The organism is Sphingomonas sp., assembly GCF_026460985.1.
Lineage (GTDB): Bacteria > Pseudomonadota > Alphaproteobacteria > Sphingomonadales > Sphingomonadaceae > Sphingomonas.
Map to the genome: position 1 here is coordinate 1 of NZ_JAPKNM010000056.1, position 56,284 is coordinate 56,284.

Consider the following 56,284-nt stretch of genomic DNA (forward strand, 5'->3'; position numbering starts at 1 on the left):
CGCCGTGGCAAGACACCACAAGGCGAAGCAGATGGCATAGGGATATTTCACGCCATAGCGGTCGACGATCCACCCCATCGGGATCTGCATCAGCGCATAGGACCAGAAGAACGCCGCGCCGACGAAGCCGCGATCGGCGTCCGACATCGCGAAATGCGCGATGAACTGGCGATCGGCCAGCGCCGAGGAAATGCTCGTCCGGTCGAAATAGGCGATGAGCACGCCGACGGTGAGCAGTGCCAATACGCCCCAGGGCGCGGACCCCGACGTCGCGGAGTCCGCCTCTTTCTCGGCTTCGGGCGTCGTCGGGACCGCCAGACTGCTCATCGAATCTCTCCTCAGACGGCGCGCGCTGCGGGCGTCTCTGCCGCCAGTTTCGGGTACAGGGTCATTGCGGTCTTGCCGAATATCCACGCGCGGTCCGCGCTCGACAATGTCGCAAGGCGATCGTTCGCGGTGGCCAGGATCTCGCCGAGCGTGCCTTCGGACGTCGGATAGTTCGATCCCCACGCCATGCGATGGGCACCGAAGCGCTCGACCAGCTTGGGGAACAGCGTCTCGGGTGTGGCCGCGCCCTTGCGCGAATCGCCCATGATCCGCGGGGTGAGCTTGAGGTAGATGCTCTCGATCGGCACCAGATCGAACAGGCTCCGGGCGTTCGCATAGGGCGGGCCATCGGTCACGTCGGGGCGGCCGAGATGGTCGAGGATGATCGGCACGTCCGGGAAGCGCTTCGCCAGCGCGGCGACCGCGCCGAGGCCGACCGGACCGGTCTGGATGCTCATGGTGAGCCCCAATTCGCCCAGCAGCTCCCAGGCCGGATAGGCGCGCGGATCGTCGAGCTCGCTGGCATCGAATTCCTTGGTGCTGCCGCCGGTGAACACGCGCAGCCCCGAAAGCCCCTTGTCCACCCATCGGCGGATCGTCGGCACCGCGTCGGGCGCGAGCACGTCGACCGATCCGACCGCGATCAGCCGGTCGGGATAGAGATTGCAGGCATCGACGACATAGGAATTGTCGAAGCCGTAGGTGGTGGAGGAATGGACCACCGCCGCCTTGTCGACCCCGGCCGCGTCCATCTGGGCGATCAGCGTCTCGACCGTGCTCGGCCGCTCCTGCGACCAGTCGGACCGCTTGCCGAACAGCGGCGCGGGCGGATAGCGGCCCTCGTCGTCCGAGATGACGTGCGGATGGATGTCGATGGTGGCGGCCATTCCTGCTCCTGTGCCGTGCCGATCGGGCGTTGCGATCGGCGCGCCTCGATTTCAGGATCTGGGTGTCGATCAGATCAGAGGGCGGGAACAGTCGAACTTCCGTGCCAGGCCATAAGTTTAGGGTGCGGCAACCTCCAAAGCCCCTCCCCTTCAGGGGAGGGGCTTCCACTTTTCAGAGGCCCCGCGCCTTCAGCAGCGCGTCGAGACGCGGATAGACCCGGCGGGCGTTGCCCTCATAAATCTTATGCCGGTCCGTTTCGCTCAGCGGCAGCGCGTCGACATATTTCCGGGTGTCGTCGAAATACTCGCCGGTGTTCGGATCGCGCCCGCGCACCGCGCCGATCATCTCCGAACCGAACAGCACATTGTCCGCCGGGATCACCTTGGTGAGCAATTCGACGCCGGGGAGATGGTAGACGCAGGTATCGAAGAAGATATTGTCGAGCAGCCCTTCGAGCGGCCGATCGACCATCTCGAGCGACATGCCGCGATACCGCCCCCAATGATAGGGAACCGCGCCGCCGCCGTGCGGGATGACCAGGCGCAGCGTCGGGAAATCCTTGAACAGGTCCGACTGGAGGATCTGCATGAACACCGAGGTATCCGCGTTGAGATAATGCGCGCCGGTGCCGTGGAAGTTCGGATTGCACGAGGCGGCGACGTGCACCATGCCCGGCACGTCGAGATCGCACATCGCCTCGAACAAAGGATACCATTCGCGATCGGTGAAGGGCTTGCCCGTCCAATAGCCGCCGGTCGGGTCCGGATTCACGTTCACCCCGACAAAGCCCAGTTCCTCGACGCAGCGGCGTAGCTCGGGCACGCTGTTGGCGGGCGGCACGCCCGGCGATTGCGGCAGCATGCACACCGGCACGAAATTGTCGGGATACATCCGAGTGACGCGGTGGACGAGATCGTTGGAGATCGTCGCCCATTCGAGGCTGGTGCGCTCGTTGCCGAGATGGTGGCTCATCAGCCCGGCGATGGGAGAGAACAGCGTCAGGTCGCTGCCGCGATCCTGCTGGAGCCTGAGCTGGCCCTTCTCGATGCCCTCGCGGATCGCATCGTCGCTCACATGCGCGTCGGTGACCTTGGGCGCATTGGCGGGATCGTCGGCGAACGCGACCTGCTTCGTCCGGAAGTCGCGGAACGACTGGGGGACGGTGGTGTAATGCCCGTGGCAATCGATGATCATGACGGCTCCAGATGAATGCTTGGCGGATGCGGAAGGTCAGACGCGCTCGGCGACCTTCTCGGGATCGACGAACAACTCGTCCATCGACATGCGGCGCGGGATCAATCCCTGGTCGAACGCGGTCTTCTCGAGCGCCTCGATCGTCGCGCGATTGGCCTCGATGCCATAAGGCAGCGGGTCGGCGCCGACGATCTGCTGGAGCTTGCGATACTTGTCCGCGCCCGCGCCGCTGGCCTCGCCCGAGTTGAGCTTTGCGACCCATTCGTCCTTCGCGCGGAGGAAGGCGTCGTAGATCGATTTCGCGACCCAGGGATGCGCCTCGAGGACCGAATCCTTGACCACGATCGTGCCGTGCATCGGATAGACGCCGGTGCGACGGTAGTAGTCGGCCTCGAGTTCCTCTGCATTGGGAAACAGGTCGGGATAGTCCGCCTCGACCTCCTGCCAACCGCCGGTCGGCGCGCCGGTGCGGCCGATGCCCGCCGCCGCATCGAAGCCGGCGACGATCTCGCCCTTCGCCATCATCTCGGCGAGGCTGGTGCCCTGGGGTGCGTGGATGACGTTGGGCGGGAGCACGAGCTGGGTCACATGCTCCTCGTCGTCGACCACCCAGGTGATCCTGGAATTGTCGACGCCGAACTCGTCGATCAGCACCTGGCGCGTCCACACGCCGGTCGTCACCGAATAGGCCCGCACGCCGGCCTTCCTGCCCTCCAGGTCCTTCGGCGTCCGGATCCCCGCGTCCGGGCGCACCAGCAGCCCCGCATGGTGGAAGCGGCGCACGACGAAGATCGGCAGCGCCTTGAACGGCCGGCCATAAGCGCGCGCGGCGATATAGGTGGTCGGCGCGATCTCGCATACGTCGAACTCGACGTCGCGCACCATCCGGCGGAACGCGCCGATCTGCGGCTTGACGGTGACGATCTCGGCTTCGACTCCCTCGATCGGGATCGATCCGTCGCGGATCGCGGATGTGTGCGGATGCTCGGCAACCGCGATCTTGAGGGGCACTTTTCCGGCCACGGCCATTTCTCCTGAACAGGGCTGCACGGCGATGGCACCGGGGGTCACCTTGCCGCGCTTCGCCGCCGAACAGCGCCGGAAGCCCGCGAGGGTCAATAAGCCCGCAGCAAATCCTGCCGACCGCCACGCAATTCCTATCGCCGTTCGCTCGTGCGCGCGCAGCCGAGCCTCCTGACCCGAGACATAGAAGCGCTGCACTGCATTATAAGTTTTGCGTACAATTTAGTGATAGAAGCGTTGTGCTAAGCCGAGTCGCATTTCGACTCCGCACATCTCATTCTTATGGACTACAAAGAGGGAAATCAGGGCAATCACTCCTAGGAAACACCAAGAATCTTGCAGCTTCCCAAGTGATCAGTTTCTGCTATTGCTCCACTCAGGAGAGGAGCAAAGATAATGGATACCGCCCCGGCCGGCGTCGCCGCGTCCCTGAGTTTCCGCCAGCTCAAGCTGTTCGAGAGCGTCGGCCGCCTCAACAGCGTCCGCAGGGCTTCGGAAGAATGCAACCTGTCGCAGCCGGCGGTCACGCAGTCGCTTGCCAAGCTCGAGCAGCAGATCGGCGCCTCGATGCTCGAGCGGCGCGCCAGCGGCAGCTACCTCAACGAGCTGGGCGAGATCTTCCATCGCCGCACCACGCGGATGTTCGCGTTGATCGAGCGCGCCTTGGTGGACCTGGGCGTGCCGGGCGGCGCATCGGCCGCGCCGGTGATCGCGCGCCGCATCTCGCGCTCGCAGGCCCGCAGCCTGATTGCGATCGTCGACGGCGGCTCCTTCTCGCAGGCGGCGCAGTCGCTGGGCCTCTCGCAGGCCTCGCTCCAACGCGCGGCGCGCGATCTCGAGAGCAACGTCAAGAAATCGCTCTACTACCGCACCGCCGCCGGCGTGATGGTGACGCCGGCGGGGAGCGAGTTCGGCCGCAAGATCAAGCTCGCCGCGCAGGAAGTCGAATGGGGTATTCGCGAGATCGAGACGGCGCGCGGCAATTTCGCCAGCCAGATCGCGATCGGCGCGCTGCCGTTCGGCGGCAGCGTACTGCTGGCGTCGGTGCTCGACGAGTTCGTCGCGTCGCACCGCAACGCCGATGTGAAGATCATCAACGAGAGCGCGTCGGAGATGCTCAACCGCCTGCGCGCGGGCGAAGTCGATTTCGTCATCGGCCTAGTGCAGGAGACGCTCGCCGAGGATCTCGTCAACGAGGCGCTGGGCGAGACGCCTTATGCCATCGTCGCGCGGCGCGGACACAAATTGCTGCGCCAGGGCAAGGTCACGGTCGAGGACCTGCTCGAATATGACTGGGTGGTCGGCACCGAAGGCGCCAGCCGCCGCGCCTGTTTCGAGCGGCTGTTCGGTGGCCGCGCGCCCAAGGCGTCGATCGCGACCTGCGTGCTTCCCGTGATCCGGCACCTGCTCGCGCGCAGCGACCGGCTGACGCTGATGACTTCCTACGAGTTGATGCACGAGGACGGCACGCTGGTGCCGCTGAACTTCGGCCCGATCGAGCCGTCGCCCTCGATCGGCATCACCATGCGTTCCAACTGGCTGCCGACGCAGATCCACCTCGACTTCATCGAGCTGCTTCGCCGCAACGTCGCGGGGAACGCCGTGAAGCCGGTGCTGCGCGAGGTCGGCTGACCTCGAATCGCTCGCACTTCGCAACGAGAATTTATAGCCCGCGTCGCGGATATTCGCCTTGCGCGCGATCCGCGCGGCTAGGATGGGAGAATGGTTCAGTCCTGAAACGAGGTAGCAAGCATGGTACGTGCGCTGGGTTCGATTGTGGCAGTAGCGGCGCTGACTCTGGTCGCGGCATGCTCGGGCGGTTCCGCCGAGAATCCGCGCGAGGCCAAGTTCAAGGCGATCGCCAAGGCGAACAAGGCGATCGGCGAGGAGCTCAAGAAGGACGCGCCGTCGGTCGAGCTGGTCGCGGCCAATGCGAAGACCCTCGACGGTCTCGCCCGGGAACTGCCCGGCTGGTTCCCCGGCGCCACCGGCCCCGAGCCCGGCATCGAGACCGAGGCCAAGCCCGACATCTGGCAGAAGCCCACCGAGTTCAAGGCCGCCGCCGCCAAGTTCGCAGCCGCGACCGGCGTGCTCCAGGCGGCAGCCGCCACGGGCGACGTCGCGCAGGTCAAGGCCGCGGCGGCGGGCGTCGGCCCGGCGTGCAAGGGATGCCATGACAGTTTCCGGCTGAAGAAATGAGCGAGGGACCCGAGCCCCCCCTCCCGCCCGCTGCCGAGCCTGCCGGCGCGCCGGCGAACGATCCGGAGCCCATGGACGTGAAGCTGTGGGACCTGCCGGTGCGGCTGGTCCATTGGGGCTTCGCGCTGCTGCTTCCCGCCATGTGGGCGACCGCCGAGTTCGGCCAGATGCCCGTGCATCGCGTCCTGGGCTATGTCGCGCTCGGGCTGCTGCTCTTCCGGCTCTATTGGGGCGTCGCGGGCAGCAGCACCGCGCGCTTCGCGTCGTTCGTGCGCGGGCCGGGCGCAGTGATCCGCTACCTGCGCGCTGGCGTGCCGGTGGTGGGGCACAATCCGCTAGGCGCGCTGAGCGTGATCGCCCTGCTCGGCCTGCTCGGCCTCCAGATCGGCCTCGGCCTGTTCGCGCAGGACAGCGACGGCCTGTTCGCCGGGCCGCTCGCCGCGCTGGTGGGCTACGAGACCTCCGATGCGGCAACCGAATGGCACGAAACGGTCTTCAACATCCTGCTCGGCTTCGTCGTGCTGCACATCGCGGCGGTGCTGTTCTATCTCGTCGTCAGGCGCGACAATCTGGTCCGCCCGATGGTGACCGGTCGCAAGCGGATGGCGGTATCCGAGCTGCCGGAAATGGGGTCGCTCGCGCGTGCGCTGATCGGCGTGGCGGGGAGCGGCACGATCACGCTGTGGATCGCGGCCGGGGCGCCGCTGCCTTAGGATCTCGATGGGTTCAGCGACTATCCGTTCGTGCTGAGCTTGTCGAAGCACCGTTCTTCCTCGGCCCGGCGGGAAAAAGGACGGCCCCCTTCGACGCCACCTGCGGCGTCGCTCAGAGCAGGCTTCGACAAACTCAGGGCGAACGGGTTTAGCGGATCAACGCGACCCCAAAGAAGAACGCCCCCCGGCATAAGCCGAGGGGCGCAGTTGCGCGGGGAAGGAAACGATCAGAATCTCACACGCACGCCCGCGGTCCAGAAGCGGCCGATCGGGTCGTCGGTGATCGCGAACCCGCCGAAGCCGCCCGGAGAGGTCGAGGTGCCCGGGCTGTTCGCCTCGGGCGGGACCGTGTCGAACAGGTTCTGGACGTTGAGGAACACCTCGCCGGTTCCGATGCCCTTGCCCTTGAACGCGTAAGCGAGGTTGAGCGACGCCTGGCCATAAGGCGCGATGGTCCCCTCGCCCGGCGCCCAGACGACCGTCGGATCGCCCCACAGCTTCATCCGGTTGCGCCAGCGATACATCGCGCTGACCTTGAAGCTGTCGGTCAGCGCATAGTTGACGATGCCGGTCAGCCGGACCGAGGGGCTGGCGGTGAGCCCGGTCGAGCCGAACCCCACGCCGCCCTGGTCGATCGTCGGCACCGACGGCTGGATGTAGCGGATGTGCGGCTGCCAGGCGGCGAGCCCGCGCACGCCGAAGGCCTGGCCGAACAGCGAGCCGGCATAGTTGAGCTCGAAGTCGACGCCGTGCGTCTCGATCTTCGCGAGGTTGACCGGGCGGACCAGCCATTGCGTGACCGTGCCCGCGGCGTTGCGGACGATCAGGTCGCAATAGAGCGACACCCCGTTGAGATTGCAGCCGTTCTGGATATTGGCCTGGAACCCCTGGACGGTGGTGATCGCGCCGTCGACCTTGATGTCGTAATAGTCGACCGCGAGGCTCAGGCCGGGCACGAAGCCCGGCTTGAAAACCAGGCCCACCGTCTTGGTCCGGCCGATCTCCGCCGTCAGATCGGGATTGGGCAGGTTGACCGAGGGCACCTGGTTGGCCGCTCCGGTCAGCAGATCCTGGTTGTTGACGATCACCACCGAGGTCGGCGCATAGAGATCGTTGAGCGTGGGCGCGCGGATATCGCGCGAGATCGTGCCGCGGAAGCGCAGGTCATCGTTCAGATGCCAGTCGGCGCCGACCTTCCAGGTCCAATAGTCACCGACCGTGTCGTAGCTGGTGTAGCGCAGCGCGCCGTTCACGTCGAAAGACTTGATGAACGGGACGTCGCGGACCAGCGGCACGTTCGCCTCGGCGGCGACTTCCCACACCGATTGCTCGATCGTCGAGGTCGCCGGGAAGGTCTGGCGATAGAGGAAGGTCCCAGCGCCCGTAGTCGCGTTCCGCGGCGTGCAATTGTACCGCAGATTGGTGCAGTCCGCGTACATCGACGGCGTGGCCCCGCTGGTCGATTCGAACGTCTGGCGCCGCCACTCGCCCGACAGCGCCACGGTCACCGGCCCCGCCCAGGTATCGAAGAGCGCGCCGGAGATGTCGGCGACGACGTCGTCCTGCCTGGTCCGCGCGACATAGAGCGTGTCGTCGAGGATATAGTCGATCGCCGCCAGGCTGGCCGATGTCGGCCCGAACAGGTTGAGCGGCTGGCAGTCGGCATAGGCCGCCGCGGTCGCCGCCTGGGTCGCGGCGTAGCAGGCCGGCTGGCCGTTGGCGCCGGTGACGACGTCGAGCGCCGCCGACAGCTTCTGGTTGTTCACATTGTTGCGAAGCAGCGTCTCCAGCCGCGACGAACCGCGCGTATAGGCCAGGTTCCAGTCGAACTTGCCGAGCTTGCCGTTCAGGCCCGCGGTGAACATCAGCTGCCGCGATTCCGGGACGGCGTTGGCGCGCTCCGGCTGGGTGAACATCCGGTTGAAGGTGAAGGTCGCGGTGGGGATCTGCGCCGAATAGACCGCCGGCAGGAAGGCGTTGGCCCGGCTCATCGTGATGTTCTGGAGCTGGACCTCGTCGGTGTAGAAGGAATTGCGCTTGAAGGTCCCGCTGGCGATCAGGAACAGATTGACCGCATCGCTCACCTCGAAGTCGAAGCGGCCATAGGCCTGGTGCATCCGCTGCTCGGCCTTGAGCGACAAGTCGACATAGCCGCCGGCGCCGCCGACCTGCGTGTTGGGCGTGCCCGGGTAGGCGGTGCCGTTCACGAACGTGCTGAGCACGCCGTTCGCTGCGAAATACTGGCCGTTGATCGGGCATGTCGCGCCGCAGGTGATCCTGCCGCCGAACGGCAGGTTGGCGACCGTGGCGTCGGTGATCAGCCGATAGGGTGCGGCCGCCGTGCCGCTGCCGACGACGACCGGCCGGTTGAACCAGTCGCGGTCCGAGCGGCGCCCGACGCCCTCGTCATCGCGATATTCGTAGCTCGCCGTGAAATGGCCGCGGCCGCCGAACAGGTCGCCGCCCACCGCGATACCGGCGGCCATCTGGCCCCCGTCGCCCTGTTCGGACATGCCGCCCTGGATATAGGCCTTCACGCCCTTGAACTTCCGGTCGGTGACGAAGTTGACCACGCCAGTCACCGCGTCGGATCCATAGACCGCCGAGACGCCGCCGGTGACCGTGTCCACGCGCTCGATCAGCAGCTGCGGGATGACGTCCGCGTCGACGATGTTGCTGATCGACGTGGGCGGCACGCGGCGCCCGTCCATCAGCACCAAGTTGCGGTTGGCGCCGATGTTGCGGAGGTTCAGTTGCGCGGCGACGCCGTTGCCGCCGCCCACGCCGCCCGTGGCCGAGGGATTGCTGACCTGGCTGCGCGATCCCGAGAAGACCGGGAGCACCTGCACCGATTCGGTCAGGCTCGAGGGACGGACGTCCTTCAGCGTGTCGGTGGCGATCACCGTGACCGGGGTCGGGCTGTTGTTGCCGTTGGTGATCGTACGCGAGCCGGTCACCACGATCTCGTCGGCCGCCTGCGTGCTCGCCTGCGCGTCCTCCGCCTGGACCGGTTCCGCCTCCTGCGCGAAGGCCGGACTCGCGATCGCGGCGGCGCTCACGCCCGCCAGCAGGATCGCGCAAAATTCAAATCGCTTCATCCATCCTCTCCCACTCCCGGCTCCATCCGGTTCATTCGCCGGCTTGGAGCGCGACCCAAGACAACGTTGACACCGACTTCCGCCGATCAAGTCCCGGCGAAATGGGTGCTCGTGTCACTTGGACGGAATCGCGAGGATCGACGGCATTCAATTCCGTTTCGCGCGGATTGATTCCGCTTCCGTGGGTCCAGGACGCGGCGCGCAAAACTATCGAGGATTGCGCTAATCCAATCGTCCGGGCGGCGCGGTGCACGGCTAGGCATGGGCGCTACGGACGATGTTGCAGGATGGGAAAGCGATGGTTGCACGGAGGCTCTTGCGGTCGGGATCATCGCTCGCGGCGATGCTAGCGGCCATGGGCGTCGCATCGGGGGCCTGCGCGCAACAGGCGTCCGGCGCCGATATCGTCCGTATCGATTCGGGCAGGCTCGCCGGCACCCTTGGCACCGACAAGTCGATCCGCGTGTTCAAGGGCATCCCCTATGCCGCGCCGCCTTTGGGCGCGTTGCGCTGGCGTGCGCCTGCGCCGGTCAAGGCCTGGAAAGGCGTCCGCCGCGCCGACAGGTTCGGCTTCTCCTGCCCCCAGCACCTGCGCCCCGGCCAGATGCTGGAGATGAGCGAGGACTGCCTGACCGCCAATGTATGGACCGGGGCGAAATCGGCCGAGGAGCGGCGCCCGGTCTATGTCTGGATCTATGGCGGCGGGTTCAACGAAGGCACCGGCTCGGATCCACAGTTCGACGGCGAGGGGCTGGCGCGCAAGGGCGTGGTGGTCGTCACCTTCAACTATCGGCTCGGGCCGCTCGGCTTCCTCGCGACCCCCGAACTCAGCGCGGAATCGGGCAGAAGCGCATCGGGCAATTACGGCCTGCTCGACGATGTCGCGTTGCTCAAATGGGTCCAGCGCAACATCGCGGCGTTCGGCGGCGATCCGGGGCGCGTCACGATCGGCGGCCAGTCGGCGGGCGCGGGGTCGGTCGGCTTCCTGTCGATGTCGCCGCTCGCCAAGGGACTGTTCCATCGCAGCATCGCCGAGAGCCAGGTCCGCTACCCGCGCGACCCCGAGCTTCGCTACCTCAACACCTCGTGGCGCCCGCTCAAGCAGGCCGAGACCGCAGGCCTGCGCTTCGTCGAGGCGCGGGGCACCCGCTCGCTCGCGGCGCTCCGCGCGCTGCCCTGGCAAGAGCTGATGGAGGGCAGCAACGCCGCCGATCCCGAGGTGGATACCGGCACCGCCGCGCGTCCGCCGCTGTTCCGCCCGGCGATCGACGGCTGGGTCGTGCCGAGGACCTATAGCGAGACGCTCGCCGCCGGTGCGCAGAACGCCGTCTTCTACCTCGCCGGCAACAATCTCGACGAGAGCGGCGCGGTCCCCGAGACGGCGTTCGACCAATTGCGCACCAACCCGCCCGCGCGGCGCCCGGGCATGCCCAACACCAACGTCACGCTGGCCGGCTACGAGGCCTGGGCACGCGGCAAGTTCGGCGCGCTCGCAGACGACTTCCTGCGCCTCTATCCGGCTGCAACCGACATGGGCGCCGCCCGCGCGAGCAACGCCGCGATCCGCGACAATTCGCGCGTCTCCACCTGGCTGTGGGCGCGCGACTGGTCGCGGACCGTGAAGCAGCCGGTCTACACCTATTTCTGGACCCGTGCCCTGGCCGGCCCCTCACAGAAGCTGCGCGGCGCCTTCCACGGGTCCGAGCTGATGTACATGTTCGACAGCCTGCACGCGAACGACCTGCCCTGGACCGACGAGGACCGGAAGGTCGCGGACATCATGTCCTCCTATCTCGCCAACTATGTCGCCACCGGCGATCCGAACGGGGCCGGGCTGCCGCAATGGCCGGCCTACGACCCCGCCAAGCCGCAGGTGATGGAGGTCGGCGACGGCTTCGGGCCGATGCCGATCGCGGCTTCTCCCGAGCGGCTGGATTTCTGGCAGCGTTATTTCGCTACGCAGGACGCCTGGTAGCCCGCGCGCGGACGTGGCGGCGGATCAGCGGCCCGTCTGGACCGAGGTGGAGCCGCAGCAACGTATCGACATTGTCGACATCCTCCTGCGTGCGCCGCTGGTTGTGGCGGAGATAATCGGCCCAGCTCGGCACCCGGTAGCTCTCGACCCAGCGCATCGCGTCGTTGAGGTCGCGCCACAGGCCCCAGTCGCGCGCACCGTCGCGGCGGCGGATCCGCTCGCGCTCCTGCATCGCGGCGAGGAAGGCCTCCGCATCCTCGAGCGCGACGCGATATTCGAGCTCGACGAAGATCGGCCCGCTGCGCGCATCGACCTCCAGGTCGAGCCGCGGCGGCGTCCAGCGATCGAGCGGATCGAGATTGAGCGTCTCCGCCGCGGGCAGGCGCATCCGGAGGCCCAGCAGCCCGCCGAGCAACTGCATGGTCCCCGCGGCGACCAGCGCCATCGAGACGCCCGACCGCTCGGCGATCATCCCGAAGAAGGCGCTTCCCGCCACCATCGCGCCGAAGGTCGCGGTCTGGTAGAGCGCGAGCGACCGCGCCGAGACCCAGCGCGGCGCGGCGAGCTGGACCGTCGCGTTGAAACTCGAATGCGCGAGCACCCAGCCGGCCCCCGTGAGCGCGGCTCCCAGACCAGCGGGCGCGGGTGCTCCCCATAGCCCCAGCAGCAACAGGCCCGAGGCGAGCAGCACCATCGCCGCGCGCACCAGATATTCGGCGGCGACCCGCTCGCGCAGCCGCCCGCTGACCAGCGCCCCCGCCACCGCGCCGGCGCCGAACGCGCCGAGCAGCGCGCCGAGCAGCATCGGCCCGCCCCCGAGTTGCTGGCGCGCCACCACCGGCATCAGCGCGAAGGCCGCGCTCGCCGAAAAGCCCGAGATCGCCCCGCGCGTCACCACCGGGCGCAAATGCGGCGACATGGCCGCGTAGCGCATGCCGGTGAGGATCGCGCTGCCCAGCGGCTCGCGCCCGCCCAGCGGCTGCGTCCGCGCGGGCTGTCGCCAGCGCAGCACCGCCACGATCAGCGCGACATAGCTCAGTGCATTGGCCAGGAACGCGGCAGCGACGCCCAATGTCGCGACGATCGCGCCGCCGAGCGCCGGGCCCAGCGTGCGCGCCAAGTTGATGCTCGTGCTGTTGAGCGCCACCGCGCGGCTGATCGCCTCGCGCGGGACGATGTCGCGCATCGAGGCCTGCCACGCCGGATTGTTGAGCGCCCCGCCCGCCGAGATCAGGAACGTGAACATCAACAGCAGCCAGGGCGTCACCAGCCCCGCCCAGGCCAGCGCCGCGAGGGTGCTCGACACGATGAGCATGAAGAGCTGGGCGGATAGCAGGAGCCTGCGCTTGTCCATACTGTCGGCCAGCGCGCCGCCGAGCAGGATCAGCAGCATCACCGGCAGCGACACCGCCGCCTGGACGAGCGCCACCATCTGGGGCGATCCAGTGAGCGTGGCCATCAGCCAGCCCGCCGCCACCGTCTGCACCTGCCCTCCGAAATTGGACAGGAGGTTGCTGGCCCAGAGGTTTCGGAAGGTCGGGAAGGCCAGCGGCGACGGGCTGGCCGGGCGCGGGTCCGCGTCTTTGCTCAACCGCCGCCCCTCGCCCGCCGGCAATTTACGCACCCGATCAGCAAACGCCCACCCTCATCCCTTCGACCGACTCACGCGCCGCTTAGCCGTTCCTGCTCCGCCGTCCGCGATCGGAAGCGGGCCGCGGGTGAAAGGTTGACCGCATCCAGGCTGCGCGAACCCAGAATCGATTGCCGCCGATGCGCTTGTGATTAGGGTCCGCGGCGGCCCGCTTCGCATAGATCGGGAAGGGATTCCGGAAACCACAATCGGGACCCGTTGCTGCGTTGGAGAGAGTTCAGATGGATCGCCGCACCTTTCTGGGCACCCTGCCCGCAGCCACTCTGCTGGGCGGCACCGCCCGGGCGCTTCCCGTCGCCCGCGACCCGAAGAAGGGCACGATGCTGATGAACCGCATCGCGCCGTCGGTTTCCGAACTGCATATCGCCGACACGGACGGCGCGAACGAGCGCAAGCTGCTCGCCGACACGCGCTTCGAATATAACGGCCATTTCGCGCCGGGCGGCGGCTTCGTGTTCACCTCCGAGCGCAATGGCGACGGCCAATCCGACATCTTCCGCGCCACCGCCGACGGCAAGCTCGTCCAGCCGCTCGTCACCGGTGCGCCGATGGACGATGCCGGCGCGCTCTCGCCCGACGGTCGCACCCTCGCCTTCGTCTCGACGCGCAACGGCTATCGCGCCAATATCTGGCTGCTCGACCTCAAGACGGGACGCACGCGCCAGCTCACCGGCATCAACGACGTGCGCGGCGAGGACGGCAAGCCCGATTGCTATTTCCGCCCCGCCTGGTCGCCCGACGGCAAGTGGCTCGCTTTCTCCTCGGATCGCAACACCGCCTGGACCGGGCATGACCAGGGCCATGGCTGGGAGCACACCCAGGAGCTGTCGATCTACGTCATCCGCCCCGACGGCAGCAGCTTCCGCAAGGTCGCGACCAAGCCCGGCTATTGCCTCGGCTCGCCGCGCTGGTCGCCCGACGGGCGCCGCGTCGTCTTCTACGAAATGACCGTCGAGGCGACCTGGGGCGCGCGCCGGCCCAACTATGTCGGCAAGGCATATTCGCAGATCGTCTCGGTCGACGTCGCCAGCGGCGAGCGCGTCGAGCACACCCAGGGCACCGATCTCAAGCTCTCGCCGCAATTCCTGAGCAACGGCGAGATCGGCTATCTGGTGAAATACGGCCCGAACGAGGGTCTCGCCTACACCTCCGATCGCCCGGCGCTGAAGCGCGGCATGATCCGCGCACCGAGCTGGTCGGCCGACGGCAAATCGGTGCTCTACGAGAAAGTCGCGTTCAAGCCCGTCCGCCCGCTGTTCAAGCTGCTCTACAGCTGGGACAGGGACTGGGACTACCGTCACATCGACGTCTTCCCGTTAATGTCGCGCGACGGCTGGATCGTCTACACCGACAAGCAGACCGGCAACGCCTCGCTCTGGATCATGCGCCCCGACGGGTCTGAGCGGACGAAGGTGTTCGAGAGCAGCGGCCGCGGGCTCGACGAGTCCAAGGTGCGCATCGGCCTCGCCGGCGCCTTCCAGCCCGGCTGGTCGCCCGACGGGCAATGGATCGCCTTCGGGCTCGGCGCCTGGTTCGCCGAGCGCAATACCGCGTCGGCCGCGCTATGGCGCGTCCGCCGCGACGGCACCGGCGCCGAGCAGCTCACCGACGGATCGATCCATAGCGGCTTCCCGAGCTATTCGGCCGACGGGAAGGAGATCGTCTTCCGCGTGTGGAGCGAGAAGGAGAAGGGTCTCCGCATCCTCGATCTCGATACGCGCCAGATCCGCGTGCTCACCGAAGGGTACGACAACCTTCCCGGCTGGTCGCCCGACGGCAAGCGCATCATCTTCACCCGCAAACGGGCCGAGGATGGCAATTTCGATATCTATACGATCCGTCCCGACGGCACCGGCCTCTATCGCTGCACCGATCACGGCTCGAGCGACGGCCATGCGGTGTGGACCGCCGACGGTCGGATCCTATGGAGCGGCTCGCAGCACGGCTTCCGCGACGAGGCCGCGCTCTACGACCAGACCTTCCAGCAATATGGCCAGATCTACGTCATGAACGCGGACGGATCGGGCAAGCGCATCCTCACCGACAGCAAATGGGAGGATTCGATGCCGCTCTATCTTCCCGGAATATTTCGCTGATCCCGGCGGCAGCGACAATAAAGCTATCGGCCCGGGCAGGGTTCTGATGAGTCCCCTACGAAACGATCCCCTAGAAAAGCTGGGCGAATAGACCGGCGACTACGTCGGCATCGCGACTTGCCGGGGAGTTTTCCTTGCAAGGAGGGCAGATGGCTCGATCGAGGGGAGGATATATGGTTTCGATACATAAGCGGGTCCGCCGTCGGGCGCTGCCATTTCGGACGGGTCTGCTGGCGAGTGCCGGCCTGGCGTTCGCCGCCGCCCCGGCTTTCGCACAGGACGCGTCCGCCGTCGCGCAGGAGGAGCAGGCCTCCGCCGCCAGCGACGAGATCATCGTCACCGCCCAGAAGCGCGCCGAGAACGTCCAGGACGTGCCGATCGCGATCACTGCGCTGGGCAGCGAGCAATTGTCCGCGACCGGCGCGCTCGATACCGAGGACCTCAAGGCCGCCGCCCCCGCGCTCAACGTTACCACCGCGGTCGGCGGCTTCGGCCTGCCTCGCATCCGCGGCATCGGCGCGACCGGCCAGGGCGTCGGCATCGAGAACCCCGTCGCGGTCTATGTCGACGGCGTCTATTACAGCGCCGCATTCGGCGTGCTCCAGTCGCTGTTCGACGCCGAGCAGGTCGCGGTGCTCAAGGGCCCGCAGGGCACGCTCTTCGGCCGCAACGCCACTGGCGGCCTGATCCAGATCACCACGCGCGGGCCCGACTATGAATGGAACGCCAAGGCGCAGTTCGGCTACGGCAATTTCGAGACGGTCGAAGGCGCCGCTTATGTCTCGGGCGGGCTGAGCAGCAACGTCGCGATCAGCCTTTCCGGCCAGTACCAGGTGCGGAACCAGGGCTTCGGCACCAACGTGTTCACCGGCGGAGAAGTGAAGGACGACCGCAACTGGTCGACGCGCGCCAAGCTGCTGTTCGAACCCGGCGCGACGACCCGGATCGTTCTCTCCGCCGACTATAACGGCCGCGACGCCGCCGAGCCCGCCTTCGCCAATTTCGGGCGCAACACGCTCGGCCAGGACGTGCCCGCGCAGATCGTCGCGCGCGGCGGCGATCCCGAATACGACATCTTCTCGGACTTCGATCCCCAGCTCCAGGCCCGCCAATGGGGCGTCGGCCTGACGATCGACCAGGAGCTCGGCTTCGCCGACCTCAAGAGCATCACCGCCTATCGCAAGTCGAATCTGCTCACCTTCTTCGACCCCGACGGCACGACCACCGCGACGCTGGCGATCGGCAACCACTATTCGGACAAGCAGTTCACCCAGGAGATCAACCTGGTCTCGAGCGGCACCGGCCCCTTCCAATGGGTCATCGGCGCCTTCTACATGTGGGATGAGGGCGAGATCAGCCCGCGCCCGACATGGACGCGCCAGATCTTCCGCGGCAACTATACCGACAGCCTAGCGGTCAGCACGCTCAACTCGCTCGCCGGCTTCGTCGAGGGATCCTATTCGCTCACCGACGCCACAAGGCTCACCGCGGGCGTCCGCTACACGCGCGACGAGCGCAAGCTCGAGGCGTTCAACCAGACCTATACCGCCGCGACCGGCGCGATCACCAACGGGGCGGTGACGAACGACGAGCGGGTCTTCGAGAAGCCTTCGTGGAAGGTCTCGATCGACCATCGCTTCTCGCCCGAGATCCTCGCCTATGCGAGCTATAATCGCGGCTTCCGCAGCGGCACCTTCGTGCCCCAGGCGACCCCGATCCTCGTGCTCCAGCCCGAAGTTGTCGACGCCTATGAAGTCGGGTTCAAGACCGATCTGTTCGACCGGCGCGTCCGCTTCAACCTCGCCGGCTATTATTACGACCAGACCAACGTCCAGGTCGTCCAGATCATCGCCGGCACGCAGAACGTCTACAACGCCAAGGGCGCGCGCATCAAAGGCCTGGACGGCGACATCTCGGTCAAGGTGACCGACGGGCTGCGCATCTTCGGCGGCTTCAACTATACCGACGCGCGCTACACCGATTTCACCGACGCGATCATCTCGGCGCCCTTCCCGGTCGCCGCATCGACGCCGCCGTTCAGCACGACGCAATACACCTATGTCGACAGCCAGACCGGCCAGACGGTCGCGAACACCGCGTGCCTCGGCACCTTCCTGCCGCCGACCGTCACCACCCAGGCGGCGCGCGACGCCTTCTACCGCGCGCGGCTCGGCGGCAATTGCCTGCTGCGCGGCGACGCCTCGGGGAACCGCCTGCAGAACACGCCCGAATGGACCTTCAGCGTGGGCGGCAATTGGGAGATCCCCACCTCGATCGGCAAGTTCACCCTGGCCGGCAACGTCTATTACAATGACGGCTTCGCCGCGACACCCGACGAGCGCGTGGTGCAGCCGGGCTATACGACGGTCGACGCCTCGCTGACCTGGCTCCCGGTCGAGCATATGTCGGTGCGGGTCTGGGGCAAGAACCTGACCGACCAATTCTACCGGACGCAGCTCAGCGCCAGCAACTCGGGCGACAACGGCACGTCCGCCGTTCCGCGCACCTATGGCGTGACGCTCGGCTTCGATTTCTGAGCCGGAAGGAGCGCCGACCGCGAGGACGGCGCCCCGCCCCTGCTAGCCCCAGATTGAATGCCGGCAACCGCGGTTTGAAATGCCCGCCCCTCATGCCCCGCGATAAGCGCGGGATGAGGAGCCAAGCCGCATGTCCACCATCACCGGCGCCGAAGCCGCGGTCCGGATGCTTCAGCATCATGGCGTGAAGCACATCTTCGGGCTGTGCGGCGACACCAGCCTGCCCTTTTACGACGCACTCCATCGCCTCGATCACGGGATGGAGCACATCCTCACCCGCGACGAGCGCAGTGCCAGCTACATGGCCGACGCCTATGCGCGGGTTTCAGGACGCGTCGGTATCTGCGAGGGGCCGAGCGGGGGCGGCGCCACCTATATCCTGCCAGGCGTGGTCGAGGCGAACGAGTCCTCGGTCGGATTGGTCTCAATCACCTCCGACGTGCCGGTGACGGCACGCGGGCGCTATCCGCTCACCGAGCTCGACCAGAAGGCGCTGTTCGCCCCGCTGACCAAGTGGAACGCAGTCGCCGATCATGTCGGCCAGATCCCGCACCTTCTGCGCACCGCCTTCCGCGCGGCATCCACCGGCCGGCCCGGCGCCGCGCATGTCGGCCTGCCCTATGATCTCCAGAAGCAGTCGCTCGATGCCTCCGAGGTCTGGGCGCAGATCGAGCATGGCCGCTTCCCCGCCTATCGAACCGCCCCGGCGCCCGACCTGGTGGCCGCCGCGGCCGAAGCGCTGATCGCCGCGCGCCGGCCGCTGTTCGTCTGCGGCGGCGGCGTCCTCATTTCAGGGGCGAGCGCCGAACTGGTCGCGCTCGCCGAGCTCCTCGACGCGCCCGTGGCCTCCACGGTGAGCGGGCATGGCGCGATCGCCGACAGCCATCCGCTCGCGGTCGGCGTGGTCGGCGCGAACGGCGGGACCAACGAGACGCGCAGCGCCGTCGAGGCGGCGGACATGGTCGTCTTCATCGGCTGCCGCGCCGGATCGACCACCACAGAGCATGGCGAGGTGCCCGGACGGGACATCCCGATCGTCCATATCGACATCGACCCGATGGTGGTCGGCGCCAATTATCGGATCGAAGCGGGGCTGGTCGGCGATGCCCGGCTGTGCCTCGCGGCATTGGAGGCCGAGATCGCCCGGCGGCTCGACGGCAAGGCGCGCCACACCGGCGCCGCGGAACGCCTGGCAACGCTGCGCCGGGCCAAGCGCGAACGGTTCGAACGGCTCGCCCGGTCGAACGACCTGCCGATCCGCCCCGAACGCGTCGTCGCGGCGCTCCAGGCCGCATTGCCGCGCGATGGCATCCTGGTTGCCGATCCGGGCACGCCCTGCCCCTATTTCTCCGGCTATTTCGACCTCGACGCGACCGGCCGCCGCTTCATCACCAACCGCGCGCACGGCGCGCTCGGCTTCTCGCTGCCCGCCGCGATCGGCGCCAGCTACGCGGCACCGGGATCGCGCATCGTCGCGGCGATGGGCGACGGCAGCTTCGGCTTCGCGGTCGGTGAGATCGAGACGATCGTCCGCAAGCGATTGCCGATCACGCTGATCGTCTTCTCCAACGCCTCCTATGGCTGGATCAAGGCGAGCCAGAAGAGCGGCTATGGAAAGCGCTATTTCTCGGTCGACTTCGATCGCTCGGACCATGCCGCGATCGCGCAAGCGTTCGGAATGCGGGCATGGCGCGTCGCCGACCCCATGGATCTCGGGCAGACCGTCCGCGCGGCGCTTCTGCACGATGGCCCGTCGCTGATCGACGTGATGAGCCAGCCCCTGGAGGAGTCCGCCGTCCCGGTCAGCCGCTGGATGGGCTGAAGGCGGCGAGGGATCTCAGCGCGGCCGGCTGCCCGGCCCGCGCTTCGGTCCCTTGCCGCCGTCGCGCGGGGGCCGGCGGTCGCCCGCCCCGCTGCGCGGACGGTGCGGCGACGGCGGCGTCGTGGGCGGTGCGCGGCGCTGCTCGACGCCCTGCGCGACCGAATAGCCTTCCTTGAGCAGCCGAGTGAACGCCGAGCGCACATTGGTGGCGATCGCCGCCTGCACTTCCTTGGGCAGATCGGCATAGGTCGTGTTCGGATGGATGCTGTTGAGCTCGCGCAGCAGCGGATTGGGTAATCCGTTCGACGCGTCCTTCAACGCCACGATCGAATCGAGGACGGTGGAGAACAGGATCTCCTGCATCAGGTCGGTAGCCGATTTTGCCATAGCCCCGCCCCAACGCCCGTCCGGAGCGCCGGTGTCAAGCGATGAGTGGGCGATGCACGGCCGGCGGGTGCTAAACCGTCTCCAGCTCGGTGAACTGCACCGCCATCAATCCGTGGAGCGTCAGTTCGTCGCCGTTGCGCACGCCGCGCACCAACCGTTGCGCCCCCGGCTCCCCGATCGGCATCACGAGTCGTCCACCATCGGGCTTGAGCTGCGCGAGCAATGCCTCGGGCACTTCCGGCGCCGCGGCGCAGACGAGGATCGCGTCGAACGGCGCTGCCTCCGCCCAGCCCCGCGATCCGTCGCCGATCCGGATCGCGACATTCTCGTGCCCGAGCGCGATCAGCCGCGAATCGGCGATCCCGGCGAATTCCTCGACCACCTCGACGCTCCATACCCGTGCCGCCAGCCGGGCGAGGACTGCGGTCTGGTAGCCGAGCCCCGTCCCCACTTCGAGCACGCTGTCGCTCTCCGCGAGGTCAAGCAATTCGGTCATCAGCGCCGCCATGAAGGGTTGCGAGATCGTCTTGTCGAAGCCGATCGGCAACGGGCTGTCCTGATAGGCCATGGCGGCGAACTGCGTCGGCACGAACAGGTGCCGCGGCACCGCCAGGAACGCCTCGCGCACCCGCTGGCTCAGAACCGGACGGCCGATCTCTTCGGCGAGTAGGTCGAATTCGATGTCTATCACCTCCACCATGTGGCGGCGGAGGATGGCGAGATGCGCCTCGGTGAGCGGCTTCATGACGGTCTGCCTCGGAAGGTTCGCAACGGGTGAACGCACGACCGGCCTCGCCGGCAACATCCTCTTCGACGCCTGCGGCCGCCTCGACTATCCGGCCCTCTACGCACGGCTGTCAATTGCTACCGAAAGGTACGAATCTGCTTGCAACGGCCGCCCGGGTCGTTACTTGCTGCACCGCAGAAAGGGGAGTTCTGTGAGGCGCGCGCTCGTTATCCTTGGATTCACGCTGCTTGCAGGTTGCGGTGGAGAGCAGGCCCCGCCTGCCCCGCCCCCGCCGCAGGTGACCGTCGCCACCCCGCTCCAGCGCGAGGTTGTCGACTGGGACGACTATACCGGCCGCTTCGTGGCGCCCCAGGACGTCGAGATCCGCCCCCGCGTCAACGGCGTGGTCACCGCGATCCACTTCAGCGACGGGCAGGACGTGCGCCAGGGCGCGCCGCTCTTCACGATCGACCCCCGCCCCTATCGCGCCGCGCTCGCCCAGGCCCAGGCCCAGGCGTCGCGCGCCAATGCGGCGCTGTCGAACGCGCGGCAGGTGACTGCGCGCAGCCGCAAGCTCGCCACCGCGCAGGCCGTGAGCACCGAGGAGCTCGAGGCGAACATCGCCGCCGAGCGCACCGCCGCCGCCGACCTTGCCGCCGCGCGCGCCGCGATCACCAATGCCGAGCTCAACCTGTCCTTCACCACCGTCCGCGCGCCGTTCAGCGGCCGCATGTCGGATCGGCGCGTGAGCCTGGGCGACTCGGTGGCCGACGGCCAGACGGTACTCACCCGGATCGTCTCGCTCGACCCGATCTGGTTCGCCTTCGAGGGCGCCGAGGCCTTCTATCTCAAGAATCTGCGCCAGGATAAGCGCGGCGAGCGCGGCTCCTCGCGCAACACGCCCAACCCGGTCCAGATCCAGCTCGCCGACGAGACCGACTATCGCTGGAACGGCCGCATGCAGTTCCTCGACAACGCCGTCGATCCGAACTCGGGCACGATTCGCGCGCACGCCGTGGTGGCGAACCCGACTCGCTTCCTGACCCCCGGCATGTTCGGCCGCGCGCGGCTGCTCGGCTCGGGCACCTATCGCGCGATGCTGATCCCCGACGAGGCGATCGTCACCGATCAGACCCGCCGCCTCGTCTATGTCGTCAGCGCCGACAACAAGGCGACGCCGCGCCCGGTGGAGATCGGCGCCAAGGTGGAAGGCCTGCGCATCGTCCGCGACGGCCTCGCGCCGACCGACCGGGTGATCATCGCCGGCATCGGCCGCCTGCAGCCCGGTGCGCCGGTCCAGCCGGTCAAGGGCGTGATCAAGGCCGATGCGTCGCGGCAGCCCGCCCCGACCGCGCCGACGCGGGAGCCGGCCTCGGGCCAGGCGACCGTCCGCTAGGACCGCATCATGAAGTTCCCCCACTTCTTCATCGAGCGGCCGATCTTCGCGGCGGTGCTCTCGATCCTGATCGTGATCATCGGCGCGATCGCCTATCCGTCGCTCCCGATCGCGCAATATCCGAGCATCGCGCCGCCGACGGTGGTGGTGACCGCCACCTTCCCGGGCGCGAGCGCCGAGACGCTGGCGGAAACGGTCGCCGCGCCGCTGGAGCAGGCGATCAACGGCGTCGAGAACATGATCTACATGACCTCGTCGTCGACCGGCAACGGCCAGACGCAGATCACGATCAGCTTCAAGCAGGGCACCGACGTCGATCAGGCGCAGGTGCTGGTGCAGAACCGTGTTCAGCAGGCCGAGCCGCGCCTGCCAGAGGACGTGCGCCGTCTGGGCATCACGGTGAACAAGAACTCGCCTGACTTCCTGATGGTGGTGTTCTTCACTTCGCCCGACAACAGCGTCGATATCCAGTATATCTCGAATTACGTCACGCTGCAGGTGCTCGACCGCATCGCGCGCGTGCCCGGCGTCGGCCAGGCGCAGGCATTCGGCGGCCGTGACTACAACATGCGCGTGTGGATCGATCCGGGCCTTGCCGCCGCACGCAATCTTACCGTGGACGAAGTAGTCAACGCGATCCGCGCCCAAAGTGTGCAGGTCGCCGCGGGCTCCGTAGGCCAGCCACCCTTCGGCAAGGCCAGCCCCGCCTTCGAGCTGGGCGTGCAGGCGCAGGGACGCCTCACCTCGCCCGAAGAATTCGGCCAGGTCGTGATCCGGCGCGACACCGACGGCCGGCTGACCTTCCTTCGCGACGTCGCCCGCGTCGAGCTCGGCGCGCAGGACTATAATTTCAACGGCTATCTGGGCCCGAAGAGCGCGGTCGGCATGGGCATCTTCCAGATGCCGGGATCGAACGCGCTCGCGACCGCGGACGCGGTCAAGGCCGAGCTCGACGAGCTCGCCAAGAGCTTCCCGCCGGGGGTCAAATATTCGATCGACTACAACCCGACCGAATATATCGCCGAATCGATCAGCGCGGTCGAGCACACGCTGATCGAGGCATTGATCCTCGTCGTGCTGGTGGTGCTGATCTTCCTTCAGAGCTGGCGGACCGCGCTGATCCCGATCATCGCGATCCCGGTGTCGCTGGTCGGCGCCTTCGCCGTGCTGCTCGCCTTCGGCTATTCGCTCAACACATTGTCGCTGTTCGGACTCGTCCTCGCGATCGGCATCGTCGTCGACGACGCGATCGTCGTGGTCGAGAATGTCGAGCGCCTGATGGAAGAGGAAGACATCAGTCCGCGCGAAGCGGCGCACAAGACGATGGACGAGGTGTCGGGCGCGATCGTCGCGATCTCGCTCGTGCTCGTCGGCGTGTTCATCCCGACGATGTTCATCCCGGGCATCTCGGGCGCCTTCTACCAGCAGTTCGCGATCACCATCGCCTCGGCGACGATCATTTCGGCCTTCGTCTCGCTGACGCTCTCGCCGGCGCTCTGCGCGCTGGTGCTCAAGAAGCCCGAGCATGACAAGCAGCCGAGACCCGGCTTGCTCGGGCTGCCCGGGCGGCTGGGCCGGAAGTTCAACGACAGCTTCAAATGGCTCTCGCAAAAATACAGCCGCCTCACCGCGCGGCTGGTGCGGATGCTGGTGCTCGTCGGCGTGGTCTATGTCGCGTTGATCTTCGTCGTCGGCTGGCGTTTCACCGCGACGCCCAGCGGCTTCATCCCGCCGCAGGATCAGGGCTATCTGATCGGCGTCGTCTCGCTTCCGCCCGGCTCGTCGCTCCAGCGGACCGATGCCGTGGTGCGCGAGACGATTAGGGAATCGATGAAGCTCGAGGGCGTCCAGACCTCGATCGGCTTCGCCGGGCTCGACGGCGCGAGCTTCTCGACGGCGCCGAATGCCGGCGTGGTCTTCTTCGCGCTGAAGCCGCATGCCGATCGCAAGCAGAGCGCCGACGAGATCCAGCAGGCGCTCTACCCGGCGCTCGCCGGGATCAAGGGTGGCGACATCATGGTGATCGCGCCGCCGCCCGTGCCGGGCATCGGCACCGGCGGCGGCTTCAAGATGATGATCCAGGACCGCAGCGGTCAGGGCTATCAGGCGCTGGCGCAGGCATCGATGGCGATGATGATGGGGGCGAACCAGGCAGAGGGCGTCGCCGGCGCATTCTCGCTGTTCAACACCGGAACCCCGCGCCTGACCGCCGAGGTCGATCGCGAGCGCGCCGAACGGATGGGCGTGCCGGTGGCGAACATCTATTCGACGCTCGGCTCCTATCTGGGCTCAGCCTATGTCAACGACTTCAACTATCTCGGCCGCACCTTCCGCGTGACGGCACAAGCCGACGCGCCCTATCGCGACGACGCGTCCGACATCCAGACGCTCAAGACGCGCTCCGCCTCAGGCGAGATGGTGCCGATGAGCGCGGTGATGGCGCTGAAGAACGACAGCGGCCCGTATCGCGTCGTGCGCTACAATCTCTACCCCGCGGCCGAGCTGATGGGCGACACCAAGCCTGGCTATTCGACCGGCCAGTCGCTCGATTCGATGGAGGCGCTCGCCAACCAGACCCTGCCCAAGGGGATGGGCTTCGAATGGACCGAGCTGGCGTTCGAGCAGCGCCAGGCGGGCAATACCGGCCTGATCGCGTTCGGCCTCGCCGTGGTGTTCGTCTTCCTGTTGCTCGCCGCACTCTACGAGAGCCTGGTGCTGCCGCTGGCAGTGATCCTGATCGTGCCGATGTGCCTGCTCGCGGCGATCCTCGGCGTGAACCTGATGGGCATGGACAACAACATCCTGACCCAGATCGGCCTCGTCGTGCTGATCGGCCTCGCCGCCAAGAACGCGATCCTGATCGTCGAGTTCGCGCGGCAGGGCGAAGAGGATCAGGGGCTCGATCCGCGCGCCGCGGCCGAACAGGCGGCGCATCAGCGCATGCGGCCGATCATCATGACCTCGATCGCCTTCATCCTCGGCGTGCTGCCGCTGGTGATCGCGACCGGCGCGGCGGCGGAGCTCCGCCAGGCGCTGGGCGTCGCGGTGTTTTTCGGGATGATCGGCGTGACCTTCTTCGGCCTGCTCTTCACCCCGGCCTTCTACGTCATGACGCGCAAGCTCGCCGATTGGGGACACCGGCAACGGGAGCGCTTCTCGCGCAAGCCCCAAACGCCCCCTGCGCCCGAGCCGGAGGCCACGGCATGAAGCGCCTGACCCTTCTCGCCGCGGGACTGCTCTCCGCCTGCGCCGTCGGCCCCGACTATCGGCGCCCCGAAACGCCGCAGGCCGTGGCGGGGGCGTTCGTCGATCCGGGCGTCACCAAGGTGTCGGCCGGGGCGGTCGAGGGCGAATGGTGGCGGCTGTTCCGCGATCCCGCGCTCGACCGGCTCGTCGTCGACGCGCTGGCGCACAACACCGACATCCGCGTCGCCGCGGCCAATCTGCGCCGCGTGCGCGCCTTGCTCTCCGAGGCGCGCAACCAGCGGCTGCCGACCACCGATCTCAGCGCCCGCTACAACCGTCAGCGGGCCGGCGCGAACTCGAGCAACATCCCGGGCGCGCAGAGCGCCGAGTTCGACTTCTTCCAGATCGGGCTCGACGCGGGGTACCAGGTCGACCTGTTCGGCCAGGTCTCGCGTTCGATCGAAGCGGCACGCGGCGATGTCGCCGCGGCGCAGGCCGGGCTCGACGCGGCGCGCATCGCGGTCGCCGCCGAGACCGCGCGCGTCTATGCCCAGGCTTGCGGCTTCGCGGCGCAGGCAGCGGTCGCGCGCGAGACGGCGCAGCTCCAGGACCAGACGCTCGATCTCACCCGCCGGCTGCTCCAGGCCGGACGCGGCACCCAGCGCGACGTCGACCAGGCTTTGGTCCTCGCCGAGAACGCCCGCGCGCAGGTTCCCCAGTTCGAGGCCGAGCGCCGCGCGGCGCTTTATGCGCTCGCCACGCTCACCGGGCGCCCGCCGTCCGAGACCGACGACGCCGCGGAGCAATGCACCGTGCCTCCGCAGGTCAGCGGCCTGATCCCTGTCGGCGACGGCAATGCGCTGCTCGCCCGCCGCCCCGATGTCCGCCAGGCCGAGCGTACGCTCGCCGCCGACACCGCGCGCGTCGGCGTCGCCACCGCGGCGCTCTACCCCTCGATCCAGCTGCTCGGCTCGGTCTCGCTCGGCGCGCAGGATATCGGCCAGCTCGCCAAGTCCGACTCGTTCAACTTCTCGCTCGGGCCGCTGATCAGCTGGAGCTTCCCGAACATGGGCCAGGCCCGTGCCCGCCTCCGCCAGGCCGAGGCAACGTCGGAAGGTTCGCTCGCCAGCTTCGACGGCACGGTGCTGACGGCGCTGCGCGAAGTCGAGCAGGCGCTGGCCCGCTATTCGGGCGAGATCGAGCGCAACGTCGCGCTGCGCCGCGCCGAGGCCGCCGCGAGCAACGCCGCGCGGATCGCCGGGCTGCGCTTCACCGCGGGCCGCGACACCCTGCTCCAGCGGATCGATGCCGAGCGCGACCGGGCCAGCGCCCGGGCGACGCTGGCGCAGTCCAACTCCGCGCTCGCCGAAGCCCAGGTCGCGTTGTTCAACGCGCTCGGCGGCGGTTGGGAGAAGGCACCGGCACCGGTGCGGCGCGAGCCCGCCGGCGGCTAGCGGCCATCAGGTCAGGCATCGGCGAGTCCGCGGTCGGGGTTCTCGCTGAAGCCACGCTCTTCCTCCACCGCGCGTTCGCGCAGTACATTGCGTGTCGCAGCGGTGCGGCGCTTGCGCTGCTCGCGATGCTCGGCGGCGGCTGCCTCCTTGGCCCAGGCTGCTGCCGCTGCCTCGGCCTGAAGACGCACGCTGTCGAGGGTCGAAGACGACGCGCGGGCGCGCTGGAGCGCTTCCTGAGCGCGGCACAGGGCCGATGATGGGGGAATGGCGAAGGTCCTTTTCGGCGGAATTGCGGAGCGCGATCGAACGCGAAGCGAATTCAGTTGCGCACGGGAGTCCCCCGAACGCGCGCGGTTCCAGCGCCCCTGCGCAACGCGTCGACCGCCGCGGTGCATTCTCCTTCGGTGCGGAAGCCGCTTCCCGAAGCGACGGTGAGCCCCGCGCTCGAACAGAATCGCCAGCGCCAATCCTCGCCCGAGAACAGGATCGACGTGAGCATTACGCATTCAGCGCGGTAGATCTCGAAATAGGCCTCGTTGCCGGGGCGAAGATCCTGTTCCGGGCAGGCGGTCCGGCTTTCCGGTTCGCTGCGGTCCGGCGACAGGCGCGGAATCGTATCCCGAAGCCGACGCGGCGGCCGGATGCGCTCGACCGACGAAGCGCCCTCGCCCGTGGATGGCCGGTCGCCCGAAAAGGGGCTCACGGCCGTAGCCGGGTGCGCGTGACGGCGCCGGTCAGCACGCGCGCGCCGAACGCCTTGGCGACCGCTCTGGCGCCGTCGGCGTTCATGAGCACGACGCGCGTGCCATTGGGGTGGAGCGGCTCGATCGCACTGATCGCGGCATTGTGCTTCGCCGCCATCGCAATGACGTCAGCCCGATCGGCATCGATGTTGATTGCGCGCGACATGCAAATCTCCCGTCGGAGCGGGAGCGCAAGCATCTCTCAGTCGCGCCTTGCTCGAACGACGGTCGGCGCGATGAGTCGGATATGGGGTGCGAGGGGCGCTTTTACCAGCCCCCCAGCGCCCCTTCAGGGCCGCCGCACGGTGATCGCCTTCCCTTCATAGACGAAGCTCTGCGCCGATTCCGCGAAGTCCGGCGCGACGGCCCGGCCGGGGCCGTAGAAGCGCACCGAGATCGCGCGCTTGCCCGCCATGCCGTCATAGCCGCCCTCGCGAGCGCCGATCGTCAGCGTGCCCGCCGCCTCGTTCCACGTCACCGGCACGCGCGCGAACTTGCCCTGCTTGTAGGCCGGGCTGGTGCCATCATCCTCGTAGAGCGAGAAGGCCCCGTCCGCGCCGGTGAAGACGTGGAGCACGATCGGCCCGTCGGGCTGCTCGCCGACATGCTGGATCGCCGCGCCGGTCGGCACGATCGATCCCGCACGGACGAACAGCGGCATGCGCTCGCGCGGCGCGGCCGCCTGGATCATCTGCCCGCCCTTATGGAAGGCGCCGGTGGCGAAATCGTACCAGCCGGCGCCGGCGGGGAGATAGACGTCGCGGGTGCGGGCGTTGAACGCAGTAACCGGCGCGACCAGGAAGGCCGGGCCAAACATGTACGCGTCGTCGACGTTCCACGTCCTGCGATCGGCCGGGAAGTCCATCACCAGCCCGCGCATCATCGTGCCGTCCTTGTGCCAGGTGTCGGCGGCGATGGTGTAGATATAGGGCATCAGCCGGTAGCGGAGCTGGTCGTACCAGACCATCGAATCGTACATCGCCTGGTCGCCCGCGGCGATCTCGAAGATCTCGCGCTTGGGCGTCTCGCCATGGCTGCGGAACAAGGGCGAGAAGGCGCCGAACTGGAACCAGCGCAGGTTGAGCTCGCGCCATTCGGCGACGTGCGCCGGCTCCTGGTTGGTATAGCGGTCCTCGAGCGCGAAGCCGCCGATATCGTGCGTCCAGTTGGGCACGCCCGACATCGACAGGTTGACGCCCGCCGAGATCTGGTCGCGCAGATCGTCCCAGCGCGAAGTGACGTCGCCCGACCAGAGCGCCGAACTGGCCCGCTGGATGCCGCCGAAGCCCGAGCGCGTCAGGATGAACGGCCGCTTGTCGGGCTGCGCCTCGCGCAGGCCGTCGGCGACGCCCTCGGCATGGACGAGCGGGAAGCTGTTGAAGAACGAGACGGCCGGCCCCTGCGCGGTCGGCCCCATCCGGTCGATGCGCTGCTCGATCGAGAGGTTGGAATGGATGTCGGGCTCGGTCGCGTCCATCCACCACGCGTCGAACCCCTTGTCGACCAGCCCTTCCTTCATCTGCCGGAAATAGATCGCACGCGCCTCGGGCGAATAGGGATCATAGTCGGTATTCTCATAGCCGGGCCCGACCCAGTCCTTCTCCTTCGCCTTGAGGTTGCCGAGATAGAGATGCCCCTTGGCCATCAGCTCCCGCGCGTTCTCGGTGTTCGGATAGAATTTGGGCCAGACCGAGATCATCACACGGGTGTTGAGGGCGTGCGCCTCGTTGACCATCGTCACCGGATCGGGGAATCGCTTCGCGTCGAAGCAATGGCAGCCCCATTGGTCCTCGGGCCAGTAGAACCAGTCCTCGACGATATTGTCGATCGGGATCCGGCGCTTGCGATATTCGCGCACGACCGAGAGCAGTTGTTCCTGCATCTCGTAGCGCTGGCGGCTCTGCCAGAAGCCATAGGCCCAATTGGGCATCATCTCGGCCTTGCCGGTGAGCCCGCGATAGCCCGCGATCACTTCGTCCATGTCGCGGCCGCCGACATAATAATAGTCGATCGACCGGCCGACGTCCGACGACAGCCACAGCGAGTTGCGGTCGGGCTTGGGCAGCGGATCCGAGTGGAAGAGTGCGAGATAGCCCGCATTGGGCTCCCATTCAATGCGCAGCTCGACCGGCTTGCCCGCGGTCATCGGCAGCTCGAAATTATGGAACCAGGGGTTCCAGTTCTGCCGCCAGCGCGACAGCACTTCCTTGCCGTCGGCGAAGACCTTCACATAGCTCGACGAATAGAGCCGGAACTTGTGGGTGCCGGTCTTGTCGGGCGTGACGCTGCCGGTCCACACCACGCTCTGCTTGCCGACCACCACGCCCGCGGTGTTCTGCCCGCTCTGCGGCGAGGCGACGGTCTGCGCCTTGGCGGCGGCGGGCCAGTTCTTCTGGTCCTTGATGAACTGATAGTCGATGAACGGCTCCTGCCGGCTCACCGCGAGCTTGTCGCCGAGGAAGTAATCCGCCTTCCAGCCCGGCTTGCCGCCGCTCGTCACCTTCAGCCCCTGCCCGACATGCGCATAGGGCACCGGATTGCCGAAGCGGGTGATCGAGTTGTTGTCCCAGAGCAGCCCGTAATTGCGCGTCGACACCAGGAAGGGGATCGCGATGTCCATATTGTGCTGGGCGAGTTCGACGTCCTCGCCGTTATAGTTCATCTGCCGGTTCTGGTGCTGGCCGAGCCCGTAGAACCCCTCGTCGGTACCGCGGTTGAACTGCTGCTCGGTGGCAAGGAAGGGCTTGCCGTCGGCGGTGGTCGCAGTGAATCGCCGCCGCGCTTCCTCGGCGAGCACCGGCTTGCCCGCCGCGTCGCGGAACTGGACGCGGCCGTCGGAAAGCCGGATCTCGGCGGTCACCTTGGGCAGCTTGAGCGTCACCAGCCCCTCGGCCTCGGTGATCACCGGGTCGCCCGCCGCCTCCGCGGTCACCATCAGGCTCTTGGGCAGGTTGAGCTCGCTCGCCGGCACCGCGGTCACCCGGAAGGAGGCGTCGCCATAAGCGAGCACCCTGACCCGCTTGGCCGCGCCCTGGTCCGGCGTCACCACCACGCCGTGCGGCACCCGCTCCACCTCGGACGCCAGCGCCGTGCCCGACATGAGCAAGGCGGCCAGCGCCGCCACCCCCAGCAAGTTCCTCAAGTCCACCTCCCCAGCATTTTCACATATGCTATCTATTTTCACACCAGCCGTCCAGCGGGCCGCTTTTCGCGGTAAGTCCTTGCTGCAATGCGGCGATCCGCAGAATCCCGGCATTGATGCGCCAACCCTGTCCCGCTAACCCGTTGCGGGGACAAAGCGGGTGGATGGAATGACCGAGTTCTTCATTTTCGTATATGCCTTGCTGGCGATGTTCGTGCTTTTCGCCATGCAGCGCAACCAGCGCGCGCAGCGGCCCAACCCCCAGATGGTCACGATGGTCGGCTGGGGCCTCTTTTCGCTGTCCTCGACGCTCGCGATCCTGATGGGCGCGGTCGCGCTTGCCGTGGCGCTGGGGCTGCAGATGCCGCTCCCAGCCAGCTTCGACGCATCGATCTTCTGAAGCGGATGCCGCTCTACGCGATAGGCGGCCACAAGCCTCAAATCGCTCCGGATGCCTGGGTCGCGCCGAGTGCCGATCTGATCGGCGACGTGCATCTCGCCGAACTGGCCAGCGTCTGGTTCGGCGCCGTGATCCGCGCCGACAACACGCCCATCACCGTAGGCGCGCGCACCAACGTCCAGGACAGCGCGATGCTCCATTCGGATCCCGGCGCGCCGTGCACCTTGGGCGAGGACGTCACCGTCGGCCACCACGCCATCCTCCACGGCTGCACGATCGGCGACCGCACGCTGATCGGCATGGGCGCCACCATCCTCAACCGCGCCGTGATCGGCGAGGATTGTCTCGTCGGCGCCGGCGCCTTGGTCACCGAGGGCAAGACCTTCCCGCCCGGCCATCTGATCGTCGGTTCGCCGGCCAAGGCGATCCGCCCGCTCGACGACATGCAGAAGGCGATGCTCAAGGCGTCCGCGGCGCTCTACGCGGCCAAGCAGCGCGACTATGCGCAGGGCCTTCGCCGAGTCGATTGAACCTGGCTCCTACAGGACCGGCCCTGCCGTAGCGTCGCCGGCGACGGGATAGACAGGCAACTCGGTTTCGCTACAAAACCGGTCCATGGCCCTTCCCCCGCTGTTCGATCGCCTCCGGCTTCCCGTCATCGGCTCGCCGCTGTTCATCATCTCGGTGCCCGATCTGGTGATCGCGCAGTGCAAGGCGGGGATCGTCGGATCCTTCCCGGCGCTCAACGCGCGCCCGCAGAGCCTGCTTGACGAATGGCTCCACCGCATCACCGAGGAACTCGCCGCCTGGGATCGTGCCAATCCCGATGCGCCCGCCGCCCCCTTCGCGGTCAACCAGATCGTCCACCGCTCGAACGACCGGCTCGAGGCGGACCTCCACACCTGCGCCAAGTGGAAGGTGCCGATCGTGATCACCTCGCTCGGCGCGCGGCCCGAGCTCAACCAGGCGGTGCACAGCTGGGGCGGAATCACGCTCCACGACGTGATCGACGACCGCTTCGCGCACAAGGCGATCGAGAAGGGCGCCGACGGGCTGATCCTCGTCGCCACCGGCGCGGGCGGTCATGCGGGCGTGCTCAACCCCTTCGCCTTCGTCCAGGAAGTCCGCGAATGGTTCGACGGACCGCTGATCCTGTCGGGCGCGATCGCCACCGGCCGCGCGGTGCTCGCCGCGCAGGTGATGGGCGCCGACCTCGCCTATATCGGCTCGCCCTTCATCGCGACCGACGAAGCCAATGCCGTCGACGCCTACAAGCAGGGCATCGTCGAAGGCCGGGCGGCCGACATCGTCTATTCGAACCTCTTCACCGGGGTGCACGGCAATTACCTGCGCAGTTCGATCGTCGCGGCAGGGCTCGATCCCGACAAGCTGCCCGAAAGCGATCCCAGCGCGATGAACTTCGGCGGCGCCAAGGCGTGGAAGGAAATCTGGGGATCGGGCCAGGGCATCGGCGCAGTCACCGCCGTCGAGCCCGCCGCGGTCAAGATCGAGCGGCTGAAGCGCGAATACGAGGCCGCGAGGGCCGCGCTGCGCTGAGCGCGGGCTTTCAATCCTCCCCCGCCAGGGGGAGGTGGCACGCTCAGCGTGACGGAGGGGGCGGAATCACTGGGCTCCATTGGAGAGGGCACTGCTTACCTCCCCCTCCGACGCCTTCGGCGCCACCTCCCCCTGGCGGCGGAGGATTGAGGGTCGAATGTCGATCCGCCCTAGAACGAAGCGGAGAGCCTTTCGAGCATCCGACGGGCGGGGCTAGCCTCCGTCATCGGTTCGTCGAGCGACGCATCGAGGCGCGCGACCCGGCGGTGCAGCTCGATGCTCGTCGCGATGATCGTCCGCGCCTGTACCGGCATCGTGTCGAGCGTCGCCGCCTCGGTCTCGGGCGCCTCCCCCAGCCGCCGCGACGGCGACAGCGCGTCGCCAGGGGCGAGCTCGCCCGCCTCGACCGCGCGCTGGGTGAGCAGCCAGGCGATGATGTGCATCAGCCGCGTCGTCACCTTGAGCGACTCGCAGGAGAAGGTGACGCGGCTCAGCGCCTCGAGCGAGTCGCGCTCGGCACGGCCCACCACGTCGAAATAGGCGCGCGCCTCGTCAGCCAGCAGCATCGCCTCGACATAGAGCGAGTCGACCAGCCGTCGGTGGATCGTCGTTGCCTGCTCCGTCATCGCGTAAAGAAGTGCCATATCGGACGCGCGAGTTGAATGCTTAAAATCGCGGCATTCGGTCCCGGCGCGGGAGGATCAGGCGATGATGTCGGGGATCAGATGGTCCTCGAGCTGCGTGATCTCGTCGCGCAGGCGCAGCTTGCGCTTCTTGAGCCGCGCGAGCTGGAGCTGGTCCGCAGTGCCGGTGCGGCGCAGCGCGTCGATCGCCGCGTCGAGGTCGCGATGCTCGGTTCGCAGGGCTTCGAGCTGCTTCTGGATCTCGCTCTCGTCCATCCCCGCCCCTCTACGCACTATCACTGCCGGACTCGAAACCCGCAACGGACCATCGCGTCTTTTCCGCAGGCCGTCGATTGCACCAAATACGGGGGCGACAAGCATTGCGAAAGGTGATTTATTGGCTTCCCCCGGCGCTTATCGAAGGAGGAACGCTTCCATGCAGAACGCGCATTTCGCGGCACTCAACGCCAAGCATTCGACCCTGGATCAACGGATCGCCGCCGAGTCGCAGCGGCCCCTTCCCGACCAGATGCTGATAGCGGAATTGAAGAAGCGGAAGTTGCGCGTCAAGGAGGAGCTCAGCCGCTAGAGCGACGATCTGGCGCATTGTTGCGGGGGTGTGGTCTCGGGGCCGCACCTCCTGCGACCGCCGGATATTATTCCGGCGGAAGCGGCGTCAGCGCCGCGTGATGGCCGGCTTCGCGAATTGCGGCGTGCGCGTGCCGTTGCCGACCGGCTTGCGCGCCAGCATCGGATCGATCTCGATATCGAAGGCCACGCCGACGCGGCCGTCGGTCGCCCAGGCGATCCGGCCCTTCACCCAACCGACGCCGCGCACTTCGATCTCGACCGGAGTGCCGGTTTCGACAGGTGCGGCATATTCCGCCATGAGGCCGCCCGAGGAAAGATTGCGCACGCGCACCTGCGCGACATTGTCGTCGCCGGCGACGCGGAACTGCGCCGTCAGCAGCAAGCTGTCGCGCGAGCCGCTGCGCTGACCGGTGAAGTCATCGGCCGAGAGCGCATGCACGGAATCGGTAGAGAACTGGTCCATCGGAGCTGCCCGAACGCAAGATTTGAATTGCGCGCACTAGAGCAGCAATCCCTGACGAAAGCGTAAATTTGGGGACAGCCGGGCAAAAATCGCGCGGCGCCCCCGGAAGGCTATTCGTCGCGCGAGACCTTCTCGTTGCGCTCGTGGCGCTCCTGCGCCTCGACCGTCATCGTCGCGATCGGCCGCGCCTCGAGCCGGGCGAGCGAGATCGGCTCGCCAGTCACTTCGCAATAGCCATATTCGCCCTCGTCGATCCGGCGCAGCGCCGCGTCGATCTTGGAGATGAGCTTGCGCTGGCGGTCGCGAGTGCGCAGCTCGATCGACCAGTCGGTCTCGCTCGACGCGCGATCGGTGAGATCGGCCTCGCGCAGCGAATCGGTCTGCAGCTGGTTGAGGGTGCCCGCCGCCTCGCGGTAGATCGCGTCCTTCCAGCCCAGCAGCTTCTCGCGGAAATACTCCTGCTGCCGCGGGTTCATGAAGGGTTCGTCGTTGCTCGGCCGATATCCGTCGTCGCCGTCATTGGCGGCCGGCGGAAAAGGTTTTCCGGGTTCTTCGGAGCGTTCCAAAACCGTAGCCATCCCCACTCTCCACACCGGTCACCCAGTGGCCAAGCCGCTGGATGACTGCTTTTGCCCGCACGCCCTATACTTGCGCGAGAACACATTAACAAGCGTGTCATTATGACAGCCGCGCTGCCTAATCCCCGGTAACATGGAGGAAATTAGCGACGGCTGAACAACAACCGCAGAGCGTCTCTCATTAACCATGTTCCTTAACAAGTAACGACGCGGCCCACGCGCGAACCGTACCGAAACCGCACATTAACCATAAGCTCTGCGCGCCGACGCAAAAAAACAGGCCTGGAACAGGGTAAATGGCGCTCGTTTGGCTTGCGCTTAATAGTTTGTTTTGCGTTTCCTCCTCATTGACGGCGCAGAAGCTGCTGATGGTTCCGTGGGGAGCGAGCGCCAGCAACAGGAAGAGTGGGACATCATGTCGGTTCGCATGGCTTTGGCGAAACTCTGCGCATGTGCCTGTGGCGGTGCCGTCGTCGGCGGCAGCGGCGTCTATGCGGTGGAGCGCGTCACACAACCCAGCGTGGTCGAGCAATATACGGTCGCGAAGAAGCGCGTCATCCGCAAGGCGGCGGTGGGGCCCGTGCGGAAGAAGCTCGTCCGCCGCGTGACCACCACCACGACCCAGGATCCGCCCCAGGTCGTCGTCCTGGCAGCGCAGGGCGCGCCCATCCCCCTTCCCCCGCGCGAGATGCCGGTGGTCGCGGCAGGCGGCGGCGCGGCGGCCGGCGTGGTCGGTGGCTCGGGCGGCTATGGCGGCTTCGGCGGCGGCTTCTTCGCCGGCGGCTTCTTCGGCAGCTCCGGAAGCAGCTCGGGCAGCAGCAGCGGCATCAACATCGAGATCTCGAGCAGCAGCGGCAACGTCTCGACCTCGAGCGGCGTCTCGTCGAGCACGTCGAGCGGCGGTTCCTCGACCAGTACTTCGACGGGCGGTTCCTCGACCAGCACCTCGACCGGCGGCTCCTCGACCTCCTCGTCCACGTCGAGCGGCGTCAGCTCGTCGACTTCGTCCTCCACTTCCTCGTCCACCTCGTCCTCGACCTCGTCGAGCACCTCGTCGTCGAGCGGCAATTGGAGCACTTCGAGCGGCTGGAGCACCTCGAGCAGCTGGGGCTGCAAATGGGGCAAGCATTGCGGCGGTTCGAGCGGCCATCACGGATCGAGCGGCTCGTCGGGCGGCCCCGAGCCCGTCCCCGCTCCGCCGATGATCCTGCTGTTCGGCGGCGCCGCGGCGGCGCTGGTCGCGCGCAAGCGCTTCGGCAAGAAGAAGGCCTGAACGTCATCCCGGCGAAAGCCGGGATCGCCTGCCGCAACCGCCCCGCCAGAGGCCCCGGCTTTCGCCGGGGCGACGGCATCATTCCGCCTGGAGCAACGCCTCGATCTGCGGCACGGTGTGCCCGGTCAGGTTCTTGTCGATCTCGGCCTTCAGCCGGTCGCTCACTTCCTTGTGATAATGTTTCCGGAGCTCGCCCAGCGTCCTGGGCGGGGCGACGATGATCAGCGACTCGAAATCGTTGGCGAGCGCGCGCTTCTTGAGCAGTTCGGCGGTCTCGGCGGCGAAGCGATCTTCCTCCAACTGGTGGAAATCCACCTCCTCCATGTTGCCGGCGCCCCATTGCGCGCCCGCGGTGCGCGTGCCCATCGCTCCGCCGGCCAGGTCGGTCGCCTGCTGGTTATGGTCGGGATTGTGTTTGTCGACCACCTTCTTCTCGACCTGCAAATTGGGATGGAAGGCATCGCCTTCGTTCCTGAGGAACAGCATCTTCCGGCCATCCGCGACCACCACGACCGTATCGTGCGGAACCAGCATCGCTCATCTCCTTTGTTGCATTGCACGTTCAACGCAGCCGCGCGGGTCAGGGTTGCGCGGTTCGGCGCGCCCAGCCATACGCCCGGCCATGCACGACATCCGGTTCATCCGCGAAAACCCCGCAGCCTTCGACGCCGGCCTGGCCAAGCGCGGGCTGGAGCCGCAGGCCGAAACGCTCGCCGCGCTCGACGAGAAGCGCCGCGCGCTGATCACCGAGCTCCAGACGGGCCAGGCGCGCCGCAACGAAGCCTCGAAGGCGATCGGCGCGGCCAAGGCCCAGAAGGACGAAGCGGGCGCGGCGGCGCTGATGGCCGAGGTTGCGACGCTCAAGGAGCGGCTCCCCGCGCTCGAGGCCGAGGAAAAGGCGCTGGGCGAGGAACTGGACGGCCGTCTCGCCGCAATCCCCAACCTCCCCCTCGCCGACGTGCCCGAAGGGGCCGACGAGGACGACAATGCGCTGGTCCACACGCGCGGCACCCCGCCGACCTTCGCGTTCGAGGCCAGGGAGCATGACGCGATCGGCCCCGCGCTGGGCCTGGATTTCGAGACCGGCGCCTTGCTCTCGGGCTCGCGCTTCACCTTCGTGCGCGGCGCCGCGGCGCGCCTGCACCGCGCGCTCGGCCAGTTCATGCTCGACACGCTCACCCGCGAGCACGGCTATGAGGAGACCGTCGTCCCGCTGCTCGTGCGCGGCGAGACCATGTTCGGCACCGGCCAGCTCCCCAAATTCGCCGAGGACAGCTTCCAGACCAGCGACGGCCGCTGGCTGATCCCTACCTCCGAGGTCAGCCTCACCAACAGCGTGCGCGAGCAGATCCTCTCCGGAGAGGCGCTGCCGCTGCGCTTCACCGCGCTCTCGCCCTGCTTCCGCTCGGAAGCGGGCTCGGCCGGGCGCGACACGCGCGGCTATATCCGCCAGCACCAGTTCGAGAAGGTCGAGATGGTCTCGATCACCACGCCGGACCAGTCCGAGGCGGAGCACGAACGGATGACCGCCTGCGCCGAGGACATCCTCGAAAAGCTCGGCCTCGCCTTCCGCCGGATGAAGCTCTGCACCGGCGACATGGGCTTCTCCGCCGCGCGCACTTACGACCTCGAAGTTTGGCTGCCCGGCCAGGCGCGCTATCGCGAGATCTCGTCCTGCTCGACCTGCACCGACTTCCAGGCCCGCCGCATGAACGCGCGCTACCGCCCCGAGGGCGAAAAAGCGACGCGCTTCGTCCATACGCTCAACGGCTCGGGTCTCGCGGTGGGGCGGACGCTGGTCGCCGTGGTGGAGAACTACCAGCAGGAAGACGGTTCGGTCGCGGTGCCCGCAGTGTTGCAGCCCTATCTGGGCGGGCTGAATCGCCTGGAGCCGAGGGCGTGAGCGCCGCTTCAATTCCTCCCCGAGCTTGTCTCGGGGAGGGGGACCGCGCCCGCAGGGCGGGGTGGAGGGGTGGCGGTGAAACCGCCGTCTACGCCGGCGGCCCCTCCACCATCGCTGCGCGATGGTCCCCCTCCCCGAGCGAGCTCGGGGAGGAATTGGTCTGATGCGCATCCTCCTCACCAACGACGACGGCATCCATGCGCGCGGCCTTGCCGTGCTCGAGCGCATCGCCCGGACGATCTCCGACGATATCACCGTGGTCGCACCCGCCGAGGAGCAATCGGGCAAGAGCCGCTCGCTCACCCTCACCGAGCCGTTCCGCGTCCGCCGGCTGGGCGACAATCGCTATGCCGTGCGCGGCACGCCCACCGATTGCGTGATGTTCGCGCTTGCCGAGGCGATGAAGGATTCGCCGCCCGATCTCGTCCTCTCGGGCGTCAATCGCGGCGGCAATCTCGGCGAGGACGTGAGCTATTCGGGCACCGTCTCGGCGGCGATGGAAGGCGCGCTCGCGGGCATCCGCTCGATCGCGCTCAGCCAGCGCTACGAACATAGCGGCATGGGCGACAAGGTCCCCTTCGACACCGCCGAGGCCTGGGGCGAACGCACACTCCGGCCCTTGCTCGACGCGCCCTGGGCGCCGCGGACGCTGATCAACATCAACTTTCCGCCCGTCCCGCCCGAAGCGGTGAAGGGCATCAAGCCGGTCGCGCAGGGCCTGCGCGATTATGGCCGGGTCGGGCTCGACAAGCGCGTCGATCCGCGCGGCTTTCCTTATTACTGGCTCGCGATGAGCCGTCTTCCCCACACGCCCGATCCGGATACCGACCTGGAGGCGATCGAGCAGGGCTATGTCACCGTGACGCCGCTCCATCTCGACCTGACGCACCGCAACTCGCTGGAAAGTCTCAAGTCGGTCTATTGTTAACCACCCACGTTTCCCTTATTAAATTTTAAAGGGGTTAGGGAGCTGGCAATGCGCCGGATGGGGGCACTGCTGTTCGGCGTCGTCGTGATGTCGGGCTGCATACCGGCTGAGGCCGGACGGGGACCGGGCAGTTACGCTGCGCCGGAACCAAATGGACAACAGGAATCGTTCGAGCGGCGCTCGCTCGACCAGGACGTGCGCGCGCTGCCTGCGCCGCCGCCCGCCTGGGAAGCGCGCCGCGTCACCGCCGATGCCAGGCTCGTGTCCAGTACGACTTATGTCGTCCAGCCGGGCGATTCGCTCCGCTCGATCGCGATCAAGACCGGCGCCGGCTCCGAGGCGATCGCGCGGACCAACGGCCTTGTCGCGCCCTTCGTCATCAAACCCGGACAACGGCTCACCATCCCGGGCGGCCGCTACCACCTCGTCCGCGCCGGCGAGACCGGCATCGCCATCGCCCGCGCCTACAGCGTCGCCTGGTCTCGTGTCGTCTCGACCAATGCGCTAGAGGAACCGTATATCCTGCGCACCGGCCAGCGCCTGCTGATCCCGAGCGCCGGGCCCGAGACGCGCGAGGAGCGCGCCGCGCGCTTCCATCTCGACATCGACGACATCCTCACCGGCGGCCAGCCCGCGCTCGCGGCCAACGCCAGGCCGGCCAGGCCCACCGCCTCCTCGGCGCGCGTCCTGCCCGCGACCACGCCGGTCGCGGCGCCCACCGTGCGCGTCGCCAGCAACTTCGCCTGGCCGGTCAAGGGCACGGTCGTGAAGCGCTTCGGCCCGGGCAAGAGCGGCGAACGCAACGACGGGATCAAGATCGCGGTGCCGCTCGACACGCCGGTGCTCGCCGCCGCCGACGGCGTCGTCGCCTATGTCGGCAGCGACGTTCCCGCATTGGGCGGACTCGTCATCGTCAAGCACGGCAACAGCACCACCACGGTCTACGGCCATGCCGGGCAATTGCTCGTGCAGCGCGGCCAATCGGTCAAGAAAGGCCAGATGATCGCGCTCTCCGGCAATTCGGGATTCGCCGACCGTCCCGAGCTCCATTTCGAGATCCGCCAGGGGCGCACGCCGGTTGATCCGGTATCGAGGCTGCCCGTACTGACATCACGCTGACGGCGCGGATCGTCATCGGCCGGGCGGTGCCGCTTTCGCGCTTGACGCTTTCCCCGCGGACATGTTGGTCGCGCGCATGCCGATCCTCCTCGCCCGCGCCCTGCCGATCCTGTTGCTGATCGGTTCGAACATCCTGATGACCTTCGCCTGGTACGGGCACCTCAAGTTCAAGGACAAACCGCTGCTCGCGGTGATCCTGGTGAGCTGGGGTATCGCCTTCTTCGAATATTGCCTCGCCATCCCCGCCAATCGCTGGGGCAGCAACATCTACTCGGCCGCGCAGCTCAAGGGGATGCAGGAAGTCATCACCCTCGCGGTGTTCGCGGTCTTCTCGGTCCTCTATCTCGGGCAGAAGATCACGGTGAACCATCTGATCGGCTTCGCGCTGATCGCGGCGGGGGCCTTCTTCCTGTTCCGCGCGCCAGTCGGCTGAGGTCAGGTCAGCAGCCCGAAGATCGCTCCCATCACCAGGTAGATCGTGATCCAGTAGCCGGCATCGATCAGGAACAGTGATCGCGGCTGGCGCGAGAAGAGGTAGTTCACGCCGATCGAGGTCGCGATGAAGCCGATTCCGATGATCGCCGCGATCACCAGCGAATAGTGCAGCCCCACCGGCGCGTCATAGGTCGCATAGAGATGGTCGAGCATGAACGCGGCGACGAGATTGAGCAGGAAGGTCGTGCCGAAGATCAGCGGCATGTTGGCCTCCTTTGCGCTCTCAGGCGTGATCCCGCGCGCCTTCATCCACGCCTTGCCGAACAGCGGCCCGTACCAAAGCCCGCCCACGAGGAAGCCGGCGAGCGCCGCCAGCACGATCGGAAGCCAATGGAAATGCATCCTTCCCTCCCCTATCCTTCAGGAACGTGAAGCTACGCCGGAAACCCCCGACTAGCAATTTCCGCCGAAATCCCTATGTGGCGCGGCAATCATGGCAACCAAACTCCCTGAGTCCCCTCGCATCGGGATGGTGTCGCTCGGCTGTCCGAAGAACCTCGTCGACAGCGAGCGCATCCTCACCAAGCTGCGCAGCGACGGCTATGCGATGTCGCCCGATTACCAGGGCGCCGACGTCGTGCTGGTCAATACCTGCGGATTTCTAGACTCGGCCAAGGAAGAGAGCCTCGAGGCGATCGGCGAGGCGATCGCCGAGAACGGCCGGGTGATCGTCACCGGTTGCATGGGCAAGGAAGCCGAGGTCATCCGCGCGCGCTTCCCCAACGTGCTCGCGGTCACCGGCGCGCACCAATATGAGGAAGTCGTCGGCGCGGTGCACGAAGCGGCGCCGATGCCGCCCTCGCCCTTCGTCAACCTCGTCCCCGATGCCGGGCTCAAGCTGACGCCGCGCCATTACAGCTATCTGAAGATCTCCGAGGGCTGCAACCATCGCTGTGCCTTCTGCATCATCCCGAGCCTGCGCGGCGACCTGGTCAGCCGCCGCCCCGACGCGATCCTGCGCGAGGCCGAGAAACTGGTCGAGGCGGGGACGAAGGAACTGCTGGTCATCAGCCAGGACACCTCGGCCTACGGCGTCGACATCCGCAAGGAGCCGCGCATGTGGAAGGGGCAGGAAGTCGTCCCCCACATGACCGACCTCGCGCGCGAGCTGGGCAAGATCGCGCCCTGGGTGAGGCTGCACTATGTCTACCCCTACCCGCATGTCGACCAGGTCATCCCGCTGATGGCCGAGGGGCTGATCCTCCCCTATCTCGACATCCCCTTCCAGCACGCCAGCCGCAACGTCCTCCGCGCGATGCGCCGACCAGCCAATGAGGCCAAGGTGCTCGAACGGCTCAAGGGTTGGCGCGAGATCTGCCCCGACATCGCGATCCGCTCTACCTTCGTCGTCGGCTTCCCCGGCGAGACCGAGGAGGACTTCCAGTATCTCCTCGACTGGCTCGACGAAGCCCAGCTCGACCGCGTCGGCGCCTTCCGCTTCGAGCCAGTTGAGGGCGCCTCGGCCAACGCGCTCCCCGATCCGGTGCCCGAGGAGGTCAAGGAAGAGCGCTATGCGCGCGTGATGGAGAAGACCGCGGCGATCTCCGCCGCCAAGCTCCAGGCCAAGATCGGCCGCACGCTCGAAGTGATCGTCGACGAGGTCGGCGAGGAAGGCGGCGCCACCGGCCGCAGCCAGGCCGACGCCCCCGAGATCGACGGCGAGGTGTTCCTGCGCGATGCCGGGCACCTCGCGCAGGGCGATATCGTCCGCGTCGAGATCGAAGACGCCGACGAGCACGATCTCTACGGCGTTCCGCTCGCCTGATCCTCCGCGCAGGGCTGCTTTCGGAGGCGTCTCGATCTAGAGGTGCCGGCGAAGGAGAATACCGATGCGTCTTCGCGCGTTCCTCGCTCTCGTGGCCTTCGCCGCGCCGCTCCCCTCGGCGGCGCAGTCCGGCGGCACGGCGCATCTCTATGCCTATAGGCTCAGCGACCGGCCGGCCTTCGAGGCGGGATATCGCAAGCATCTCGAGTGGCATGCCCGCATCGGCGACAAGCTGGTCTGGTACGCCTGGTACGTGACCGCGGGAGACCGCCTGGGTGCCTTTGTCGACGGCACCTTCGGCGCCACGCCCGAGAGCCTCCAGAACCGCCCCCGCCTCAAGGAGGACGGTGCCGACTTCCGCGCCAACGCCGCCGCTTATTCCACCGCGACCGGCAACGAGGGCTGGGAGCTCTGGCGCGAAGCGAGCCGGGCGAACCCACTCGAGCAGCGAAAGCCGCAGCCGGTCGTGCAGGTTCACGCCGTCGCGGCGACCGACGCGCGGCGGTTCGAGGCGGCACTGCTCGCTCGACCCGTGGCCGGCGCGAGCTGGTATCGCGGCATCGGCGAGACGCCCGCGCCCTATCTGATCATCGCGCCCGTTGCAGCTGGGGACACGAAACCAGATCTCGCCGCATTGCTCGGCGCCGGCCACCCCGCCCTCGCCTTCGCCCGCGCGATTCGCTCGGAAGCCTGGACCTATGCCCCGCGCCTCGCGCTGCTCCCCGGCGAGCCGCTCGCTCCCTGAGCCATGCCCTGCGGGCAAGGCAGGCCCACATCATGGAAAGCGCGACCAGGATGACGCGGCGGGGTTGCCGGCCTAAGCTCGGTCGGTCCATTTCCGAAAGGCACGATGTTCCGCGCCCTCCTCTTCGCCCTGACCTGGCTGGCCCTTGCCGGCCCGAGCGCCGGGGACCCCGGCACGCACGTATCCCGTGTCGATCCGCTGACGGTGCTGGACGACGATTTCGCCCGCCACCGCGACCCCGCCGAATGGCGCGGGCTCGCCGTCAGCCGGATCGAGTTCCGCGAGGAGCGTGCCGCCTGGCGCCTCTGGCGCATCGAGAATGTCCGGCACTCCCGCGGTCCCCTGTGGTTCGTGCCCCACGACAACGAGAATGCCGGCTTCGAAGCAGGGCTGGCGGCCGTACGCAAATATGGCGGGACGCTGGTCGCAGTCGATGCGGGGATCGCCGATGATGGCGTCCGGATGAACCGCGCGGTGGACTATGGCCGCCCCGTCGATCCCAATCGCAATTTCGACAGCGCCCTCCCCGGCTATGCCCGCCGCATCCTCGCCGATCTCAAGCCCGGAATGCCGATCATCGCGCTCCACACCAACGGACGCGGCTTCGACACCGGCGAATCGCGCTGCAACAAGTCCGATCCGCCCGGCAGCGGCGTGATCTCGATCCGCTATTGCGACGACATCCTGCGGCCGAGCCCCTCGCTGCACCGCGCGTGGCCATGGGACGACGACGACACCGTCGCCTTCGCCGCCTTTCGCAACGGACAGAGCCCGAGCACCGCCTTCTGCCGCGACGCGATGGTCGCCGCGGACTTCAACGTCGTGCAGGAGCGCGTCGTCGCCAGCGATCGCTCGCTCTCCAACTACGCGGTCCTCCACGACCTCGACTATCTCAACTTCGAGACGCTCGACCGAGGCGACGGCGCGGAGGGGCTCGCCGAAGGCCGCCGCCGGCTGCTCCACATCGTCGATCGCGCGCTGGCGATGTGTGCGCCGCAGGTCCGCCACAGGCGATGACGCGGCATTTCCTTGCACCGCGGGGGCTAGGCGCAGCGGCTTCGCGCCCCTAGATCACTGGCCATGCCTGATCTCTCCACGCTTGTTCAGCCCGATCGCGGCCAGCCCGCCCGCAATATCCACCTGATCGACGCCAAGGGCTTCGACGCCTGGCTCGCCGCCCAGCCGCCGCGCCACCGCACCGCCGCGCAGGCGCAGAAGCTCGCCCCCACCGGCTATTCGAGCGCGATCCTCCCGGGCGACGGGCCCGAGGACTGGTCGGTCGTCACCGTGGTCGCCAATGTCGAGCGACTCTCGCCATGGTGTCTCGCCAAGCTCGCCGAGACGCTGCCCGAGGGCATTTATCGCGTCGACGGCCGCGAGCCCGGCAAGGCGCTCTACGGCTGGCTCGCCGCCCAGTACAAGTTCGACCGCTACAAGAAGAAGGACGACAAGGCGCAGGGCCCGCGCGTCCTGCTCACCGGCGATCCCGCGAAGATGGAGGGAGCGCTGCGCCTCGCCGGCGTCGCCTTCAAGCTGCGTGACCGGATCAACACCGGCGCCAACGACATGGGGCCCGCCGATCTCGAGGCCGCCGCGGCCGATCTGGCGAAGGAATATGGCGCCACGCTCGCCGTCGCCAAGGGCAAGGACGTCGAGAAGGGCTATGGCATGCTCTGGGCCGTCGGCAAGGCCGCGGGCGAGGGTCGCGAGCCGCGGCTGATCGAGCTCGAATGGGGCAATCCCGAACATCCGCGCATCGCTATCATCGGCAAGGGCGTGTGCTTCGACACCGGCGGACTCGACATCAAGCCCGCCGCGGGCATGCGGCTGATGAAGAAGGACATGGGCGGCGCCGCGCACGCGCTCGCGCTCGCCGAGTTGGTGATGCAGCACCGCCTGCCGGTCCGTCTCCATATGCTCGTCCCCGCGGTCGAGAATTCGATCAACGGCGAGGCGACGCGCCCGGGCGACGTGATGATCTCGCGCAAGGGAGTGTCGGTCGAGAACAGCAACACCGACGCCGAGGGCCGGCTGATCCTCGGCGACGCGCTGACCAAGGCAGCCGAGAGCAATCCCGAGCTCGTCTTCGATTTCGCGACGCTCACCGGCGCCGCCCGCGTCGCGCTGGGCGCCGACCTGCAGGCGGTGTTCGCCAACGACGACACGCTCGCCGCCGAGCTCCTCGCTGCGGCCGAGGCCGAGGCCGATCCGATGTGGCGCATGCCGCTCTACGAGCCGTACAAGGAAGCGCTCAAGTCCGACGTCGCCGACATGGTCAACGCGGCCGAGGGCCCGTTCGGCGGCGCGATCACCGCGGCCCTGTTCCTCAAGGAATTCGCGCCCGAAAAGGCGCAATGGGCGCATTTCGACATCTTCTGCTGGAACAGCTCGGCCAAGCCGGGCCGTCCCAAGGGGGCGGAGGCAGTGAGCCTGCGCGCCACGTGGAAGGTGCTGAAGGATCGCTACGCGGGCTGAACCTTCGCCGCCCGCGCCTCGACAGCGGCCTTCGACATCGGATGGCCGAAGTGGAACCCCTGGCCCATTGCGCAACCGAGCTGGACCAAGGTCCGGGCGGTCGAAGCCGATTCGATCCCTTCAGCCACCACCGGCAGGTCGAGGGTGCTGGCCAATGCGATGATCGAATGGACCAGCCGCAGTGCATCCGGATCGCGCTCCATCGAGGTGACGAAGGATCGGTCGATCTTGAGCCGGTCGAACGGCAGCATCCGCAGATGCTGGAGCGATGAATAGCCGGTCCCGAAATCGTCCAGCGCCAGCTGGATGCCCTGGTTCCTGAGCGACGCGATCGTCTGCTGCGCGCTGTCGGCGTCGACGATCAGCGCGTTCTCGGTGATCTCGATCGTCAGTCGCGGCGCGGGGAAGCGTTCGCGGGTGAGCACCGCGAGGACCTTCTGGCTGAACCAGGGATCCTTGAGCTGGGTCGGGGATACGTTGATCGAGATCGTCGCGTCCCAATCGCGCGTCTCGCGGCACGCGCGCCGCAGCAGCCGGAGCATCAGTTCGTTGATCAGCCCGCATTCCTCGGCGATCGGGATGAACTGGTCGGGCCCGATCTCCTCGGCGCCCGGGCGATGCCAGCGCGCGAGCAGCTCATAGCCGGCCACGGCGCCGCTCCTCAGGTCGACGATGGGCTGGTAATAGGGAACGAAGGCGTCGCTCGCCATCGCCTCGCGCACTTCGCGCTCGATCTCGGCGCGGCGGCGGATCTCGGCGTCGAGCAGCGGTTCGAACGCGCAATGCTGGCTGCGGCCCGATTGCTTGGCCTTGTAGAGCGCGATGTCGGCGCGGCGCATCAGCGCCTCGCGGTCCTGCGCGTCGTTCGGATAGAGCGAGATGCCTATGCTCGCGCCGATATGGTGGACGAGATCGGTGGCGGTAAAGGGCCGCAGCATCGCATGGACGACGGCGTGGGCGACGCGGCGCGCCCCCTCCCCGCCGGCATCGACGATCACGGCGAATTCGTCGCCGCCCAGGCGGTAGCTGGTACCCTCCTCGGCCACGACCGAGGTCAGGCGCACCGCCACGTCGCGCAGCAACTGGTCGCCCGCGGGATGGCCATGGACGTCGTTGACCGACTTGAAGCGGTCGAGGTCGACGATCAGCAGCCCGAAGCGCTCGCCGCTCTCCGCCCGCGCGGCCCGCGCCTCGAGCGCCTCGGCCAGCGCGCGTCGGTTGGGTAGGCCGGTCAGCGGATCGTGATAGGCGAGCTGGTGGGCCCGCTGTTCCGCCCCCTGCGCGCGGCGCTGCTCGGCCGCCATCTCGGAACGCGAGGCCAGTACTTCGATGAAACCGGCATGGCTCGTGCGCATCATGCGCAGGATGACCAAGGTGACGACGATCATGTTGATCCCCACCCCGCGCAGCAGCCAGTCGCCCGACGCGACCAGGCAGACGGTGACGGGCATCGCGCCGAACAGCAGCACGGCGTGGCCGGCGCGCGGCAGCGCCTGCAGGCAATAGCAGCAGCTGATCGCGCCGATGAAGATATAGAGCGCGATGCAGGCGCGCCGCACCAGGTCCGCCTGGGCATAGAGGACCAGCCCCCAGCCGCCGAAGCCGAGGCTGAGCAGTGCGGCGAATATCGTCGTGCCGAGCAGATAGCGTGGGATCGCGTCCGGGTGCGGCACGAACGACCGGCGGTGGAGCCAGAAGAGCGTGCGCGCTGCGCAGAGCAACGCCAGCGCGCCCGGCATGCCCAGGCTCCAATAGGGGCTGACATAGCCATGCGACGCGTAGCTGAGGAACGCCGCGTCGAAGAACATCAGCGCGTACATGAGCGGTACCTGCTTGCGCAGCGCGCGGAACTGCTCGACCAGAATCGCACGACTCTGCTCGCTATGGACGCCGACGGCCGGGGCAGGACGCCTGAACATAGTCAAATATAGCGGAAAACGGGCACCGACCGTGTTTTCCGGGGCGATTCAGCGACTTGCCGCTCCCGGCACGCGACCATGCGGGTGCTCCCGCCCCGCCGGCAATCCTGCTAGCCTGCAGCCATGTCGGCCGCGCACCCCAGGCTCATCCTCGTCGCGTGCATCCTCGCCTCGAGCCTCGCCTTCATCGACGGTTCGGTGACCAACGTCGCGCTGCCGGCGATCGGCGCGGACCTGAACGCGACCCCGGCCGAACTGCAATGGACGATCAACGCCTATCTGCTGCCGCTCTCGGCGCTGCTCCTGCTCGGCGGCGCGGCGGGGGACCATTTCGGGCGGCGCAAGCTGCTCGTCCTCGGCATCGCGATCTTCACGCTCGCCTCGGTCGCGTGCGCGCTGGCGGCTGACCTCACCCTTTTGCTCGCCGCGCGCGCCGTGCAGGGCGTGGGCGCGGCGATCCTGCTGCCCAACAGCCTCGCCGTCCTCGGCAACGCCTTCACCGGCGAAGCGCGCGGCAAGGCGATCGGCACCTGGGCAGGGGTGGGAGCCATCGCGGGCGCGGTCGGCCCGCCGCTCGGCGGCTGGCTGGTCGACGCGATCGGCTGGCGCGCGATCTTCTACGTCAACGTGCCGGTGGCGGCCGCGGCGATCCTGATCGCGCTGCGCCATATCGAGGAAAGCGCCGAGGGCGAACTGCCGCTCGACCTGCCCGGCGCGGCCTCCGCGACGCTGGCGCTCGGCGCGGTCACCTGGGCGCTCACGCTCTGGTCGAGCGGTCGCGGCCTCGACGCCACCGTCGCGATCGGCCTCGCCGCCGGCCTGATCGCGACCGCCCTGTTCCTGTGGATCGAGCATCGTCGCGGCGCCCGGGCGATGATGCCCGTCGCCATGTTCGGCTCGCGCGCCTTTGCCGGGCTGACCCTGCTCACCTTCCTGCTCTACGGCGCGCTCGGCGGCGTGCTGCTCCTCCTCCCCTTCGTGCTGATCGAGGCGGCGGGCTATACCGCGCTGCAGGCCGGGCTCGCTTTGCTGCCCATGCCGCTCGGCATGGGGCTGGCCTCGCGCGTGATGGGGCGGCTCACCGCACAGGTCGGCCCGCGCTGGCCGCTCACCCTCGGCGCGTTCGTCGTCGCGATCGGTTTCGCCCTGCTCGTCCTGGTCGACGACGGCGCGCCTTACTGGACCTCGGTCTTCCCCGGCTGCCTCGTCATCGCGATCGGCATGTCGAGCGTCGCCGCGCCGCTCACCACCGCGGTGCTCGCCTCGGTCGACGACACCCATGCCGGCACCGCCTCGGGCTTCAACAGCGCGATCGCGCGCACCGGCGGGCTGATCGCCACCGCGATCGCCGGCGCGGTGATCGCGAGCGCCGGCCGCGACCTGATCACCGCCTTCCATGGCAGCGCACTCGTCGGCGCCGGTCTCGCTCTCGCGTCGAGTGCGGCGGCGTTCGTCACCCTTGGCGAGATCAGGAAAGCGACGCCGCGGCCCGGATGATCGGCACGAACTTCTCGGCGGTCAGGCTCGCGCCGCCGACCAGCGCGCCGTCGACATTGTCGACCGCCAGGATGTCGCGCGCATTCGCGCCCGTCACCGATCCGCCATAGAGGATGCGGATCCCGTCGGCGGCATCGCCCACCATCATCCTGAGCTTCGCGCGCGCGATCGCATGGATCGCGGCGATGTCCTCCAGCGTCGGGGTCTTCCCCGTGCCGATCGCCCAGCGCGGCTCGTAGGCGAGCGTCAGCCAATCGGGCGAAGCGCCGTCGGGCAGCGACTTCTCGATCTGCGACTGGACGATCCGCTCGGCGCGGCCCGCGTCGCGCTCGGCCTCGGTCTCGCCGCAGCACAGGATCACCTTGAGCCCGTGCCGCCGCGCCGCCGCAGCCTTGGCCCAGGCGTCGTGGCTGGTCTCGTGCTGGTCGGCGCGGCGCTCGGAATGGCCGACGATGGTCAGCGTCGCGCCGCACTCGCGCAGCATGTCGGCGGAGATGCAGCCGGTATGCGCGCCCTTGTCCGCCTCATGGACGTCCTGCGCACCGATCGGCAGCGCGCCCGACACCGCAATCGCGGGTGCGATCAAGGTGAAGGGCACGCACAGCGCCACGTCCACCTGGGGGTTCGCCGCGGCCGCCGCGGCGATCGCCTCGACTTCGCCCAGCTGCGCCTTCAGCCCGTACATCTTCCAGTTTCCGGCAACCAGCTTGCGGCGCATGTCCATCTCCTTCTGCTTGGTCGCAGCCGATACCAAGCCACGCGCGCTGCACAAGCTTGAAGGGAGCGTGTCGCGGCCCTAAAGCACGCCAAATTCCTCTTGCGAACGGCCCTTCATGCTCAATTTCTTCCGCCGCTTCACCAAGTCGCGCTTCGGCCTGATCGCGGTGTTCGTGTTCCTTGCGGTGATCGCGCTTGCCTTCGCCGCGGGCGACATCACGGGCCTCCGCGCCACTGGCGGCAGCAGTGCCGGGGGCAATGTCGTCGCGAAGGTGGGCGATCGGAAGATCACCGATCGCGAGGTCCGCGAGCGGATCGACATATTTCTTAGTAACCTCCGGCGCGGGGGCCAGAACGTCACGATGGAGCAGTTCCTCGCGCAGGGCGGGCTCGAGCTGACGCTCGACGAACTGATCAACAGCGCGGCGATGGTCGAGTTCGCCCAAGGATCGGGCATGCAGGTCAGCAAGAAGCTGATCGACGGCGATATCGCCAGCAACCCGGCATTCTTCGGACTCGACGGCAAGTTCAGCCAGAAGCAGTTCGAGGAGCTGCTCTCTCAGAACCGTATCTCGCCCGTCACCTTCCGCGCGGGCCTGACCGACGAACGCTACACCAATTGGATGGTCAACCGCGCCACGCTCGGCAACCAGATCCCGGACGGCGTCCTGCTTCCCTATGCCTCGCTGCTGCTCGAGCGCCGCGCCGGTACGGTGGGCCTGGTCTCGACCATCGCGATGGATCCCGGCCCCGATCCCGACGACAAGACCCTCACCGCCTGGTACAATGCCAATCGCGCGCGCTACATGGTGCCGCAGCGCCGCATCGTCCGCTACGCGATGGTCCAGGCGGAGGCCCTGCGCGCGCGCACCGCCGCGACCGAGGCCGAGATCGCCGACGCCTTCAAGAAGGCGGGCAATCGCTTTGCGGCGACCGAGAAGAGGTCGGTGGAGCTCGTCACGGCGCTCGACCAGAATGTCGCGGGGCAGATCGCGGCCAAGGCCAAGTCGGGCCCGCTTGCCGCCGCCGCGACCGCCGCTGGCCTTGAGGCGCGCACGCTGACCGCGCTGGAGAAGCCCGCAATGGCGACGCAGGTCTCGGCGGCATTCGCCGACGCCGCCTTCGCTGCCCAGCCGAACACGTTGGTCGGACCGGTGAAGGTCGGGCCCAGCTGGCTCGTCTACCGCGTGACCAATGTCGAGCAGGTCGCCGCCAAGACGCTCGACCAGGCCCGTCCCGAGCTCGCCGGCGAGATCGGCGCGCGCAAGCTGGCCGAGGCGCTGGCCGGTCTGCGCCAGTCGCTCGAGGACGGCATCGGCGACAGCAAGACCTTCGACGAGCTCGTCGCCGACGCCAAGCTCACCGCCGGGCGCACCCCCGCGCTCGTCGCCGCCGGCACCGATCCCGACAATCCCGAGTTCAAGCCCGATACGGCGACGGGGGCGATCATGCGCGCCGGTTTCGGGATCGAGCAGGGCGACGACCCCCAGCTCGTGCCGATCGCATCCGACGGCAGCTTCGCGCTGGTCGCCCTCGAGCGGATCGTCCAGGCCGCTCCGCGCCCGCTCGCGCAGATCCGCGACCAGGTCGTGAAGGACTATCTCGTCCAGCAGGCGCTCCAGAAGGCGCGCACCGCCGCTACCGCCGTCGTCGCCAAGCTGGAGAAGGGCGTGCCGATGCAGCAGGCGCTGGCAGAGGCCGGCATCGCCAAGGGCCCGCCGCCCAAGGACTTCGACTTCAAGCGCTCGGAAGTGCTCGGCCCGAACATCGCGCCCCATCTCCAGATGGCGTTCCAGATGGCGCCCAAGAAGGCCAAGCTGGTCGAGGGCCGCAATCGCGAAGGCTATTATGTCGTCTATCTCGACAAGATCGAGGAACATAGCGCCGCGAACGATCCGGCCGCGCTCGCGAAGGTGCGCAGCGACATCGCCCCGCAGGTCGGGCCCGAATATGCGCGCCAGTTCATCGCCTCGGTCCGCAATCATCTGAAGGTGACGCGCAACGACCAGGCGATCGCGCAGCTTCGCGCCGATCTGTCCCGCCAGGGCACGGCGCGCTGAGGTGACCGAAGGCGCCGAAGCCGCCCGGGCGGCGCTCGCCGCCGGGCGGCCCGCCCTGCTCTGGCGTCGCCAGGTCGCGGACACCGAGACTCCTGTCGCGGCGGCGCTCAAGCTCGTCGAGCCGGGCCGCGGCGACTTCCTGCTCGAATCGGTCGAGGGGGGATCGGTCCGCGGCCGCCACAGCCTGATCGGCCTCGCCCCCGACCTCGTCTTCCGCGCCACCGGGCCCGAGGCGGCGATCAACCCGCACTGGCTCACCGATCGCGAGGCCTTCGCGCCCTGCGCCAAGCCCGCGCTCGAGGCGCTGCGCAGCCTCGTCCAGAGCTGCCGCATGGAGGTGCCGCCCGAGCTGCCGCGCGCGCTCGCCTGTCTCGTCGGCTATTTCAGCTACGAGACCGTCGGACTGGTCGAGAAGCTGCCACGCCCGCCGGCAAACCCGGTCGGCGTGCCCGACATGATGTTCGTCCGGCCGACGGTGATCCTGATCTTCGACCGGCTCGCCGACGCGCTCTTCCTCGTCGCGCCCGTATGGCCCGACGCGTCGCGCACGCCCGAGGCGCTGGTCGACGCCGCCGCCGAACGCATCGACGCGACTGCCGCGCGCCTCGCCACCGCAGCCCTCCCCGCGCCGGTCCGGGCAGATCCGGGCGCGGTCGCGCTTACCCCGGTGCTGGAACCCGACCGCTATGGCGAGATGGTCGCGCGCGCCAAGGAATACATCGCCGCGGGGGACATCTTCCAGGTCGTGCTCGCCCAGCGCTTCACCACGCCCTTCGCGCTGCCGCCCTTCGAGCTGTACCGCGCGCTCCGCCGCGTGAACCCCTCGCCCTTCCTCTATCATCTCGACCTGCCCGGCTTCGCGCTCACCGGATCGAGCCCCGAGATCCTCGTCCGCGCCCGCGACGGCGAGATCACCATCCGCCCGATTGCCGGCACGCGCCCGCGTGGCGCCACCGCCGCCGAGGATGAGGCCAACCGCGCCAGCCTGCTCGCCGATCCCAAGGAACGCGCCGAGCATTTGATGCTGCTCGATCTCGGCCGCAACGATGTCGGCCGCGCGGCAGATGCGGGCAGCGTACGCGTCACCGACAGCTACACGGTGGAATTCTACAGCCACGTCATGCACATCGTCTCGAACGTGGTCGGCAGGCTCCGGCCCGGCGGCGATGCGCTCGACGCCCTGTTCGCCGGCTTTCCCGCGGGCACGGTCAGCGGCGCGCCCAAGGTCCGCGCCTGCCAGATCATCGCCGAGCTCGAGCCCGAGACGCGCGGGCCCTATGCGGGCGGCGTCGGCTATTTCTCGCCCGATGGCTCGATGGACAGCTGCATCGTGCTCCGGACCGCGCTGGTGAAGGACGGCGTGATGCACGTCCAGGCCGGGGCTGGGATCGTCGCCGATTCGGACCCGGCCTATGAGCAGCGCGAATGCGAGGCCAAGGCCGGCGCGCTATTTGCGGCCGCGCGCGAGGCGGTCGCACGGGCCAGCGAGGCGAGGTTCGGGCAGTAAAGGAAATTCCTCCCCGAGCAAAGCTCGGGGAGGACTTCATCTCAATCGTCAGACGGCGCCGTCGTCCGCGCGGCCTTCGCCTTGGCATCGAGCCGCTCCTGATACCATTGCCGGATCATCGCCCGCGTGCAGCCCGTCTGGCCGCCCGTTCCCACCGGCGAGCAGCTGTTGGGCAGCCCGGCGCGGTTGAACTCCTCGACCGTCTCGACGCGGTTGGTCCAGGCGTTCGAAGCCGGGCCCTCCTTGGGCTGGTTCCGGAAGCGCTTGGGGATGCGATAGGGCGAATCGCCGGCATTGGCGCACACCACCACTTCGTCGGGGCTCTCGGCCGGCGGGCATTTCTCGTCGCCATAGAGCAGGATCGAGCGCACCCTCTTGGGTGGTTCGTCCTGCCGGCCGCTGTCCTGCGCCACGGCAGGCGCGGCCATCAGCGCGGCGAAGAGCAAGGTGGAAAGCATGCAAACTCCTTTGAACAGCGATCAACGCCCCTGTGTCGTCAACCGTTGCGCCGCACTGTGGCCGCGCCAAGGCAATTGTGAGAATCCGCGAAACACCGTACCGCGGCGCGCATGATCCTCGTCATCGACAATTACGACAGCTTCACCTGGAACCTCGTCCATTATCTGATGGAGCTGGGCGCCGAGGTGCAGGTCGTGCGCAACGACGCTTTGACCGCCCGCGACGCGATCGCCAGCAACGCCCAGGCGTTCCTGATCTCGCCCGGCCCGTGCACGCCCAACGAAGCGGGGATCAGCCTCGATCTGGTCGCCGCCTGCGCCGATCTGAGGAAGCCCCTGCTCGGCGTGTGCCTCGGCCACCAGGCGATCGGCCAGCATTTCGGCGGGCACGTGGTGCGCGGCGGGCTGATGCACGGCAAGACCTCGCCGGTCGAGCATGACGGCACCGGGCTGTTCGCGGGCCTGCCCTCGCCCTTCACCGCGACGCGCTATCACTCGCTGATCGTCACCGACATTCCCGAGGATCTCGTCGTCAACGCCACCGCCGCCGATGCCTCGGTGATGGGCGTGCGCCACCGCGATCTGCCGATCCACGGCGTCCAGTTCCACCCCGAGAGCATCGCCACCGAGCATGGTCACGCGATGCTGGCGAACTTCATGCACCTTGCAGGGATCGAGGCCAAGGCGCTCGCCTGACGCAGACATCTTGCGACAATTTTGCCGCGGCGTTGCAATCGCCGCGCGACGAAGCGGCGCCATTTCCCTCCAATCGTCCGATCCTGGGCGCAATGGAGACTCGAATGAACACTAGACTGAAGCTCGCTGGCGTCATGCTCGCCGGCGTCCTCGCGCTGGGCGCCGGCGGCGTCGCGGTCGCGAGCATGGAGAACGGCCTCGGCCCTCTCGGCCGCGCCGATGCCAACAGCGACGGCCAGATCACGCGCGCCGAATGGGTCCAGGAGGCGAATGCCCGCTTCGACCGCCTCGACGCGAACAAGGACGGCAAGCTGGTCGGCGACGAGCTGCCCAGGCACGGCCCCCGCGGCCCGCATCGCGGCCATCACGGCCCGCGCGACGGCGGCCCCGGCTGGGACGGCGCCCCGCCGCCTCCGCCGCCCGGCGCGCCGCAGCCCGCCGTTCCGGCATCGCCGGCGCCGCAGAAGTGACACGGGAGGCGCCCGGGCAGCGGTCCGGGCGCCGCTCGCCGGAGCCGAGCCGCCTTGACCCGGCCCAGGGTGCCAAGGCTATATCCGCCGTTCAGCACCGGAAGGATGAGATGACCACATGCCGATCAATCGGAGGGATGTCGTGAAGGCAGTAGCGCTGGGCGGCGCTGCCCTGGCCTCAGACGCGGCTGCGGCGGCATCGGTGCCGGAAGGCGCCAAGATCGTCCATCACGTCTTCTTCTGGCTGAAACGGCCCGGATCGTCCGAGGATCGCGAGCAACTGGTCGCCGGCCTGCGCGCGCTCGCGAAGATCCCCGTCATCCGCAACCTGCAGATCGGCGTCCCCGCATCGACCGAGCAGCGCGACGTCGTCGATTCGAGCTTCGACGTGTCCGAGCTCATGGTGTTCGACAATGTCGTCGACCAGAAAGTGTATCAGGACCATCCGCTCCACCAGGATTTCGTCGCCAAGTGCAGCCCTTTGTGGCGCAAGGTCATCGTCTACGACATGCTGACGGTCTGAACTGTCGCCGGGAGACACAGCCCGGCTTGACCTAACCCCCATCAGGATTTGCTCGACTCCGGCCCGCGGCGCCGGAATAGAGGCTGGGTGACCGTCTTCACCCTCCTCCCCGACCCCTCCTCGCCGCTCGCGCGCGAGAGCGCCGCGCAGGCCTTCGCCGACATCCTCGACGGCACCGTGCCCGAGGAGGCGATCGAAGCCTTCCTGATCGCGCTCAGCGTCCGCGGCGAGACCAGCATCGAGATCGCCGAAGCGGCACGGGCGATGCGCGAGCGGCTGATCCCGATCACCGCCCCCGAGGGCGCGATCGACGTCTGCGGCACCGGCGGCGATGGCCACCACACGCTCAACGTCTCGACCGCGGTGAGCCTCGTCGTCGCGGCCTGCGGCGTTCCCGTCGCCAAGCATGGCAACCGCGCCGCCTCGTCCAAGGCCGGCGCCGCCGACACCCTCGAGGCTTTGGGCCTCAACCTCGACCGCGCCGCCGCGCGCGCCGAGGAGAGCCTGCACGAGCTCGGCATCGCCTTCCTCTTCGCCCAGCACCATCATCCCGCGTTGGCACGGATCGGCCCGATCCGGCGCCGCATCGGCCGCCGGACGATCTTCAACCTGATGGGTCCGCTCGCCAATCCGGCGCATGTCACGCGCCAGTTGATCGGCATCGCCCGTCCCGACTACGCGCCGATCTATGCCGAGGCGCTCACCCAGCTCGGCTCGCAGGCCGCAGCGGTCGTCTCGGGCGAGGAAAGCCTCGACGAGCTTTCTACCGCGGGCGCGAGCATCGTCGTCAATGTCGGCTCCGCCAGCCTGCCCACGCGCATCGTCCCCGAGGACGCCGGCCTGCCGCGCCATCCGCTCGCCGCGATCCGCGGCGGCGATCCCGAATATAATGCGCTCGCGCTCCGCCGCCTGCTGCTCGGCGAGACCGGCGCCTATCGCGACGCCGTGCTGCTCAACGCCGCCG

Annotated in this window: 51 protein-coding genes (1 of these 51 cut by a window edge); 30 read left to right on the plus strand and 21 right to left on the minus strand. The window is 67.9% G+C overall.

What is annotated here, in order from left to right; genetic code table 11:
* From MT490_RS09115 to MT490_RS09130, 4 genes are all read right to left on the minus strand, one after another.
* Positions 1-327, minus strand: a 327-nt coding sequence (locus tag MT490_RS09115) for an MFS transporter (RefSeq protein ID WP_297386269.1), incomplete at its 3' end; no start/stop codon positions are given.
* A gap of 11 nt (positions 328-338) precedes the next feature.
* Positions 339-1,214: an amidohydrolase family protein gene (locus tag MT490_RS09120; RefSeq protein WP_297386272.1), complete on the minus strand. Its 876-nt coding sequence runs from the start codon at positions 1,212-1,214 to the stop codon at positions 339-341.
* Between the two features lie 172 nt (positions 1,215-1,386).
* Positions 1,387-2,409 (minus strand): amidohydrolase family protein, encoded by a 1,023-nt coding sequence (locus MT490_RS09125; RefSeq protein ID WP_297386274.1) that lies wholly within the window; start codon positions 2,407-2,409, stop codon positions 1,387-1,389.
* Positions 2,410-2,445: 36 nt separating this feature from the next.
* The gene (locus tag MT490_RS09130; protein ID WP_297386276.1) at positions 2,446-3,432 is read right to left on the minus strand and encodes a PhnD/SsuA/transferrin family substrate-binding protein; all 987 of its coding nucleotides are present in this window, start codon (positions 3,430-3,432) and stop codon (positions 2,446-2,448) included.
* A gap of 396 nt (positions 3,433-3,828) precedes the next feature.
* On the opposite strand from MT490_RS09130, the gene MT490_RS09135 reads away from it, so the two are divergent.
* The 3 genes from MT490_RS09135 to MT490_RS09145 all read left to right on the plus strand — a co-directional run bounded on the left by MT490_RS09135 (position 3,829) and on the right by MT490_RS09145 (position 6,344).
* Positions 3,829-5,064, plus strand: a complete 1,236-nt coding sequence (locus tag MT490_RS09135; RefSeq protein WP_297386281.1) for a LysR family transcriptional regulator — start codon at positions 3,829-3,831, stop codon at positions 5,062-5,064.
* A 120-nt stretch (positions 5,065-5,184) separates the two neighbouring features.
* A complete protein-coding gene (locus MT490_RS09140) occupies positions 5,185-5,631 on the plus strand; it encodes a cytochrome c (protein WP_297386283.1) in 447 nt (148 codons plus the stop codon).
* The gene (locus tag MT490_RS09145) at positions 5,628-6,344 is read left to right on the plus strand and encodes a cytochrome b/b6 domain-containing protein (RefSeq protein ID WP_297386287.1); all 717 of its coding nucleotides are present in this window, start codon (positions 5,628-5,630) and stop codon (positions 6,342-6,344) included. The genes MT490_RS09140 and MT490_RS09145 overlap by 4 nt, the downstream gene beginning before the upstream one ends.
* Before the next feature lie 227 nt (positions 6,345-6,571).
* Here MT490_RS09145 and MT490_RS09150 read toward each other — a convergent pair whose 3' ends face one another.
* The gene (locus MT490_RS09150; RefSeq protein WP_297386290.1) at positions 6,572-9,442 is read right to left on the minus strand and encodes a TonB-dependent receptor; all 2,871 of its coding nucleotides are present in this window, start codon (positions 9,440-9,442) and stop codon (positions 6,572-6,574) included.
* Positions 9,443-9,785: 343 nt separating this feature from the next.
* Here MT490_RS09150 and MT490_RS09155 point away from each other — a divergent pair, with 343 nt between their 5' ends.
* Entirely contained in the window at positions 9,786-11,417 is a 1,632-nt protein-coding gene (locus MT490_RS09155) for a carboxylesterase family protein (protein WP_297386292.1), read from the plus strand.
* On the opposite strand, the gene MT490_RS09160 is transcribed toward MT490_RS09155, so the two are convergent.
* Complete coding sequence (locus MT490_RS09160) at positions 11,398-13,008, minus strand: MFS transporter (protein WP_297386295.1); 1,611 nt, start codon at positions 13,006-13,008, stop codon at positions 11,398-11,400. The two genes, MT490_RS09155 and MT490_RS09160, sit on opposite strands and share 20 nt — an antisense overlap.
* A gap of 281 nt (positions 13,009-13,289) precedes the next feature.
* Between MT490_RS09160 and MT490_RS09165 the strand changes: the two genes are divergently transcribed.
* The 3 genes from MT490_RS09165 to MT490_RS09175 all read left to right on the plus strand — a co-directional run bounded on the left by MT490_RS09165 (position 13,290) and on the right by MT490_RS09175 (position 19,523).
* On the plus strand, positions 13,290-15,164 hold the full coding sequence (locus MT490_RS09165; protein WP_297386298.1) for a hypothetical protein: 1,875 nt from the start codon (positions 13,290-13,292) through the stop codon (positions 15,162-15,164).
* A 173-nt stretch (positions 15,165-15,337) separates the two neighbouring features.
* A complete protein-coding gene (locus MT490_RS09170; protein ID WP_297386301.1) occupies positions 15,338-17,701 on the plus strand; it encodes a TonB-dependent receptor in 2,364 nt (787 codons plus the stop codon).
* A gap of 130 nt (positions 17,702-17,831) precedes the next feature.
* A complete protein-coding gene (locus MT490_RS09175; protein WP_297386304.1) occupies positions 17,832-19,523 on the plus strand; it encodes a thiamine pyrophosphate-binding protein in 1,692 nt (563 codons plus the stop codon).
* A gap of 15 nt (positions 19,524-19,538) precedes the next feature.
* Here MT490_RS09175 and MT490_RS09180 read toward each other — a convergent pair whose 3' ends face one another.
* Positions 19,539-19,910: a hypothetical protein gene (locus tag MT490_RS09180; RefSeq protein WP_297386306.1), complete on the minus strand. Its 372-nt coding sequence runs from the start codon at positions 19,908-19,910 to the stop codon at positions 19,539-19,541.
* A 70-nt stretch (positions 19,911-19,980) separates the two neighbouring features.
* Positions 19,981-20,655 carry a protein-L-isoaspartate(D-aspartate) O-methyltransferase gene (locus MT490_RS09185; RefSeq protein ID WP_297386310.1) on the minus strand — a complete coding sequence of 225 codons (675 nt, stop codon included), beginning with the start codon at positions 20,653-20,655 and terminating at the stop codon, positions 19,981-19,983.
* A 280-nt stretch (positions 20,656-20,935) separates the two neighbouring features.
* Here MT490_RS09185 and MT490_RS09190 point away from each other — a divergent pair, with 280 nt between their 5' ends.
* The 3 genes from MT490_RS09190 to MT490_RS09200 are packed head-to-tail and all read left to right on the plus strand — an operon-like array spanning position 20,936 to position 26,673.
* Positions 20,936-22,033 carry an efflux RND transporter periplasmic adaptor subunit gene (locus MT490_RS09190; protein ID WP_297386313.1) on the plus strand — a complete coding sequence of 366 codons (1,098 nt, stop codon included), beginning with the start codon at positions 20,936-20,938 and terminating at the stop codon, positions 22,031-22,033.
* A gap of 9 nt (positions 22,034-22,042) precedes the next feature.
* Positions 22,043-25,240: a multidrug efflux RND transporter permease subunit gene (locus MT490_RS09195; protein WP_297386315.1), complete on the plus strand. Its 3,198-nt coding sequence runs from the start codon at positions 22,043-22,045 to the stop codon at positions 25,238-25,240.
* Complete coding sequence (locus MT490_RS09200) at positions 25,237-26,673, plus strand: efflux transporter outer membrane subunit (protein WP_297386316.1); 1,437 nt, start codon at positions 25,237-25,239, stop codon at positions 26,671-26,673. Before MT490_RS09195 ends, MT490_RS09200 begins: the two co-directional genes overlap by 4 nt.
* Before the next feature lie 11 nt (positions 26,674-26,684).
* Here the strand turns inward: MT490_RS09200 and MT490_RS09205 are convergent, their stop codons facing one another.
* The 4 genes from MT490_RS09205 to MT490_RS09220 all read right to left on the minus strand — a co-directional run bounded on the left by MT490_RS09205 (position 26,685) and on the right by MT490_RS09220 (position 30,558).
* Positions 26,685-26,861, minus strand: coding sequence for a hypothetical protein (locus MT490_RS09205; protein WP_297386319.1), 177 nt, complete (start codon positions 26,859-26,861; stop codon positions 26,685-26,687).
* 131 nt (positions 26,862-26,992) lie between these two features.
* Entirely contained in the window at positions 26,993-27,376 is a 384-nt protein-coding gene (locus MT490_RS09210) for a DUF1508 domain-containing protein (protein WP_297386321.1), read from the minus strand.
* On the minus strand, positions 27,373-27,582 hold the full coding sequence (locus MT490_RS09215) for a hypothetical protein (RefSeq protein ID WP_297386323.1): 210 nt from the start codon (positions 27,580-27,582) through the stop codon (positions 27,373-27,375). Before MT490_RS09215 ends, MT490_RS09210 begins: the two co-directional genes overlap by 4 nt.
* A 123-nt stretch (positions 27,583-27,705) precedes the next feature.
* Entirely contained in the window at positions 27,706-30,558 is a 2,853-nt protein-coding gene (locus MT490_RS09220) for a TIM-barrel domain-containing protein (RefSeq protein ID WP_297386325.1), read from the minus strand.
* A gap of 169 nt (positions 30,559-30,727) precedes the next feature.
* Here MT490_RS09220 and MT490_RS09225 point away from each other — a divergent pair, with 169 nt between their 5' ends.
* The 3 genes from MT490_RS09225 (at position 30,728) to MT490_RS09235 (ending at position 32,515) form a co-directional block, all read left to right on the plus strand.
* Positions 30,728-30,958 carry a hypothetical protein gene (locus tag MT490_RS09225; RefSeq protein WP_297386327.1) on the plus strand — a complete coding sequence of 77 codons (231 nt, stop codon included), beginning with the start codon at positions 30,728-30,730 and terminating at the stop codon, positions 30,956-30,958.
* Between the two features lie 5 nt (positions 30,959-30,963).
* Positions 30,964-31,488 carry a gamma carbonic anhydrase family protein gene (locus MT490_RS09230; protein ID WP_297386329.1) on the plus strand — a complete coding sequence of 175 codons (525 nt, stop codon included), beginning with the start codon at positions 30,964-30,966 and terminating at the stop codon, positions 31,486-31,488.
* A gap of 85 nt (positions 31,489-31,573) precedes the next feature.
* Positions 31,574-32,515, plus strand: coding sequence for a nitronate monooxygenase family protein (locus MT490_RS09235; protein ID WP_297386331.1), 942 nt, complete (start codon positions 31,574-31,576; stop codon positions 32,513-32,515).
* A gap of 170 nt (positions 32,516-32,685) precedes the next feature.
* Here MT490_RS09235 and MT490_RS09240 read toward each other — a convergent pair whose 3' ends face one another.
* Positions 32,686-33,159 carry a DUF1465 family protein gene (locus MT490_RS09240; RefSeq protein ID WP_297386334.1) on the minus strand — a complete coding sequence of 158 codons (474 nt, stop codon included), beginning with the start codon at positions 33,157-33,159 and terminating at the stop codon, positions 32,686-32,688.
* A gap of 57 nt (positions 33,160-33,216) precedes the next feature.
* Positions 33,217-33,414 carry a DUF465 domain-containing protein gene (locus MT490_RS09245; RefSeq protein WP_297386336.1) on the minus strand — a complete coding sequence of 66 codons (198 nt, stop codon included), beginning with the start codon at positions 33,412-33,414 and terminating at the stop codon, positions 33,217-33,219.
* Positions 33,415-33,574: 160 nt separating this feature from the next.
* On the opposite strand from MT490_RS09245, the gene MT490_RS09250 reads away from it, so the two are divergent.
* Complete coding sequence (locus MT490_RS09250; protein ID WP_297386338.1) at positions 33,575-33,727, plus strand: YdcH family protein; 153 nt, start codon at positions 33,575-33,577, stop codon at positions 33,725-33,727.
* Positions 33,728-33,814: 87 nt separating this feature from the next.
* Here the strand turns inward: MT490_RS09250 and MT490_RS09255 are convergent, their stop codons facing one another.
* Together MT490_RS09255 and dksA are read right to left on the minus strand one after the other, a co-directional pair.
* Positions 33,815-34,192 (minus strand): PilZ domain-containing protein, encoded by a 378-nt coding sequence (locus MT490_RS09255; protein WP_297386340.1) that lies wholly within the window; start codon positions 34,190-34,192, stop codon positions 33,815-33,817.
* A gap of 110 nt (positions 34,193-34,302) precedes the next feature.
* On the minus strand, positions 34,303-34,770 hold the full coding sequence (gene dksA, locus MT490_RS09260; RefSeq protein ID WP_297386343.1) for an RNA polymerase-binding protein DksA: 468 nt from the start codon (positions 34,768-34,770) through the stop codon (positions 34,303-34,305).
* A gap of 415 nt (positions 34,771-35,185) precedes the next feature.
* Here dksA and MT490_RS09265 point away from each other — a divergent pair, with 415 nt between their 5' ends.
* On the plus strand, positions 35,186-36,043 hold the full coding sequence (locus MT490_RS09265; protein ID WP_297386345.1) for a PEP-CTERM sorting domain-containing protein: 858 nt from the start codon (positions 35,186-35,188) through the stop codon (positions 36,041-36,043).
* A 78-nt stretch (positions 36,044-36,121) separates the two neighbouring features.
* Here the strand turns inward: MT490_RS09265 and MT490_RS09270 are convergent, their stop codons facing one another.
* Positions 36,122-36,577, minus strand: a complete 456-nt coding sequence (locus tag MT490_RS09270; protein ID WP_297386348.1) for a host attachment family protein — start codon at positions 36,575-36,577, stop codon at positions 36,122-36,124.
* A gap of 88 nt (positions 36,578-36,665) precedes the next feature.
* Here MT490_RS09270 and serS point away from each other — a divergent pair, with 88 nt between their 5' ends.
* The 4 genes from serS to MT490_RS09290 all read left to right on the plus strand — a co-directional run bounded on the left by serS (position 36,666) and on the right by MT490_RS09290 (position 40,426).
* Positions 36,666-37,946, plus strand: coding sequence for a serine--tRNA ligase (gene serS / locus MT490_RS09275; RefSeq protein WP_297386351.1), 1,281 nt, complete (start codon positions 36,666-36,668; stop codon positions 37,944-37,946).
* 163 nt (positions 37,947-38,109) lie between these two features.
* Complete coding sequence (surE, locus tag MT490_RS09280) at positions 38,110-38,874, plus strand: 5'/3'-nucleotidase SurE (RefSeq protein ID WP_297386353.1); 765 nt, start codon at positions 38,110-38,112, stop codon at positions 38,872-38,874.
* Between the two features lie 48 nt (positions 38,875-38,922).
* Positions 38,923-39,993: a M23 family metallopeptidase gene (locus MT490_RS09285; protein ID WP_297386356.1), complete on the plus strand. Its 1,071-nt coding sequence runs from the start codon at positions 38,923-38,925 to the stop codon at positions 39,991-39,993.
* A gap of 61 nt (positions 39,994-40,054) precedes the next feature.
* Positions 40,055-40,426 carry a DMT family protein gene (locus MT490_RS09290; protein ID WP_297386358.1) on the plus strand — a complete coding sequence of 124 codons (372 nt, stop codon included), beginning with the start codon at positions 40,055-40,057 and terminating at the stop codon, positions 40,424-40,426.
* A 2-nt stretch (positions 40,427-40,428) separates the two neighbouring features.
* Here MT490_RS09290 and MT490_RS09295 read toward each other — a convergent pair whose 3' ends face one another.
* Positions 40,429-40,830: a DUF1761 domain-containing protein gene (locus MT490_RS09295; protein ID WP_297386361.1), complete on the minus strand. Its 402-nt coding sequence runs from the start codon at positions 40,828-40,830 to the stop codon at positions 40,429-40,431.
* Between the two features lie 91 nt (positions 40,831-40,921).
* Between MT490_RS09295 and rimO the strand changes: the two genes are divergently transcribed.
* The 4 genes from rimO (at position 40,922) to MT490_RS09315 (ending at position 45,473) form a co-directional block, all read left to right on the plus strand.
* Positions 40,922-42,253: a 30S ribosomal protein S12 methylthiotransferase RimO gene (gene rimO / locus MT490_RS09300; protein WP_297386363.1), complete on the plus strand. Its 1,332-nt coding sequence runs from the start codon at positions 40,922-40,924 to the stop codon at positions 42,251-42,253.
* Between the two features lie 64 nt (positions 42,254-42,317).
* Positions 42,318-42,998, plus strand: a complete 681-nt coding sequence (locus tag MT490_RS09305; RefSeq protein ID WP_297386365.1) for a hypothetical protein — start codon at positions 42,318-42,320, stop codon at positions 42,996-42,998.
* Positions 42,999-43,103: 105 nt separating this feature from the next.
* On the plus strand, positions 43,104-44,015 hold the full coding sequence (locus MT490_RS09310; protein WP_297386368.1) for a hypothetical protein: 912 nt from the start codon (positions 43,104-43,106) through the stop codon (positions 44,013-44,015).
* 63 nt (positions 44,016-44,078) lie between these two features.
* Entirely contained in the window at positions 44,079-45,473 is a 1,395-nt protein-coding gene (locus MT490_RS09315; RefSeq protein WP_297386370.1) for a leucyl aminopeptidase family protein, read from the plus strand.
* Here MT490_RS09315 and MT490_RS09320 read toward each other — a convergent pair.
* Positions 45,461-47,392: an EAL domain-containing protein gene (locus MT490_RS09320; RefSeq protein ID WP_297386373.1), complete on the minus strand. Its 1,932-nt coding sequence runs from the start codon at positions 47,390-47,392 to the stop codon at positions 45,461-45,463. The two genes, MT490_RS09315 and MT490_RS09320, sit on opposite strands and share 13 nt — an antisense overlap.
* Positions 47,393-47,515: 123 nt before the next feature.
* Between MT490_RS09320 and MT490_RS09325 the strand changes: the two genes are divergently transcribed.
* On the plus strand, positions 47,516-48,889 hold the full coding sequence (locus tag MT490_RS09325) for an MFS transporter (RefSeq protein WP_297386374.1): 1,374 nt from the start codon (positions 47,516-47,518) through the stop codon (positions 48,887-48,889).
* Here the strand turns inward: MT490_RS09325 and tpiA are convergent.
* Positions 48,861-49,613, minus strand: a complete 753-nt coding sequence (tpiA, locus tag MT490_RS09330) for a triose-phosphate isomerase (RefSeq protein ID WP_297386438.1) — start codon at positions 49,611-49,613, stop codon at positions 48,861-48,863. The genes MT490_RS09325 and tpiA overlap by 29 nt on opposite strands.
* A gap of 109 nt (positions 49,614-49,722) precedes the next feature.
* Between tpiA and MT490_RS09335 the strand changes: the two genes are divergently transcribed.
* Both MT490_RS09335 and trpE read left to right on the plus strand, forming a co-directional pair.
* Positions 49,723-51,666, plus strand: a complete 1,944-nt coding sequence (locus MT490_RS09335) for a peptidylprolyl isomerase (RefSeq protein ID WP_297386376.1) — start codon at positions 49,723-49,725, stop codon at positions 51,664-51,666.
* Between the two features lies 1 nt (position 51,667).
* A complete protein-coding gene (gene trpE / locus MT490_RS09340) occupies positions 51,668-53,173 on the plus strand; it encodes an anthranilate synthase component I (RefSeq protein ID WP_297386379.1) in 1,506 nt (501 codons plus the stop codon).
* 41 nt (positions 53,174-53,214) lie between these two features.
* On the opposite strand, the gene MT490_RS09345 is transcribed toward trpE, so the two are convergent.
* Positions 53,215-53,631: a hypothetical protein gene (locus MT490_RS09345; RefSeq protein ID WP_297386382.1), complete on the minus strand. Its 417-nt coding sequence runs from the start codon at positions 53,629-53,631 to the stop codon at positions 53,215-53,217.
* A 111-nt stretch (positions 53,632-53,742) separates the two neighbouring features.
* On the opposite strand from MT490_RS09345, the gene MT490_RS09350 reads away from it, so the two are divergent.
* The 4 genes from MT490_RS09350 to trpD form a co-directional block, all read left to right on the plus strand.
* A complete protein-coding gene (locus tag MT490_RS09350) occupies positions 53,743-54,327 on the plus strand; it encodes an aminodeoxychorismate/anthranilate synthase component II (protein ID WP_297386384.1) in 585 nt (194 codons plus the stop codon).
* Between the two features lie 104 nt (positions 54,328-54,431).
* Positions 54,432-54,797: a hypothetical protein gene (locus tag MT490_RS09355; RefSeq protein WP_297386386.1), complete on the plus strand. Its 366-nt coding sequence runs from the start codon at positions 54,432-54,434 to the stop codon at positions 54,795-54,797.
* Between the two features lie 118 nt (positions 54,798-54,915).
* The gene (locus MT490_RS09360) at positions 54,916-55,320 is read left to right on the plus strand and encodes a Dabb family protein (protein ID WP_297386389.1); all 405 of its coding nucleotides are present in this window, start codon (positions 54,916-54,918) and stop codon (positions 55,318-55,320) included.
* An 87-nt stretch (positions 55,321-55,407) separates the two neighbouring features.
* Positions 55,408-56,284, plus strand: the 5' portion of a protein-coding gene (gene trpD, locus MT490_RS09365; protein ID WP_297386391.1) for an anthranilate phosphoribosyltransferase. It continues 119 nt past the right edge of the window; only the first 877 of its 996 coding nucleotides appear in the window; the start codon lies at positions 55,408-55,410; the stop codon falls past the right edge of the window.

Bases quoted from the DNA above. Each gene is read 5' to 3' on its own strand.
- MT490_RS09120 (WP_297386272.1), bottom strand. From the start codon at position 1,214: ATGGCCGCCACCATCGACATCCATCCGCACGTCATCTCGGACGACGAG.
- MT490_RS09125 (WP_297386274.1), bottom strand. From the start codon at position 2,409: ATGATCATCGATTGCCACGGGCATTACACCACCGTCCCCCAGTCGTTC.
- MT490_RS09135 (WP_297386281.1), top strand. From the start codon at position 3,829: ATGGATACCGCCCCGGCCGGCGTCGCCGCGTCCCTGAGTTTCCGCCAG.
- MT490_RS09140 (WP_297386283.1), top strand. From the start codon at position 5,185: ATGGTACGTGCGCTGGGTTCGATTGTGGCAGTAGCGGCGCTGACTCTG.
- MT490_RS09145 (WP_297386287.1), top strand. From the start codon at position 5,628: ATGAGCGAGGGACCCGAGCCCCCCCTCCCGCCCGCTGCCGAGCCTGCC.
- MT490_RS09150 (WP_297386290.1), bottom strand. From the start codon at position 9,442: ATGAAGCGATTTGAATTTTGCGCGATCCTGCTGGCGGGCGTGAGCGCC.
- MT490_RS09155 (WP_297386292.1), top strand. From the start codon at position 9,786: ATGCTAGCGGCCATGGGCGTCGCATCGGGGGCCTGCGCGCAACAGGCG.
- MT490_RS09165 (WP_297386298.1), top strand. From the start codon at position 13,290: ATGGATCGCCGCACCTTTCTGGGCACCCTGCCCGCAGCCACTCTGCTG.
- MT490_RS09170 (WP_297386301.1), top strand. From the start codon at position 15,338: ATGGTTTCGATACATAAGCGGGTCCGCCGTCGGGCGCTGCCATTTCGG.
- MT490_RS09175 (WP_297386304.1), top strand. From the start codon at position 17,832: ATGTCCACCATCACCGGCGCCGAAGCCGCGGTCCGGATGCTTCAGCAT.
- MT490_RS09180 (WP_297386306.1), bottom strand. From the start codon at position 19,910: ATGGCAAAATCGGCTACCGACCTGATGCAGGAGATCCTGTTCTCCACC.
- MT490_RS09185 (WP_297386310.1), bottom strand. From the start codon at position 20,655: ATGAAGCCGCTCACCGAGGCGCATCTCGCCATCCTCCGCCGCCACATG.
- MT490_RS09195 (WP_297386315.1), top strand. From the start codon at position 22,043: ATGAAGTTCCCCCACTTCTTCATCGAGCGGCCGATCTTCGCGGCGGTG.
- MT490_RS09200 (WP_297386316.1), top strand. From the start codon at position 25,237: ATGAAGCGCCTGACCCTTCTCGCCGCGGGACTGCTCTCCGCCTGCGCC.
- MT490_RS09215 (WP_297386323.1), bottom strand. From the start codon at position 27,582: ATGTCGCGCGCAATCAACATCGATGCCGATCGGGCTGACGTCATTGCG.
- MT490_RS09225 (WP_297386327.1), top strand. From the start codon at position 30,728: ATGACCGAGTTCTTCATTTTCGTATATGCCTTGCTGGCGATGTTCGTG.
- MT490_RS09230 (WP_297386329.1), top strand. From the start codon at position 30,964: ATGCCGCTCTACGCGATAGGCGGCCACAAGCCTCAAATCGCTCCGGAT.
- MT490_RS09235 (WP_297386331.1), top strand. From the start codon at position 31,574: ATGGCCCTTCCCCCGCTGTTCGATCGCCTCCGGCTTCCCGTCATCGGC.
- MT490_RS09240 (WP_297386334.1), bottom strand. From the start codon at position 33,159: ATGGCACTTCTTTACGCGATGACGGAGCAGGCAACGACGATCCACCGA.
- MT490_RS09245 (WP_297386336.1), bottom strand. From the start codon at position 33,414: ATGGACGAGAGCGAGATCCAGAAGCAGCTCGAAGCCCTGCGAACCGAG.
- MT490_RS09250 (WP_297386338.1), top strand. From the start codon at position 33,575: ATGCAGAACGCGCATTTCGCGGCACTCAACGCCAAGCATTCGACCCTG.
- MT490_RS09255 (WP_297386340.1), bottom strand. From the start codon at position 34,192: ATGGACCAGTTCTCTACCGATTCCGTGCATGCGCTCTCGGCCGATGAC.
- dksA (WP_297386343.1), bottom strand. From the start codon at position 34,770: ATGGCTACGGTTTTGGAACGCTCCGAAGAACCCGGAAAACCTTTTCCG.
- MT490_RS09265 (WP_297386345.1), top strand. From the start codon at position 35,186: ATGTCGGTTCGCATGGCTTTGGCGAAACTCTGCGCATGTGCCTGTGGC.
- MT490_RS09270 (WP_297386348.1), bottom strand. From the start codon at position 36,577: ATGCTGGTTCCGCACGATACGGTCGTGGTGGTCGCGGATGGCCGGAAG.
- serS (WP_297386351.1), top strand. From the start codon at position 36,666: ATGCACGACATCCGGTTCATCCGCGAAAACCCCGCAGCCTTCGACGCC.
- surE (WP_297386353.1), top strand. From the start codon at position 38,110: ATGCGCATCCTCCTCACCAACGACGACGGCATCCATGCGCGCGGCCTT.
- MT490_RS09285 (WP_297386356.1), top strand. From the start codon at position 38,923: ATGCGCCGGATGGGGGCACTGCTGTTCGGCGTCGTCGTGATGTCGGGC.
- MT490_RS09290 (WP_297386358.1), top strand. From the start codon at position 40,055: ATGTTGGTCGCGCGCATGCCGATCCTCCTCGCCCGCGCCCTGCCGATC.
- MT490_RS09295 (WP_297386361.1), bottom strand. From the start codon at position 40,830: ATGCATTTCCATTGGCTTCCGATCGTGCTGGCGGCGCTCGCCGGCTTC.
- rimO (WP_297386363.1), top strand. From the start codon at position 40,922: ATGGCAACCAAACTCCCTGAGTCCCCTCGCATCGGGATGGTGTCGCTC.
- MT490_RS09305 (WP_297386365.1), top strand. From the start codon at position 42,318: ATGCGTCTTCGCGCGTTCCTCGCTCTCGTGGCCTTCGCCGCGCCGCTC.
- MT490_RS09310 (WP_297386368.1), top strand. From the start codon at position 43,104: ATGTTCCGCGCCCTCCTCTTCGCCCTGACCTGGCTGGCCCTTGCCGGC.
- MT490_RS09315 (WP_297386370.1), top strand. From the start codon at position 44,079: ATGCCTGATCTCTCCACGCTTGTTCAGCCCGATCGCGGCCAGCCCGCC.
- MT490_RS09320 (WP_297386373.1), bottom strand. From the start codon at position 47,392: ATGTTCAGGCGTCCTGCCCCGGCCGTCGGCGTCCATAGCGAGCAGAGT.
- MT490_RS09325 (WP_297386374.1), top strand. From the start codon at position 47,516: ATGTCGGCCGCGCACCCCAGGCTCATCCTCGTCGCGTGCATCCTCGCC.
- tpiA (WP_297386438.1), bottom strand. From the start codon at position 49,613: ATGGACATGCGCCGCAAGCTGGTTGCCGGAAACTGGAAGATGTACGGG.
- MT490_RS09335 (WP_297386376.1), top strand. From the start codon at position 49,723: ATGCTCAATTTCTTCCGCCGCTTCACCAAGTCGCGCTTCGGCCTGATC.
- MT490_RS09345 (WP_297386382.1), bottom strand. From the start codon at position 53,631: ATGCTTTCCACCTTGCTCTTCGCCGCGCTGATGGCCGCGCCTGCCGTG.
- MT490_RS09350 (WP_297386384.1), top strand. From the start codon at position 53,743: ATGATCCTCGTCATCGACAATTACGACAGCTTCACCTGGAACCTCGTC.
- MT490_RS09355 (WP_297386386.1), top strand. From the start codon at position 54,432: ATGAACACTAGACTGAAGCTCGCTGGCGTCATGCTCGCCGGCGTCCTC.
- MT490_RS09360 (WP_297386389.1), top strand. From the start codon at position 54,916: ATGCCGATCAATCGGAGGGATGTCGTGAAGGCAGTAGCGCTGGGCGGC.